Annotated in this window: 49 protein-coding genes and 1 tRNA gene (1 of these 50 running past the window's edge); 20 read left to right on the forward strand and 30 right to left on the reverse strand. The window is 70.8% G+C overall.

The genetic code is table 11. From position 1 onward, the window contains the following. Positions 1-9: 9 nt before the first annotated feature. Positions 10-933, reverse strand: coding sequence for a polyprenyl synthetase family protein (locus AAFX79_08265; GenBank protein ID MEO1008546.1), 924 nt, complete (start codon positions 931-933; stop codon positions 10-12). 26 nt (positions 934-959) lie between these two features. On the opposite strand from AAFX79_08265, the gene AAFX79_08270 reads away from it, so the two are divergent. Beyond that, a complete protein-coding gene (locus tag AAFX79_08270) occupies positions 960-1,622 on the forward strand; it encodes a MotA/TolQ/ExbB proton channel family protein (GenBank protein MEO1008547.1) in 663 nt (220 codons plus the stop codon). A gap of 8 nt (positions 1,623-1,630) precedes the next feature. Beyond that, positions 1,631-2,686 carry an alpha/beta fold hydrolase gene (locus AAFX79_08275; protein MEO1008548.1) on the forward strand — a complete coding sequence of 352 codons (1,056 nt, stop codon included), beginning with the start codon at positions 1,631-1,633 and terminating at the stop codon, positions 2,684-2,686. On the opposite strand, the gene AAFX79_08280 is transcribed toward AAFX79_08275, so the two are convergent. After that, on the reverse strand, positions 2,683-3,144 hold the full coding sequence (locus AAFX79_08280; GenBank protein ID MEO1008549.1) for a PTS sugar transporter subunit IIA: 462 nt from the start codon (positions 3,142-3,144) through the stop codon (positions 2,683-2,685). The two genes, AAFX79_08275 and AAFX79_08280, sit on opposite strands and share 4 nt — an antisense overlap. Positions 3,145-3,238: 94 nt before the next feature. Further along, positions 3,239-4,669 (reverse strand): transcription antitermination factor NusB, encoded by a 1,431-nt coding sequence (locus AAFX79_08285; protein ID MEO1008550.1) that lies wholly within the window; start codon positions 4,667-4,669, stop codon positions 3,239-3,241. 22 nt (positions 4,670-4,691) lie between these two features. Between AAFX79_08285 and AAFX79_08290 the strand changes: the two genes are divergently transcribed. The 6 genes from AAFX79_08290 to AAFX79_08315 all read left to right on the forward strand — a co-directional run bounded on the left by AAFX79_08290 (position 4,692) and on the right by AAFX79_08315 (position 13,317). After that, positions 4,692-6,305 carry an ATP-binding protein gene (locus tag AAFX79_08290; protein MEO1008551.1) on the forward strand — a complete coding sequence of 538 codons (1,614 nt, stop codon included), beginning with the start codon at positions 4,692-4,694 and terminating at the stop codon, positions 6,303-6,305. Between the two features lie 5 nt (positions 6,306-6,310). Continuing rightward, positions 6,311-6,946 (forward strand): response regulator, encoded by a 636-nt coding sequence (locus AAFX79_08295; GenBank protein MEO1008552.1) that lies wholly within the window; start codon positions 6,311-6,313, stop codon positions 6,944-6,946. Between the two features lie 68 nt (positions 6,947-7,014). Further along, positions 7,015-8,250 (forward strand): hypothetical protein, encoded by a 1,236-nt coding sequence (locus AAFX79_08300; GenBank protein ID MEO1008553.1) that lies wholly within the window; start codon positions 7,015-7,017, stop codon positions 8,248-8,250. A gap of 120 nt (positions 8,251-8,370) precedes the next feature. After that, on the forward strand, positions 8,371-10,767 hold the full coding sequence (locus AAFX79_08305) for a VIT and VWA domain-containing protein (GenBank protein MEO1008554.1): 2,397 nt from the start codon (positions 8,371-8,373) through the stop codon (positions 10,765-10,767). Further along, on the forward strand, positions 10,767-11,480 hold the full coding sequence (locus tag AAFX79_08310; protein ID MEO1008555.1) for a response regulator transcription factor: 714 nt from the start codon (positions 10,767-10,769) through the stop codon (positions 11,478-11,480). The genes AAFX79_08305 and AAFX79_08310 overlap by 1 nt, the downstream gene beginning before the upstream one ends. Before the next feature lie 4 nt (positions 11,481-11,484). Further along, positions 11,485-13,317: a HAMP domain-containing sensor histidine kinase gene (locus tag AAFX79_08315; GenBank protein MEO1008556.1), complete on the forward strand. Its 1,833-nt coding sequence runs from the start codon at positions 11,485-11,487 to the stop codon at positions 13,315-13,317. 147 nt (positions 13,318-13,464) lie between these two features. Here the strand turns inward: AAFX79_08315 and AAFX79_08320 are convergent, their stop codons facing one another. The 3 genes from AAFX79_08320 to fusA form a co-directional block, all read right to left on the reverse strand. After that, complete coding sequence (locus tag AAFX79_08320) at positions 13,465-13,872, reverse strand: hypothetical protein (protein MEO1008557.1); 408 nt, start codon at positions 13,870-13,872, stop codon at positions 13,465-13,467. A 128-nt stretch (positions 13,873-14,000) separates the two neighbouring features. After that, a complete protein-coding gene (locus AAFX79_08325) occupies positions 14,001-14,822 on the reverse strand; it encodes an ankyrin repeat domain-containing protein (protein ID MEO1008558.1) in 822 nt (273 codons plus the stop codon). Between the two features lie 164 nt (positions 14,823-14,986). Next, entirely contained in the window at positions 14,987-17,065 is a 2,079-nt protein-coding gene (fusA, locus tag AAFX79_08330; protein MEO1008559.1) for an elongation factor G, read from the reverse strand. Between the two features lie 301 nt (positions 17,066-17,366). On the opposite strand from fusA, the gene AAFX79_08335 reads away from it, so the two are divergent. Further along, positions 17,367-18,671 (forward strand): S8 family serine peptidase, encoded by a 1,305-nt coding sequence (locus AAFX79_08335; GenBank protein MEO1008560.1) that lies wholly within the window; start codon positions 17,367-17,369, stop codon positions 18,669-18,671. Positions 18,672-18,765: 94 nt separating this feature from the next. Next, positions 18,766-20,460, forward strand: coding sequence for a glutamate--tRNA ligase (gene gltX / locus AAFX79_08340; GenBank protein ID MEO1008561.1), 1,695 nt, complete (start codon positions 18,766-18,768; stop codon positions 20,458-20,460). Here gltX and cysC read toward each other — a convergent pair. Then, positions 20,453-21,067: an adenylyl-sulfate kinase gene (gene cysC, locus AAFX79_08345; GenBank protein MEO1008562.1), complete on the reverse strand. Its 615-nt coding sequence runs from the start codon at positions 21,065-21,067 to the stop codon at positions 20,453-20,455. The two genes, gltX and cysC, sit on opposite strands and share 8 nt — an antisense overlap. A gap of 88 nt (positions 21,068-21,155) precedes the next feature. Here cysC and AAFX79_08350 point away from each other — a divergent pair, with 88 nt between their 5' ends. Next, positions 21,156-22,331 carry a glycosyltransferase gene (locus AAFX79_08350; protein MEO1008563.1) on the forward strand — a complete coding sequence of 392 codons (1,176 nt, stop codon included), beginning with the start codon at positions 21,156-21,158 and terminating at the stop codon, positions 22,329-22,331. 117 nt (positions 22,332-22,448) lie between these two features. Then, entirely contained in the window at positions 22,449-23,624 is a 1,176-nt protein-coding gene (gene sat, locus AAFX79_08355; GenBank protein MEO1008564.1) for a sulfate adenylyltransferase, read from the forward strand. A 29-nt stretch (positions 23,625-23,653) separates the two neighbouring features. Here the strand turns inward: sat and AAFX79_08360 are convergent, their stop codons facing one another. The 10 genes from AAFX79_08360 to AAFX79_08405 all read right to left on the reverse strand — a co-directional run bounded on the left by AAFX79_08360 (position 23,654) and on the right by AAFX79_08405 (position 33,854). Beyond that, the gene (locus tag AAFX79_08360; GenBank protein ID MEO1008565.1) at positions 23,654-24,049 is read right to left on the reverse strand and encodes a response regulator; all 396 of its coding nucleotides are present in this window, start codon (positions 24,047-24,049) and stop codon (positions 23,654-23,656) included. Beyond that, positions 24,046-24,477 (reverse strand): response regulator, encoded by a 432-nt coding sequence (locus AAFX79_08365; protein ID MEO1008566.1) that lies wholly within the window; start codon positions 24,475-24,477, stop codon positions 24,046-24,048. Before AAFX79_08365 ends, AAFX79_08360 begins: the two co-directional genes overlap by 4 nt. Then, positions 24,470-24,871, reverse strand: coding sequence for a response regulator (locus tag AAFX79_08370; protein ID MEO1008567.1), 402 nt, complete (start codon positions 24,869-24,871; stop codon positions 24,470-24,472). Before AAFX79_08370 ends, AAFX79_08365 begins: the two co-directional genes overlap by 8 nt. Beyond that, complete coding sequence (locus AAFX79_08375) at positions 24,864-26,162, reverse strand: HAMP domain-containing sensor histidine kinase (protein ID MEO1008568.1); 1,299 nt, start codon at positions 26,160-26,162, stop codon at positions 24,864-24,866. The genes AAFX79_08370 and AAFX79_08375 overlap by 8 nt, the downstream gene beginning before the upstream one ends. Positions 26,163-26,296: 134 nt before the next feature. Further along, the gene (locus tag AAFX79_08380; protein MEO1008569.1) at positions 26,297-26,422 is read right to left on the reverse strand and encodes a hypothetical protein; all 126 of its coding nucleotides are present in this window, start codon (positions 26,420-26,422) and stop codon (positions 26,297-26,299) included. A 595-nt stretch (positions 26,423-27,017) separates the two neighbouring features. Continuing rightward, positions 27,018-27,653: a hypothetical protein gene (locus tag AAFX79_08385; protein ID MEO1008570.1), complete on the reverse strand. Its 636-nt coding sequence runs from the start codon at positions 27,651-27,653 to the stop codon at positions 27,018-27,020. 24 nt (positions 27,654-27,677) lie between these two features. Beyond that, positions 27,678-29,276, reverse strand: a complete 1,599-nt coding sequence (locus tag AAFX79_08390) for a GC-type dockerin domain-anchored protein (protein ID MEO1008571.1) — start codon at positions 29,274-29,276, stop codon at positions 27,678-27,680. Positions 29,277-29,454: 178 nt separating this feature from the next. Beyond that, the gene (locus AAFX79_08395; GenBank protein ID MEO1008572.1) at positions 29,455-30,447 is read right to left on the reverse strand and encodes a GC-type dockerin domain-anchored protein; all 993 of its coding nucleotides are present in this window, start codon (positions 30,445-30,447) and stop codon (positions 29,455-29,457) included. Between the two features lie 70 nt (positions 30,448-30,517). Continuing rightward, the gene (locus AAFX79_08400; protein MEO1008573.1) at positions 30,518-33,070 is read right to left on the reverse strand and encodes a protein kinase; all 2,553 of its coding nucleotides are present in this window, start codon (positions 33,068-33,070) and stop codon (positions 30,518-30,520) included. Beyond that, entirely contained in the window at positions 33,045-33,854 is an 810-nt protein-coding gene (locus AAFX79_08405; GenBank protein ID MEO1008574.1) for an ECF-type sigma factor, read from the reverse strand. The genes AAFX79_08400 and AAFX79_08405 overlap by 26 nt, the downstream gene beginning before the upstream one ends. Positions 33,855-34,222: 368 nt before the next feature. On the opposite strand from AAFX79_08405, the gene AAFX79_08410 reads away from it, so the two are divergent. Then, positions 34,223-34,402, forward strand: coding sequence for a hypothetical protein (locus AAFX79_08410; GenBank protein MEO1008575.1), 180 nt, complete (start codon positions 34,223-34,225; stop codon positions 34,400-34,402). Between the two features lie 89 nt (positions 34,403-34,491). Here AAFX79_08410 and AAFX79_08415 read toward each other — a convergent pair whose 3' ends face one another. Further along, positions 34,492-35,445 (reverse strand): hypothetical protein, encoded by a 954-nt coding sequence (locus tag AAFX79_08415; protein MEO1008576.1) that lies wholly within the window; start codon positions 35,443-35,445, stop codon positions 34,492-34,494. A gap of 746 nt (positions 35,446-36,191) precedes the next feature. On the opposite strand from AAFX79_08415, the gene AAFX79_08420 reads away from it, so the two are divergent. Then, positions 36,192-36,617, forward strand: a complete 426-nt coding sequence (locus AAFX79_08420) for a hypothetical protein (protein MEO1008577.1) — start codon at positions 36,192-36,194, stop codon at positions 36,615-36,617. A 1,183-nt stretch (positions 36,618-37,800) separates the two neighbouring features. On the opposite strand, the gene AAFX79_08425 is transcribed toward AAFX79_08420, so the two are convergent. Further along, positions 37,801-37,874, reverse strand: a tRNA-Val gene (locus AAFX79_08425). 48 nt (positions 37,875-37,922) lie between these two features. Next, positions 37,923-39,632 carry a replicative DNA helicase gene (gene dnaB, locus AAFX79_08430; GenBank protein MEO1008578.1) on the reverse strand — a complete coding sequence of 570 codons (1,710 nt, stop codon included), beginning with the start codon at positions 39,630-39,632 and terminating at the stop codon, positions 37,923-37,925. Positions 39,633-39,694: 62 nt separating this feature from the next. Between dnaB and pdxH the strand changes: the two genes are divergently transcribed. Both pdxH and AAFX79_08440 read left to right on the forward strand, forming a co-directional pair. Beyond that, positions 39,695-40,435 carry a pyridoxamine 5'-phosphate oxidase gene (gene pdxH, locus AAFX79_08435; GenBank protein MEO1008579.1) on the forward strand — a complete coding sequence of 247 codons (741 nt, stop codon included), beginning with the start codon at positions 39,695-39,697 and terminating at the stop codon, positions 40,433-40,435. A 45-nt stretch (positions 40,436-40,480) separates the two neighbouring features. Next, complete coding sequence (locus AAFX79_08440) at positions 40,481-41,815, forward strand: HDOD domain-containing protein (protein ID MEO1008580.1); 1,335 nt, start codon at positions 40,481-40,483, stop codon at positions 41,813-41,815. A gap of 10 nt (positions 41,816-41,825) precedes the next feature. Here the strand turns inward: AAFX79_08440 and AAFX79_08445 are convergent, their stop codons facing one another. Together AAFX79_08445 and rlmN are read right to left on the reverse strand one after the other, a co-directional pair. Next, positions 41,826-44,363, reverse strand: a complete 2,538-nt coding sequence (locus AAFX79_08445; protein ID MEO1008581.1) for an alpha/beta fold hydrolase — start codon at positions 44,361-44,363, stop codon at positions 41,826-41,828. Between the two features lie 3 nt (positions 44,364-44,366). Continuing rightward, entirely contained in the window at positions 44,367-45,515 is a 1,149-nt protein-coding gene (gene rlmN, locus AAFX79_08450; GenBank protein MEO1008582.1) for a 23S rRNA (adenine(2503)-C(2))-methyltransferase RlmN, read from the reverse strand. A gap of 149 nt (positions 45,516-45,664) precedes the next feature. Here rlmN and AAFX79_08455 point away from each other — a divergent pair, with 149 nt between their 5' ends. Continuing rightward, positions 45,665-46,501, forward strand: a complete 837-nt coding sequence (locus AAFX79_08455) for a type II secretion system protein (protein MEO1008583.1) — start codon at positions 45,665-45,667, stop codon at positions 46,499-46,501. A gap of 18 nt (positions 46,502-46,519) precedes the next feature. Here the strand turns inward: AAFX79_08455 and AAFX79_08460 are convergent, their stop codons facing one another. Further along, positions 46,520-46,987, reverse strand: coding sequence for a DNA starvation/stationary phase protection protein (locus AAFX79_08460; GenBank protein MEO1008584.1), 468 nt, complete (start codon positions 46,985-46,987; stop codon positions 46,520-46,522). Between the two features lie 100 nt (positions 46,988-47,087). Here AAFX79_08460 and AAFX79_08465 point away from each other — a divergent pair, with 100 nt between their 5' ends. After that, on the forward strand, positions 47,088-48,308 hold the full coding sequence (locus tag AAFX79_08465; protein MEO1008585.1) for a serine hydrolase domain-containing protein: 1,221 nt from the start codon (positions 47,088-47,090) through the stop codon (positions 48,306-48,308). Here AAFX79_08465 and AAFX79_08470 read toward each other — a convergent pair. Then, entirely contained in the window at positions 48,233-49,333 is a 1,101-nt protein-coding gene (locus AAFX79_08470; GenBank protein MEO1008586.1) for a hypothetical protein, read from the reverse strand. The two genes, AAFX79_08465 and AAFX79_08470, sit on opposite strands and share 76 nt — an antisense overlap. A gap of 1 nt (position 49,334) precedes the next feature. Then, complete coding sequence (locus AAFX79_08475; GenBank protein ID MEO1008587.1) at positions 49,335-50,063, reverse strand: type 1 glutamine amidotransferase; 729 nt, start codon at positions 50,061-50,063, stop codon at positions 49,335-49,337. Positions 50,064-50,240: 177 nt separating this feature from the next. Here AAFX79_08475 and AAFX79_08480 point away from each other — a divergent pair, with 177 nt between their 5' ends. Further along, on the forward strand, positions 50,241-51,746 hold the full coding sequence (locus AAFX79_08480; protein ID MEO1008588.1) for a trypsin-like peptidase domain-containing protein: 1,506 nt from the start codon (positions 50,241-50,243) through the stop codon (positions 51,744-51,746). Between the two features lie 19 nt (positions 51,747-51,765). On the opposite strand, the gene AAFX79_08485 is transcribed toward AAFX79_08480, so the two are convergent. Together AAFX79_08485 and AAFX79_08490 are read right to left on the reverse strand one after the other, a co-directional pair. Then, on the reverse strand, positions 51,766-52,440 hold the full coding sequence (locus AAFX79_08485) for a class I SAM-dependent methyltransferase (GenBank protein ID MEO1008589.1): 675 nt from the start codon (positions 52,438-52,440) through the stop codon (positions 51,766-51,768). Positions 52,441-52,449: 9 nt separating this feature from the next. Further along, the gene (locus AAFX79_08490; protein MEO1008590.1) at positions 52,450-53,385 is read right to left on the reverse strand and encodes a PfkB family carbohydrate kinase; all 936 of its coding nucleotides are present in this window, start codon (positions 53,383-53,385) and stop codon (positions 52,450-52,452) included. Between the two features lie 53 nt (positions 53,386-53,438). Here AAFX79_08490 and rarD point away from each other — a divergent pair, with 53 nt between their 5' ends. Further along, positions 53,439-54,347, forward strand: a complete 909-nt coding sequence (gene rarD / locus AAFX79_08495) for an EamA family transporter RarD (protein ID MEO1008591.1) — start codon at positions 53,439-53,441, stop codon at positions 54,345-54,347. Between the two features lie 18 nt (positions 54,348-54,365). Here the strand turns inward: rarD and AAFX79_08500 are convergent, their stop codons facing one another. The 3 genes from AAFX79_08500 to AAFX79_08510 all read right to left on the reverse strand — a co-directional run. Further along, on the reverse strand, positions 54,366-56,186 hold the full coding sequence (locus AAFX79_08500) for a glutamine--tRNA ligase/YqeY domain fusion protein (GenBank protein ID MEO1008592.1): 1,821 nt from the start codon (positions 56,184-56,186) through the stop codon (positions 54,366-54,368). 71 nt (positions 56,187-56,257) lie between these two features. Beyond that, positions 56,258-57,103: a hypothetical protein gene (locus AAFX79_08505; protein MEO1008593.1), complete on the reverse strand. Its 846-nt coding sequence runs from the start codon at positions 57,101-57,103 to the stop codon at positions 56,258-56,260. 91 nt (positions 57,104-57,194) lie between these two features. Then, positions 57,195-57,671, reverse strand: partial view of an alkene reductase gene (locus tag AAFX79_08510; protein MEO1008594.1) — the 3' portion only. It continues 684 nt past the right edge of the window; only the last 477 of its 1,161 coding nucleotides appear in the window; its start codon lies beyond the right edge, outside the window; the stop codon is at positions 57,195-57,197.

Below are 57,671 nucleotides of genomic sequence, written 5' to 3' on the forward strand. Positions count from 1 at the left end.
CTGCATCGATTATCGGGTCCGCTCGGCCATCGCCGCCGCCAGGTCGGCCAGGACCGCGCCACGCGGGCCCAGGGGGGCGAGCTTCTCGATGGCCTCCGCCCGCAGCCGGGCCACTTCTTGCCTGGACCGCTCGGTGCCCAGGACGCCGGGGAAGGTCAGCTTGCCGGCGTCGGCGTCCTTACCCGTCCGCTTGCCGGCTTGTTCGGTGGACTGCTCGACGTCGATCAGGTCGTCGACGATCTGGAACATGAGGCCCAGGTCCTCGGCGTAGGCGGTGATCGCCTCGAGGTGGTCAGCGGGCGCCCCGGCGGTGATCGCCCCCATGCGGCAGGCGGCGCGGAGCAGGGCCCCGGTTTTCCAGGCATGGATGGTGCCCAGCCGGTCGGCGTCGCCGTCGAGGCCGGCTGGGAAGCAGCCGAGGGTGTCCAGCGCCTGGCCGTCGATCATGCGGGCCGATGCCTCGGCCAGCTCGGCCGAGAGCGTGCGGGCGACGCCGGCGTCCCGCACCCGCATCGCGAGCGCCTGGTAGGCCGCATTGAGCATGGCGTCGCCCGCGAGCAGGGCCGCCGCCTCGCCGGCATGCACGTGCAGCGTCGGGCGGCCCCTGCGCAGCTCGTCATCGTCCATGCAGGGCAGGTCGTCATGCACGAGGCTGAAGGCGTGGATCAGCTCGACCGCCGCCGCCGCGGGCAGGGCGTCCTCGGTGCGGCCGCCGCAGGCCTCGGCGGAGAGGATCGCCAGCGCCGGCCGCAGCCGCTTGCCGCCGCCGAGCGCGGCGTACCGCGCCGCGTCGCGCATCATGGGCGCGTGGAAGCACTCGTCGATGATGGCGTCGAGCTCGCCCTCGACGAGCCGCGCGCAGCGGCGGATGTGCTCGACCGCCAACTCGTGCCCAGCCACCCCCACGTCTCCGGCCGATTCCACGCCCGCCATCGCCGTCACGGTACCATGCCCGCGCCATGGAAGCCGCCCTGGACGCCCTGCGACGCAGCTTCGAGATCGGCGGCTGGGTGATGCTGCCGCTGGCGGCCCTTAGCGCCGGGGCCCTGGCCATCGTCGTCGAGCGAGCCCTGTTCTGGGCGCGGCTGACCGGGCCGGCGACGCGGAAGCTCGTCCGCGAGCTGGCGGCCCGTCTCCGCGAGGGCGGCCACGAGCGGGCCATCGACGCGACGGCCGAGCGGGGGGATCCCTACTCGCGACTCGCACGCGACCTGGCGGGCCACGGCCGGCGGGGCGGCGTGGGCGAGGTCGTGGCCCGCGAGGCCATCGAGGCCCAGCGGGGCGCCATCGAGCGCTTCCAGGGCATGCTCTCGATCATCATCACGGCCGCCCCGATGCTGGGCATCCTGGGCACGGTCACCGGCATCATCACCAGCTTCCAGGCGATTGGTGGGCTGGCCGGCGATGGCATGGGGAGCGAGGGCGGCGGCGCGACCGATCCACGGCTCATCGCCGGCGGCATCGCCCAAGCGCTCTACACCACCGCCTTCGGACTGGGCATCGCCATCGCGACGCTCTTCCCCTATGCGCTGTTCAAGGGCCTCGCCGACCGGGCCCTGACGCGGCTGGAGTTGCTGGGCGCGTCGGCGATGGAGGGGTTCGGGCCGCCAAAGTCCAGCTAGCCTCGCGGATGAAGCACGCACTCCTCGCGATGGTCACCGGCATCCTTGCGGTGTTCGCTCCGGCCGTGGCCGCGCAACCCGCGAGCCACGAGATCCGCTTCCAGGGTGACGGCCTGGAGCTGCGAGGCACGCTGCTGCTGCCGGAGATGGCCGGCGGCGACCGGGTGCCGGCGGTGCTGCTGCTGGCGGGCTCGGGCCCGACCGACCGCGACGGCAACCAGCCGCCCATCCTGAACACGAACCTGCTCCGGCAGGTCGCCGAACGGCTCGCGGCGGATGGGATCGCCTCGCTCCGCTACGACAAGCGAGCCTGCCGGGTGTACGCAAGCTCGTTTCCGCCGCTCGACGAAATGGGTCCGTTCTTCGCCATGGACCGCTTCGTCGCGGACGCGCGGGGCGCACTCGCGTGGCTGCGGGAACGACCCGAGATCGACGCCAGCCGTGTGGGCGTGCTCGGGCACAGCGAGGGCGGCGTCGTGGCGCTCCGCGTGGCGACGGAGGAGCCGGATTCGGTCGCCGCGGCCTTCTTGCTAGCGACGCCCGGGCGGCCGATCGCGGTGCTGATGCGCGAGCAGTTCGCCGCCCAGCTCGAGGCGTCGGGCGTGCCCGACGACAGCGCCGGTCGTGCGCTCGCGAAGCTCGACGCCGCCATCGCCGCCGCCGTCGCGGGAGAGCCGTTCCCCGAGAACCTGCCGCCGGCGATGCGGGGCCTGTTCAATGCCTCCACGACGGTGCTGACCAGGGACTACGCCGAGATCGATCCCGCGGCGCTGGCGGCGGAGGTGCGCTGCCCCGTCCTGATCCTGCAGGGCGAACGCGACGTGCAGGTGCTGGCCGAGAAGGACGTGGATGCGCTGGCGACCGCCGTCGAGGCCGCCGGCCACGGCTCGTTCCGGGTCGCGCTGCTGGGCGATGCGAGCCACAACTTCAAGCGCGTCGAATCCGACCGCGATCCGGGCGTCGCCGGCCCGGTGCTGCCCGATGCGCTCGGCGAGATCGCCGAGGCTGCACAGGACTGGCTCGTGCGCGGCAGCGCGGACGGCGAAGAGGCGGGCGGCCGCTAGCCCACCTTTTCCTGCTCCTTCAGCAGCTCGTAGATCGCCTCGGACGAGTCGGCGCCGTAGATCTTGTCGCGGAAGTCGTCCATCGTCATCAGGCGGCTGATGCGGGCGAGCGCCTGGATGTGGTCGCTGGTGCGGTCGGGCGGGCTGGCGAGGAGGACGACGAGCCGCACGGGCTGGCCATCGATGGCCTCGAAGTCGATGGGGTCGGCCGGCTTTCCGATGGCCATGGCGAGCCCATCGAGTCCCTCGCACTTGCCGTGGGGGATCGCCAGGCCGTGGCCGATGCCGGTGGTCCGCGTCTGCTCGCGGGCCCAGACGGCCTCCTTGAGCTCGCCCGGGCTGGCGACCCGCTCGAGGGCGGCGAGCAGGTCGACGAGCTCGTCGATGACCGCCCGCTTCTCGATCGAGTCGAGCGGAGCCTTCACGCACTCGGGCGACAGGATGTCCAGCAACTTCATGAAGCCACGCTCCGCAGTGCGGGAGCCGGCCCGGACCGGAAGACGCCGGTCCGGCACCCCTCGCGGCAGCCAGTGTAGACCCCCGCCACGCGGGCTACCGCCCGCCCGCGGGCGACGCACGCAGCAGCGCCGCGAAGCCGCCGTCGCGGTAGAGCTCGGGCGGGTCGCCGGGCCGACCCGTCGGCAGGGTGGTGCGCGACGCGACAAGGTTGAAGCCCAGCGCGGTGCGCGCCCACTCGGCGATCGCCTCGTTCTCGTCGGCGTCGATGCTGCACGTCGCGTAGATCACGTGGCCCCCGGCCGCAAGCATCGCCTGCGCCTGCACCAGCAGGTCGCATTGGATGGCAGCGAGCCGCTCGAGTTGCGCGTCGCCCGTGCGGTATCTAGCCTCGGGCCGCCTCGGCAGCACGCCGGTGTTGGAGCAGGGCACGTCGAGCAGCACGAGATCGGCGCGGCCCGCGGCCTCGTAGCGGACGGCGTCGATGTCGAGCACCTCGACGCGGTCGTCATCCGCGAAGACGCGGGCAAGGGTCTTGCGGCGGGCGGCGTTGGCATCGCACGCGAGGATCCGCGCGGCGGGATGCACCGCGCGGAGCTGCCGCGTCTTGGTGCCCAGACCGGCGCACAGATCGACGGCGAGCGCCGGCGGCGGCGCATCGGACGCGATGCCCAGCGCGTCGGCCGAGGTTGGGTCTTGCGCCCAGGCGTCCCGCCGCGCCGCGAGCAGCACGCGGGGGCTGGCGCCGGGCGGGCCGAGCACCGCCATGCCCCCGGACTCGTGGGGCGTGAGCATCTGGCCGGCGTCGAGGTCACCCTCGACGGGCGATGCGGTGTGCCGCAGGTTGAGCACAACCGGCGGATGCACGAGGCCGTGCATCGCCAGGTTTTCGGCGGCCTCCTCGCCGAGTTGGGCCCGCCAGCGATCGAGCAGCCACGCGGGCGTGCTCGTGGCCGCGGCGAGCCAGGCGTCCCGGTCCTCGGGAAGGAGCGGCGCGGCCAATTCGAGCGCTCGACCGTCGGCGAGGGGCAGCCGATCGGGCGCTCCGATCTCGATCTCGGTGGTCCGCGGGCGGCCGTCGTCGTCGCGCTCGATGGCGGCGGCGATGCGGCGGAGCAGCGCGTTGACGAAGCCGGTCGCCCGGGGCTTGCCAGCGGCCCGCGTCCATTCGACGGCCTCGTTGAGCGCCGCGTGCGGGGGCACGCGATCGAGGAAGACCAGCTGGGCGGCGCCGACCAGCAGCGCGGCGCGCACCGTGGCATCGATCGCGTCCACTGGTCGATCGGCGTGCGCCGCGACCAGGTGCTCGAGCGTGAGCCAGCGGCGGACGACCGCGTCGTAGAGGGCGTGGGCGAAGGCCGCGTCGCGGGCGTCGAGGTGATTCGTCGCTAGCGGTTCGAGCCCGAGGTCCGGAAAGCGGCCGACCTCGGTCCGCACCCGGGCGTGCACCACGCCCCGGGCCGTCGCGGGCGGCGGGGCTTTCGCGCGGCCCTTGCGGGGGCGAGCTCTGTTGCGGGGGGATGCCAAGGGGGCCAGTGTAGGATGACGCGTGCCCGAATCCGCCGCCGCCGAAGGAGCCGACGCCGCGGCCCGTCGCACCCGGCGGGGCCGCGGCCGTGGTGGCCGAGCGGCCCGGCGGTTCCTGGGCACGATGCGGATCCGCAAGAAGATCTTCCTGCTGCACACGGCCTTCTCGGGGGTGCTGGCGGCGTTGCTGTTCTTCGCGCTGCGGCCGGCGATCCAGGACCTGCTGCGCCAGGCCGAGGCCGAGGACGCGCTCTTCGTGCTGGCGACGCTGGACCTGAGGGGCCTCGCCGACGGCCGTGCGCAGGGGGAGCGGACCGTCACGGGCGACGCGGTGCTCCGCTGGGGGTCGGCCGGCGATCTGTCGCTGCGGGGCGAGGACATCGCGCGGCTGCAGCAGGCGTCGGGCGCCCCCGTGCCGCTGCCCCACGGCCGGGCGACGGGCGCGGCGGGCGTGTACGTGCCGCACGCGGCGGGTGCGGGCTACTACGTGCTCGAACGGCGGCTGGAGGCGGCGCGGGCGTCGGTCGCCCGGCTGGATCTCATCCTGCTGCTGTCGCTGCTGGGGCTGTACACGCTGGTGGCCGCGGCGCTGGAGATCTTCGTGCTGCCGCGGAACGTCTACGAGCCCATCCGGCTGATGCTGCAGGCCGATCGCGCCGTGCAGCGGGGCCACCGGGATGACGAACTCATCGACGAGCGGATGATGCCCGAGGACGAGCTGGGCGAGATCATGCGCAGCCGCAACCGCTCGATCGCCGCGCTGCGGCGCAACGAGCGGAAGCTGGCCAGCACGCTGGAGGAACTCGAGCGGGTCGCCGGCGACCTGAAGCGCAAGAACCACCTGCTCGAGAACGCGCGGCGGAACCTCGCAGACGCCGACCGCCTGGCAAGCCTGGGCATGCTCAGCGCGGGCATCGCGCACGAGATCAACACGCCGCTGGCGGTGGTCAAGGGGCTGGTGCATCAGCTCCGTCGGCATCCCGAGAAGGGCGTCGAGCCCGCGACCGCCGACCTCATGAAGCGGGTGGTCGATCGGCTGGAGCGTCTGGGCGAGGGGCTGCTCGACTTCGCCCGCGTTCGCTCGCCGGCGGTCGACCGGCGGTCGGTGGCGGCGCTCGTGACGCAGGCGCTCGAGCTGCTGTCGCTGGATGAATCGGTGCAGCGGGTCGCGATCGCCGACCGCACGCCGGCGGACCTGGCGCTCGAGTGCGACGGCGATCGCATCGTCCAGGTGCTGGTGAACCTGGTGCGCAACGCGGCGGAGGCGCTCGTGGAATCGGGGACCGCCGCACCAGCGATTGCGATCGACGCCGAGACACTGTCTCGCGAGGATTCGGACTGGGTGTCGATCACGGTGAGCGACAACGGGCCGGGCATCCCCGCGGACATCATGGCGACGCTGTTCGAGCCCTTCGTCAGCACGCGGCTGGACGCCAAGGGGTCGGGGCTGGGACTGGCGGTGGCCGACGGCATCGTCCGCGAGCACCGCGGGGTGCTGGTGGCCCGCAACCTGGGTGATCGGCGGGCGGGCGCCCCGGGCGCCCAGTTCGAGATCCTGCTGCCGGCGTTCGCGGGCGCCGCTCGCTCCGGGCGTGGGGATGCGGAGAACGCGGGGGACGGCCCGAACGTACCATAACCACCGTGCCCGCCGCCATCGCCGAGGATGCCCCGACCGCCCCGAGCCTGTCGATCGTCGCGCTCGACGACGACGCGGACTTCCGCGAGTACCTGACGGGCATGCTGTCGACCGATGGCCACCAGGTGCGAGCGGTCGCGTCGGGCGACGAGCTGTACGCGACCTGCCAGGAGCAGCTGCCCGAGGTCGTGCTGCTGGACATGCACATGGGCCGCGTCCGCGGGGAGGACGTGCTGGCGGTCATTCGCGAGCGCTGGCCGCGGCTGTGCGTCGTGGTGCTGACCGGCCACCCGACGATGGACAGCATGCGGGAGACCTTCAAGCAGCAGGTCTTCGACTACGTCGCCAAGCCCTTCGACCCCGACGAGCTCCGCCGCGTGCTGGCGCAGGCGGCGCAGCAGTTCGGCCTCGGGCTGCGGCCCCAGGATCGGCTGCGGCAGGAATTGGGCCGGCAGATGCGGCTGGCGCGGACCGAGAAGGGCTGGACGCTCAAGGAGCTGAGCGAGCACTCGGGGGTGAGCGTCAGCCAGCTGAGCTCCATCGAGCGGGGCGCCCATCTGCCGAGCCTCGAGTCGCTCGTGCTGGTGGCCCAGGCGCTCGACGCGACGCCGTCGGCCTGGCTGATCGCGGCCGATTTCTGACGGGGCCGCCGCGGGCGGGGCGGGCCCGCGGATTGACCCGCCGCCGGCGTGGCGCTTCACTCCCGCCCGTGGCCGATCCCATGACGCCCACTCCAGCGGATGCCGATGCCCGCGTGACGCGGCGGCCGCTGCTGTTCACCGCCTTCGAGCCCAGCGGCGACGACCACGCCGCTCCGGTGATCGCCGAGATCATCCGGCGGCAGCCCGGCCGGCCGGTGTACGCGTGGGGCGGCCCCAAGATGGAGGCCGCCGGCGCCGTGGTCGTAGAGCGGACCGGCGAAGACGCGGTCATGGGCATGCCGGGGCTCGCGAAGATCCGCGAGCACCGGCGGATCAACGCGCGCCTCGAGCGGTGGATCGCGCAGCACAGGCCCGTGCTGCACGTGCCGGTCGACTCGCCTGCGGCCAACTTCCCGATCGCGGCGATCGCCAAGCGGCATGGCGGGGGCGTGGTGCACCTGGTGGCGCCGCAGGTTTGGGCGTGGGGCTCGTGGCGGGTCGCCAAGCTGCGGCGGCTGACCGACCTGGTGCTGTGCCTGCTGCCCTTCGAGGAGGGCTGGTTCACCACGCGGGGTGTGCCCGCCCGGTTCATCGGGCACCCGCTGTTCGACCACGACCTCGACCCCGCGGACGCCGAGCGGCGGGCGGCGGTGCTGCCGGGCTGGTGCGAGGGCGGCGAGAACGGCCCGCGGCGCATCGCGATGTTCCCCGGCTCGCGGCCCTCCGAGTTGCAGAAGAACCTGCCGCTGCTGCTCGGTGCGTTCCGGCGGCTTGCGCGCGACGAGCGCGCGCAGCGGAGTGGAGAACCGCCGCGCGGGCTGATCGTCGCGGTCAACGATGCCGTGGAGGGACGGCTGCGGGATCTGGCGGGCGAGCACGGCGGCATCCCGGATGGCGTCGCCTTCGTCGCGGCCGACACCGATGCCGCCGTGCGCTGGTGCGAGCTGGCGCTGGTCGTCAGCGGCACCGTGACGCTGCAGATCGCGCGGCAGGCGCGGCCGATGGTGGTCTTCTACAAGTCCAGCCGGCTGCTGTACCACCTGCTAGCGCGGTGGGTGGTATCCACGCGGTACTTCACGCTGCCCAACCTGATCGCCGGCAAGCGGGTGGTCACCGAGCTCGTCCCCCACTTCGCCGGCCCCGAGCCCATCGCGGACGCGGCGGGGACGCTGATCGCCGACGCCGATGCGCTGTCGGCGCAACGCGATGCCCTGGGCGAGATCGCCCGCCGCTTCGAGGGGCTGGAGGCCTCGCTAGCGGCCACCGACGCGATCCTGGACCTCGCCGACCGGCTGGAGGCCTAGGCCCCTAGGTCGCGACACTGCCGCCGCGGCGGGGCGTTGCGCGGGCGTTGCGCACCGATGGCCGATGATCTGGTACATATTGGGTGAGGGCCGCCCGGAATGCGGCCCGGGAGGTGACCCATGCATCGCAGCCGGCGTCTCGTTCGTCCCCGCGGCCTTTCTCGGATTCTCGCGGCGGGCGTGGTGGCCCTCGCGGCGGCCGCTCCCGCGGCGGCCCAGCTCGCCCGCGACGTGCACGTCGTGGTGCCGCAGGCGCGGCGGGTGATCGCGCCCGATCGCCAGGCCCACATCGAACTCCGGTCGGTGCAGGTGGAGGCAACCGCCCGCGAGTCGGCCGCCACCACCACCATCCGCATGACGCTGTTCAACCACGGCCGCCGCCAGCAGGAGGCGCAGGTGCTGCTGCCCGTGCCGAGCAACGCCGCGGTCCGCGGCTTCCACCTCGAGACCCTGGGCGAGGACGGCATCGCGACGCTGCTGCCCGCCGACGAGGCCCGCCGCATCTACCACGGCATCGTGCAGTCCATGAAGGACCCCGCCCTGCTGGAGTTCGCCGGCACGGGCGTGCTGCGGTCGAGCGTCTTTCCGGTGCCGCCGGGCGGCGAGCAGGTCGTGAGCCTGACCTACGAGGAGGTGCTACCCGCCGACGGCGACCGGCTCGACTACACGCTGCTGCGGTCGGCCGATCTGGCGATCGGCTCCACGCCGTGGTCCTTCGCGATGACCATCGAGGGCTCGCGGCCGATCGCGGCGACGTACTCGCCGACGCACGACGTCGCCATCGAGCGGCTGGACGCAACCCGGTTACGCGTCAGCGTATCGCCCGAGGCGTTCAGCGGCAGCAGCGGATCCATGCGACTGAGCTGGCTCCGCGAGCCGCTGGCGAAGGGCTCGATCGCGACGTCGTTCCTGGCCTACCCCGAGGGCGAGGGCGGCTACTTCATGCTCGTCGCTGGCCCGCCCGCGCTGCCCGAGGGCGTCGCGCACGCCGCCAAGCGCGAGGTCACGCTGGTGATCGACAAGTCGGGCTCGATGCGGGGCGAGAAGCTGGCGCAGGCCCGCGAGGCGGCGCGGCAGGTCATCGCGGGGCTGGAGGACGGCGAGTACTTCAACGTCATCGCCTACTCGAGCTCGGTCGATCACTTCCGCGATGGGGCCGTCGCCAAGACGAGCGAGTCGGCGGCCGCGGCGCGGGCCTACATCGACAGCATCCAGGCGGGCGGGGGCACCAACATCCACGACGCGCTCGTCGCGGCGATGCGGGCCGAGCCCGCGGGCGATGCGCTGCCCATGGTGATGTTCCTGACCGACGGCCTGCCCACGGTGGGCCGCACCAGCGAGCAGGAGATCCGCGACGCCGTCGCCAGTGGCAACACGCACCGGCGGCGGATCTTCGGCTTCGGCGTGGGCTACGACGTCAACGCGCCGCTGATCGGCGCCGTCAGCCGGGCGACCCGCGGCGCCCCCACCTTCGTGCTGCCCGAGCAGGACGTCGAGGAGAGCGTCAGCCAGGTGTTCCGACGGCTGACCGGGCCGGTGCTGGCGGCGCCCGTGCTGCTGCCCGACGCGATCACGAACATCCACGACGTGCTGCCCGGCACGCTGCCGGACGTCTTCGAGGGCGACCAGCTCGTCGTGCTCGGTCGCTACACGAGCCTGGACGACCAACTCCGGCTGGTGCTGCGGGGCCGCAGCGGCGACGAAGATCGCACCTTCGAGATGCGGTTCGACCCCGACGACGCCACGGTCGACAACGCCTTCGTGCCCCGGCTGTGGGCGCAGCGGCGGATCGCGCAGCTGGTCGACGCCGTCCGCGACGCGGGCGCGAGCGGCCAGGCCGAACCGAGCACCGAACTCATCGACGAAATCGTACGGCTGAGCACGCGCTGGGGCATCCTGACCGAGTACACGGCGTTCCTGGCGATCGAACCGGGCGTCGATCTGGATGATCAGCTCGCCGCGATCGATGGCCGGAGTGATTTCGACAGGATCGACGATCCGCAGGTCGCGTTGCGGTCGCAGTTCCAGGTGGACTGGGAGCGGGCCGGTCGTGCGCAGGATGCCGCCGGTGCGCCCGGCGAGTCGGCCGTGCAGCGTCGAGATCTCTTCGTCGCCGAGAACCTCCGCCGCGCCCAGCGGGAGCGCAGCGGCGCCGCCGGGGTGCGGCAGGAAGTCCAGAACCTCGTTACCCAGCAGGCCGCCCAGGTGCAGGCCAACCGCATGGAGACCGCCGGTGGCGGACAGCTGGTGCTCACCGGCATGCGGCAGGTGCACGACCAGACGCTGTTCGCCCGCGGCGACCGCTGGGTCGACCATTCGCTGCTGGAGCGGGCCGAGGCGAAGGATGCCGACGTGGACGAGATCGTCGAGTTCGCCAGCGAGCGGTACTTCGAGCTGGCGGGTGAGCTGGCCCGCGAGAACCGCCTGGGCCTGCTCGCGCTGCAGGCCGACCTGTTGCTGAACCGCGGCGGGCGGACGGTGCTCGTGCGTCAGGCGCCCGCCGCGAGGGCGCCCTGATGGCCCGGGCGAGGCTGCTCATCGTCGAGGACGACGCCGGCGTGCGGAAGGCCGTCGGCGACGCCCTCGACGCCTTCGGCTACGAGTTCGCCACGGCGGGCGACGGCGAAGAGGGCCTGCGGCTGGCCGTCGGCGGCGGCTTCGACCTGGTGCTGCTGGACATCCGCATGCCCCGGATGGACGGGCACGCGATGCTCGCCGAGCTGCGGCGGGCCCAGCCCGGGCTGCCGGTCATCTTCCTGACCGCCCGGGGCGAAGAGGACGAGCGCGTGCGGGGCCTGCGGGGCGGCGCCGACGACTACGTCGTCAAGCCCTTCGGCACCGCCGAGCTGATGGCCCGCATCGAGGCGGTGCTGCGGCGGTCGGCCGAGCGGCCGGCGGCGGTGCGGGAGCTGGCGATCGACGGCCTGCGGGTCAACCTCGAACGCCGCGAGGTGCGCCGCGACGGCGGCCCGCCCTCGATGATGACCGAGAAGGAGGCGGCGCTGCTGGCCTACCTCGCCGGCTCGCCCGGGCGGGCGATCTCGCGGGACGAGCTGCTCAGCCGGGTGTGGGGACTCGACCCCCGCGGCGTGCGGACGCGGACGGTGGACATGGCCGTCGCCCGGCTCCGCGAGCAGCTGGGCGACGATCCGGCCGAGCCCCGCGTCATCGTGACGGTGCGGGGCAAGGGCTACATGCTCGCGGACGGCGCTGCTGCGCAGTTAGCATGACCCCGTGCGGACCCGCCGGCTCATCCCGTGGATCGTCTACGTCGTGTGCGCCCTGGCGGTGCTCGAGGGTCTGGGCTACGCGGCGTGGAAGGCCCTGGACCTGCAACGCCAGGGTCGCCGCGACGAGGCCGCGCGGCTCGCGCTGTGGCGGATGGACTCGGCGCTGACCGCGGTGCTCGCCGCCGAGAGTGCGCGGCCATACTTCCACTACCGGGCGTTCCATCCCGCCGAGCGGGCATATAGCGCGATGCTCGGGCCGGTGCAGCCGGGCGAGGTGCTCGTGCCCAGCCCGCTGCTGACCGAGGTGCCGCCGTTCGTCAAGCTGCACTTCGAGGTCGACGCCGGCGGCGCACTCTCCAGTCCGCAGGCGCCCGACGGCAACCTGCGGGACCTGGCCGAGGCGGAGTACGTCGCCTCGGACGACGTCATCGCGGCCGAGGCGCTGCGGCTGCACCTCGCCGAGCTGCTGCGGATGCCCGCGCACTCGCTCCACCGTGCGGTTGACGCCGAGGCCGAGCGAGCGCCGCCGCCGGAGTTCGACCGCCGCCTTGACGCGCCCGAGCGTGCCAGCGACGCCGACCTGATTGCGCGGCAGGAGACCGCGGCCGCCGCCCAGCTCGGCGGGCAGCGGAGCCTCGCGGAGTTTTCCGCGGCCGAACCGGGCGAGGCCGACGAGCGTGCGGATGCCGACCTCCGGCTGCAATCGCGGTCCCGCCCGGCGCCGCCGCGGGTGGCCGACCGCGAGCAGCCCCGCGTGTCGCTCGGGGCGTTCTCGGCCTCGTGGTTGCGGGGCGACGAACTGGTGCTCGTCCGCGAGGTATCGGTGGGCGAGCGGACGCTGCGGCAGGGCGTGTGGCTGGACTGGCCGTCGCTGCGGGACTGGCTCGCGGGCCAGGTGGCGGGGCTGGCGCCCGGGCTGACCATCGAGCCCGCGCGCGACGCGACATCCATCGATTCGGCGGGTCGGGGCCTGGCGGTCATCCCCGCGACGCTGCGGCTGCCCGAGCGGGGCAGCGCGTGGCGGGAACTCGGCACGCCGCTGGGCATCGTGCTGGCCATGACCTGGACCGCGGCGCTGCTGGCGGTGCTGGCCATCGGCGTCGTGCTGCGGCTGTCGACGAGCCTGGCCGAACGCCGCGGCCGCTTCGTGTCGGCGGTCACCCACGAGCTGCGCACGCCCATGACCACCGTGCGGCTGTACGCCGACCTGCTCGCGAGCGATGCGGCGCTCGACGATCGGCGGCGGGAAGGCTTCGTCGCCACCCTCCGCGACGAATCCGGCCGGCTGGCGCGGATCATCGAGAACGTGCTGGTGTACGCGCGGCTGGGCCGCCGCGGGCACTCGGGCAACGGCAGCCGGTGCACCGTCGGCGTGCTGCTCGATCGCGTTGCCGCCGAGCAGCGGCCCGGCGTGGAACGCACGGGCCGGTCTCTGGTGGTGCGGTCGCCCGTCGAGGTGCGCGATGTCGTGGTCGACGCCGACGCGGAGGCGGCCGGCCGCATCCTGGGCAACCTCATCGAGAACGCGTGCAAGTACGCGCTGCCCGCCGAGTCACCCACCATCGAGTTGGTTGCGCACGCGGACGGCGATCGCGTGCGGATCTCGGTGCGGGACCACGGCCCCGGCGTGCCGAGCCACGAGCGGCGGCGGATCTTCGAGCCCTTCCACCGGGCCGCCCGCGACGAATACACCGAGCACGGCCTGGGCCTGGGCCTCGCGCTCGCACGCGGTCTGGCACGGCAGATGGGCGGGACGATCGCGCTGGACGATCCGGATGGGTACGAGGGCGCCGGCGCGCGATTCACGCTCACGCTGCGGCTGGCCACGCGGAGCTGAGTGACCGAGGTCGGCAGCGGCGGCTAGTGCAGGCTCGAACCAGGTGTTGCGTGTGCGTTCGCCTAGGCCCGCCGGATTCACTCCGGCGAGGCCGTACCAGAGCGAGCGTCGCGGCCGGACGGCCGCGACGGAGCGCTCGAAGATGCTCTAGGCGGTGACGTCGAGGGCCGAGCCGGCCGACGCGGCGCCGACGCGGGTGGCGGCGACGTTCGCCTGCGCGGGATTGGTGTAGAAGGGCAGGCCGTCGCGGCTGGCGACGGCGCCCGAGACGAAGTCCATCGGCTGGCTCACGCGGGCTGCGATCAGCTGGCGGGCGCCCTGCGTGGTCGTCGACGCGAGGCCCGTGGTGCCGTAGGTGGCCGGCGACGCCTGGGCCGCGGGCGTGATGTCCACGCGGTCGGTCGTGCGGGCGGCCTGGCTGGCGTCCGGGACCGGTGGCTGGCCGACCGGGCGAACGAGCAGCCGCTGGCCCGGGACGAGCCGGAGCTGGCCCGCACCCAGGGCGGCGTTCAGCCCCGAATTCACGCCCGAGATGCCCGATCCGCCGCTGTCCATGGCTGCTCCATTATCGACCGCCGGAGGCCCGCGGCTGATCCGAAACCGCGGCGGCGACTATACCCCAGCGCACGGGCCGCGCGGGGGAGTTCCGTCACGCCGCCCAGGGCGGTTATGCGGGCGTGGACTCAGCCGCCCGACGCCTCGCGGATGACCTGGGCGATGGCGCCCGCCTCGCCGGCGCGGTCCAGGGCGGTGCGACCCCGGGCGTCGGTGGCCAGCGGATCGGCGCCCGCGCCCAGCAGCACGACGACGGCGTCGAGGTGGCGGCCGTCGGCGGCGTGCATCAGCGCCGTCACGCCGTCGACGTCGGCCATGTCCGGGTTGGTGCCGGCCTCGAGCAGCACCCCGCACAGGTCGGCCGCTCCGGCGCGGGCGGCGAGCATGAGCGCGCTGCGGCCCTCGACGGTGCGCGCCCCCGCGTCGGCGCCGGCGCCGAGCAGCGCGATGGCGGCGTCGGTGTGGCCGCCGCCGGCCGCGTGCATCAGCGCGGTGCGGGCCGACTCGGACTCGAGGTTGGCGTCCGCGTCGGCGGCGAGCAGCAGCGCGACCATGCGGGCGTCGCCCGAGCCGCTGGCGAGCATGAGCGCCGACGTGCCCAGTTCGTGGCCCTCGATCGCCAGGCCGCTGGCGGTCTGGGCGTCGATGACGGCGTTGGCGTCGGCGGCGTCGGCGAGCGCGGCCTCGACGCCCGAGCGGTCCTGCGTCGCCGCGGCCTCCAGCAGCCGCTGCTCGGGGCTGGCCTGCGTGGCGACCCGCTGCGCGCCATCGGTGGACGCCGGCGCGCCCGATGGTGCGGCCGAACCGTCGGCCACGGCGCCATTCGCCGTCGTGCCCGCGCCGTCCTGGGGCAGGGGCGGGGTGCCGGGCAGCAGCATGGCCACGACGATCATGACCACGCCTAGGAGCGCGAAGGCGGCCAGCACGATGGGGCCCGCGAGAGTCTTCATGTCATGCACCTTCCAGAGAAACCGGCCGCCGCACGCGGCGCCGGGTGCCGTGCAGGGCCGCGGACCGCCCCGGACCGGGCGCGTCCGCCGCCGTCGCCACTGTACGTCGGCCGAACGCCCGCCCGGCGGACAGCAATCGCCGCCCGGGCGTGCCGGCCTCGGGCCTAGTCCTCATCGCCGTGGGGGTTGTAGGCGGCGACGACCTCGGCCTGCACGTTGGGCGGCGTCCGCTCGTCGTGGCTGTAGTCCATCATGTACGACCCCGCGCCGTGGGTCATGCTCTTGAGCTCGTTGGCGTAGTTCTGCAGTGCGCCCAGCGGCGCGATGGCCCGCACCATGCAGCTGTCGCCGTCGACGGCCGAGTCCTGCACGCGGCCCCGCCTCGTGGACAGGTCGCCCGTGATGTCGCCCATGTACTGGGAGGGCGCGTGGACCTCGACCTCGACGAAGGGCTCGAGCAGCGCGGGCTTGGCCTTGCGGACGGCGTCGACGAAGGCCTTCTTGCCGGCCTTGATGAAGGCCGTCTCCTTGCTGTCGACGGGGTGGTGCTTGCCGTCGTAGACCTCGACCTTGACGCCGGTGATCGGGTAGCCGGCGATGGCGCCCTCCTCGAGGGCCTGGCGGACGCCCTTCTCGATGGCGGGCATGAACTGCCGGGGGATCGAGCCGCCAACGGTGGCGTTCTCGAACTCGAAGGGCGGGGGCGGCTCGCCGGCGTCGTCCACGTCGCCGTTGAGGGGCGCCACGCGGAGGTAGACCTCGCCGAACTCGCCCGCGCCGCCCGACTGCTTCTTGTGGCGGTGGTGCCCCTCGGCCGGCGCCGTCACGGTCTCCTTGTACGCGACCTTGGGCGTGTGGGTCTCGACGTCGATGCCGTACTGGTCCTTGAGGCGATCGAGGACGGCGCGGAGGTGCATCTCGCCCAGCCCGCGGGCGACGGTCTCGCCCGTGGCGGCGACGCGATCGACCACGAAGCAGGGGTCCTCGGCCTGCAGCTTGGCGACCGCCGGCGCGAACTTGCTCTCGTCCTTGTGGTTCGACAGCGTGACGGCGAGCCCGAACATTGGCTTGGGCAGCGGCAGCGGACGCAGCCGCAGGTGCTCGCTGGCGCTGGCGTGCAGCACCTCGTTGAACGCGATCTCGTCGATCTTGCTAATCGCCACGATCTCGCCCGGGCCCGCCTCGGCGACCTCGACGTGGTCCTTGCCCTGCAGCTTGAACAGCGTGTTGACCCGCACGGGCTTGCGGCCGTCGCCGATGTAGACCTCGTCCTTGAGCTTCAGGGTGCCCTGGTGCACCTTGAGCGCTCCGAGTTTGCCCACGAAGGGGTCCGAGGCCACCTTGAAGATGTGCGCGAGCAGCGGCCTGGCGGCATCGGACTCGGGATGGAACTCCTCGGCCACGCCGCCGTCGTCGTCGAGCTTCTCGAAGGTGCGGGGGTTGGTCTCCAGCGGGCTGGGGCACTGGTGCTCGATCAGGTCGAGCAGCGCGTCGGCCCCGGCGCCCGTCTTGGCACTCACGAAGCAGATGGGCACCAGGTGTGCCTCGCGGAGCGCCCGCTCGAAGGCGTCGTGCACCGCCTTGCGATCGAGCGACGCGGCGCCGCCCTCGAGGTACTGGGTCATCAGGTCGTCCTCGACCTCGACCACCTGCTCGACGATGCTGGTGTGCGCATCCTCGATGCCGCTGAACAGCGGGTCGCCCGTGCCGCCCTCGCCCAGCACGTCGATGACGCCGCCGCGGTCGGCCGTGGGCAGGTTCACGGGCACGCACACGGCGCCGAAGGTGGCCCGGAGCGTCTCGACCAGCGCCTCAAGGTCGGCCTGCTCGTCATCGATCTTGTTGACGATGAGCATGCGCGGCAAGTTGCGCTGCTGCGCGACGGTCATGACGCGGCGTGTGTTGGTGCCGATGCCCTTGGCCCCGTCCACGACGACGCCGACCATGCCGGCGCCGGGCATCGCCGCGATGGCATGGCCCAGGAAGTCGCTCAGGCCCGGCGAATCGATGAGGTTGACCAGCGTGTCGCCGCGCTCGTAGTGGCAGAGCGAGCTGGCGTGGCTGTGGCCGGCCTTCTTGGCCTCGTCGCTCCAGTCGCACACCGTGGAGCCGTCCTCGATGGAGCCCATGCGGTTGATGGCGCCGGCGGCATGCAGCAGGCGGTCGGCCAGCAGCGTCTTGCCGGCGCCGGCGTGGCCCGCCAGCAGGAGGTTGCGGATCGAGGATGGGCTGCGTGCGGCCATGGTCGTGCCTCCGGGAATCTGGCGCACCGGCGGGCGCGCGGCGGAACCTCGCGGCCCGCGCGGCCAGGGAACCCCCTCGGATCTGGTCGCCTGCGGGCCATCGCGATCATACCGGGAAACCACCCGGCCGCGGGCGCGACCGCACCCCCGGCTTCCGGTAACGGGCCAAGCGGTGTCCGGGCTAGGCCTTAGCGGCCGTCATCACCTGCCCAAACCCAGTGATGGTGGTATGTTCAAGGAGAGCGTCGGGCAGGGCGAAGCCTCCCCGACGTGGACTACTTCTGTACGGGAGAAAATCGGTATGCCGATCCGGACGACCATCGCCGCGGCGAGCCTGCTCGCCTGCACCGCCGCCCACGCCGACGAAGTCGAGCAGATGGCCGACGTGCTCATCGAGTTCGCCACCACGCCCACGCCGGCCGACATCGCCCTGGTCGAGTCCGTCGGCGGCCGCGTCATCACCGCCTGGACCGTCGCGCCCGGCCTGCACGCCGAGATCCCCTTCGGCAGCGACGTGGACCTGTTCACCCTGAGCGACCGCGTCGTCGGCATCGAGCTCAACGCGACGGGCGAGTGGCACACCGAGTACGACGCGACCTGGGGCGTCAGCCGCATCAACGGCGAGGCCGTCCACGCCGCGGGCCAGAAGGGCACCGGCGTCGGCGTGGCCGTGCTCGATTCGGGCCTGCGGGCGACGCACGAGGACATCGCGGCCAACTTCGTCTTCGGCTACGACTTCGAGATCGACAGCCCCGACTTCTCCGACCCCTTCAGCCACGGCACGCACACCAGCGGCACGGTGGGCGCGGCCCTGAACGGCACGGGCGTGGTCGGCGCCGCCCCCGAGGCCGACCTGTACATGCTCAAGATCGGCACCTTCTTCCCCAGCACCAGCGGCACCATCAACGCCCTGCAGTACGTGCTGGACAACGACATCCCCGTGACCACGAACAGCTACGGGCTGGGCGGCGGCTCGCGGCTCGTCGAGGACGCCTTCCAGGCCACCTGGGACAACGGCACGATCCACTTCGCCTCGTCGGGCAACGGCGGCGGCGGCAGCGTGTCGATCCCCGCCCGCTACGACACGGTCATCGCCGTCGGCGCCACCGACGACCGCGATCGCCGCGCCGGCTTCTCGCAGGGCGGCCCCGATCTCGAGCTGGTCGCCCCGGGCGTCGACGTGCTGTCGACCACCTCCAACTCCGATAGCAGCTACGACGAGTTCAGCGGCACCTCCATGGCCTCGCCCCACGCCGCGGGCGTGGCGGCCCTCGTCATCGCCGCGGGCATCACCGACGAGAACGGCAACGGCCGCATCAACGACGAGATCCGCCAGCGGCTGATCGACACCGCCATCGACCTGGGCGCCACCGGCAAGGACAACGACTTCGGCTACGGGCTGGTCAACGCCGAGGCGGCCATCGGCCTCGACCCCGTCTGCACCGCCGACCTCAACGGCGACGGCGTGCTGGACATCTTCGACTTCCTGGCCTTCCAGAACCTCTTCGACGCGGGCGATCCCGCCGCCGACTTCAACGGCGACGGCGTGCTCAACATCTTCGACTTCCTGGAGTTCCAGAACTTCTTCGTTGCCGGCTGCCCCTAGCCCGCGGCGCGAAAGACGACCAAGCGCAACAGATCCCACCATGAGCCCGGGCCGACGCCCGGGCCTTGTTGTGCGCTCCCACTACGATGGTCCAATGACCGACACCAACCACTCCGGGGCCCCGGGCGTCGTCACGCGGTTCGCGCCGTCGCCCACGGGCCACCTGCACGTCGGCGGCGCCCGCACCGCGCTGTTCTGCTGGGCCTACGCCCGCGGCCGCGGCGGCCGATTCGTCCTCCGCGTCGAGGATACCGACCAGAAGCGGTCGAGCGAGGCCGCGACGCGGGGCATCCTCGAGGACCTCGCGTGGCTGGGCATCACGTGGAACGAGGGACCCGAGTTCGATGGCGCCGGCGGCGATCCGCGGAGCGTCGGCCCCTTCTTCCAGGCCGAGCGGATCGACGAGTACAACATGGCGCTCGCGACGCTGCTCGAGAGCGGCCGCGCCTACACGGCCTTCGAGACGGCCGAGGAGCTGGACGCCAAGCGCCGTGCCGCCCGGGACGCGGGCGAGACCTACCGCTACGACCGCGCGGCGCTCGACATCCCCGAGGCCGAGCGCATCAGCCGGATGCACAACGAGCCGCACGTGGTCCGCTTCCTCGCCCCCGATCACGACGTCGTCGTCGACGATGAGGTCCTGGGCGAGGTCCGCTTCGCCGCGGGCGAGCTGGACGACTTCGTGATCCGAAAGGCCGACGGCTTCCCGACCTACCACTTCGCGGTCGTTGTCGACGACCAGGCGATGGGCGTCACGCACGTGCTGCGGGGGCAGGAGCACCTGCAGAACACGCCGCGGCACGTCGCGCTGCAGCGGGCGCTGGGCTACCGCACGCCGGTGTACGCGCACCTGCCGCTGATCTTCAATCCAGACAACTCCAAGATGAGCAAGCGGGACAAGGACAAGGCGCTGCGCGCGCATTGCAAGGCCGAGGGCATCGATGCCGCGCCAACGGGGACTATCGGCGACGATGCGTTCCGGGCGTGGCAGAAGGACAAGAAGTCGCAGCTAGAGACCGGCGACCTGCGCGCAATCGCGGACGCCACCGGCTTCACGCCGCCCGAGATCGATGTCGAGGACTTCCGCCGCAGCGGATACTTGCCCGGAGTGCTGTGCAACTACCTGGCGCTGCTGGGCTGGAACCCGGGCGCCAAGAACGAGGACGGCACGGATCTCGAACGCTTCGGCATGGGCTATCTGGCTCAGGCCTTCGACCTGCCGCGCATCGGCAAGAGCGCCAGCAAGTTCGACCGCGAGAAGCTGTTGGCCTTCAACGCCGACACGATCCAGAACGGCATGGGCGATGCCGAGTTCGCCGACGCCTGGCGGACCTGGCTCGAGCGCTACGACGCGGCAACCCTGGAGCAGCTGGGTGATCGCCTCGCCCTCGCCGCCGCGGCGGCGAGGCCCCGCACGCGGATCTTCCGCGAGGCGGCCGGCGTCGTGCGGTTTGCGCTCGTCGACGGCGATGCGCTGGAGTACGACGAGAGGGCCGTCACCAAGGTGCTGCTCAAGAACGACGGCGAGGGGCTGGCGGCGCTCCGCGAACTCGCCGGTGTCCTGGGCAAAGTCGAGCCCTTCGAGGCGGACGCGATCGAGACGGCCATCAAGCAATGGTGCGAGGCGAAGGGCCTGGGCATGGGCAAGGCGGCCCAGCCGCTGCGGATCGCGGTCACGGGCGGCACGGTGAGCCCGGGGCTGGGGCAGACGCTCGCGCTGGTGGGCCGCGAGGGCGTGGTGACGCGGATCGAGCGGTGCGTGGCGGCGAATACGCTGCCGGCTAGCTGACCAACCCCCGGCCCTCGAGGAACTCCAGCGCCTGCCGCACGCAGGCCTCGACGTCGTGCTCGGCGGTCTTGAGGACCAGTTCGGCACTGGGCGGGGCCTCGTAGGGATCGTCGATGCCGGTGAAGCCCTTGATCTCGCCGGCGCGGGCCTTCTTGTAGAGGCCCTTGGGGTCGCGCTCTTCGCAGACATCCAGCGGCGTGTCGACGAAGACCTCGAAGAAGGGCAGGCCCGCGTCGTCGTGCATCTGGCGGCAGAGGTCGCGGTCGCTGCGGTAGGGGCTGATGAAGCTGGTGAGCGCCAGCACGCCGGCGTCGGCGAAGAGCTTGGCGACCTCGCCGATGCGGCGGATGTTCTCGGCCCGGTCCTCGGCGGAGAAGCCCAGGTTCTTGTTCAGGCCGTGGCGGACGTTGTCGCCGTCGAGGCGGTAGGCCGCGGTGCCCTGCTGCACGAGGACCTGCTCGAGGGCGCTGGCGATGGTGCTCTTGCCCGAGCCGCTGAGCCCGGTGAACCAGACGGTGGCCCCCTTGCACTTGAGGTTGCCCCACCGCTCGTCGCGGCTCAGATCGCCCTCGTGCCAGTGGATGTTGGTGGCCTTGGCCTGGGTCATTTCCGCCTCCTGTTTGGGTATCCGCCGCTCCGCGACGCGAGAAGGGATGATAGACGCCACGCCGGGCAATGCCGATATCCTGCGGGCCGTGCCTGCCGAGGGAAGCCCGATCCGCGTGCGCATCCAGCAGCCGGGGCTGCCCGGGTATCGCGTGCCGGTGTTCCGCGAGCTGGCGAGCCGGCCGGGCCTGTCGGTCGAGGTGCTCTACTCCGGCACGAGCAAGGTGCCCAACGTGGACGCCGAGGGCTTCGCGGCCTCCCCGGTGCGGCGCCGCGCGCTGCTGGGCTGGCCCCGAGAAGTCCGTTGGGAGGACGCCCAGCTGCGGGCCGTGGATCCGGCGCACGCGGACGTGGCGATCCTGGAATTCAACGCGGGTGTTGCGAGCCTCGTGCCCGCGCTGCTGCGGGCGCGTCGCGCGGGCGTTGGCACGGTGCTCTGGGGGCACGGCTATTCGCTGCGGGAGACGGCCGTCGCGCTCCGGCTCCGCACGATGCTCGCGGGCCTGGCCGATGCACTGCTCTTCTACAACGACCGCGGACGCGACCTGTTCGCCGGCCGGGGCGTCGCGCCCGAGAAGCTGCACGTTGCACAGAACGCGATGGACCAGCGGTCGATCCAGGACCAACGCCAGGAGTGGCTCGGCCAGCCCGATCGGCTCGCCGCCTTCCGTCGGGAGCACGGCCTCGACGCCGGGCCCGTGGTGCTCTTCGTGTCGCGCCTCGTCGAGCAGAATCGCGTCGACCTCCTGCTGCGAGCCGCGGCGCTGCTGCACGCCGAGATTCCGACGCTCACCGTGGCGATCGTGGGCGATGGCCCCGAGGCTCCGAAGCTGCGGTCGCTCGCGGAGGAGCTCGGCTTGGCCGATCGCGTCCGCATGCCCGGCGCGGTGTACGGCGAGCCGAGCATCGCGCCGTGGTTCCTCTCTGCCGACGTGTTCTGCTATCCCGAGTACATGGGCCTGAGCATCCTGCACGCGATGGGCTACGGCGTGCCCGTGGTCACGAGCGGCGACCCGCGGGTGCATGGCCCCGAGATCGAGGCGCTGCGCCACGGCGAGAACGGGCTCGCGGTCGATGCCGCGTCGGCGGACTCGATCGCCGACGCGTTGCGCGAGATCCTGGCGGACGACCAACGCCGGCGGCGTATGGGCGAGGCCGCCCGCGCGACGGCGACTACGGCCTACGCCGTGGAGCGGATGGTCGACGGGATGGAGGCGGCGGTCCGGTTCGCGGCGCGGCGGGCCGAATCCCGTCGCCGCCCCTGAGTGGACGAGGGAGACCCGAACATCCCTCCACCTGCCGGCCGGTTCGTTGCTCCAGGGCCGCGTGCGTCATAACCTCGCCTCCCCCCGAGCAATTCCGGCGTGGGGCAGGAGATACAGATGCGAGGGTTGATCCAGCCGCACGGCGGCACGCTTGTGGACCGGGTCGCAACCGGGGCCCGCCGAGACGAGCTCATCCAGGAGGCCTCGGGCCTGCCGCGGATCGAGCTGTCGGCCAAGCAGTCCTGCGACGTCGAGATGATCGGCATGGGCGCCTTCAGCCCGCTCACGGGCTTCATGGGGTCGGCCGACTTCGACGGCGTCGTGGGCGGCATGCGGCTGGCCAGCGGTGTGCGGTGGCCCATCCCCATCACGCTGAGCGTGGACGGCGCGGGTGCGCCCAAGGCGGGCGATCGCGTCGCGCTGCACGCGCCCAACGGCGCGCTGCAGGCGGTGATGACGATCGAGGAGGTCTACCCCCACGACCGCGAGCGGGAGGCGATCATCTTCTTCAACCAGGCGGGCGACGACGACGGGGAGCACCCCGGCGCCCAGGCGGTCAAGGCCGAGGGCGACACCTGCCTAGCCGGCCCGATCGAGGTGGTGACGCTGTGCGTCGACCCCGATGGGCCGGAGGCCTTCCTGGAGCACCGGCTGACGCCTGCGCAGACCCGCACGGCCTTCGAGGCCAAGGGCTGGTCGACGGTCAGCGCCTTCCAGACGCGCAACCCGATCCACCGCGCCCACGAATACCTGTGCAAGTGTGCCCAGGAGATCACCGACGGGATTCTGATCCACCCGCTCGTCGGCGAGACCAAGCCGGGTGATATCCCCGCGGCCGTGCGCATGGAGTGCTACACGACGCTCATCGACAACTACTTCAACAAGGAGCGCACGATGCTGACGGTGATGCCGGCGGCGATGCGCTACGCCGGCCCGCGGGAGGCCGTCCTACACGCCATCGTGCGGCAGAACTACGGCTGCTCGCACTTCATCGTGGGCCGCGACCACGCGGGCGTGGGCAGCTACTACGGCACCTACGACGCGCAGAACATCTTCGATGAGTTGGAGGCGGGCGACCTGCTGATCGAGCCGCTGAAGTTCGAGCACGCCGCCTGGAGCCACAAGGCCCAGGGCATGGTCAGCGGCAAGACCTTCCCCAAGATCGAGGGCGACCAGGTCTTCCTGAGCGGCACCAAGGTCCGCGGCATGCTGCAGGAGGGCCAGCGGCCGCCCGCGGAGTTCACGCGGCCGGAGGTGGCCGACGTGCTCATCGCGTGGGCGACGAGCGGCTAGCAGGCTTCCCTTGAGCGGTCCGGCCGGGCCTAGGCCGCAACGCGGCCGTCGGTCCAGTAGCCCAGGGCCCCGCGGATGGCGTCCAGCAGCTCCGCGGTCTCGAAGGGCTTGTGGACCACCGCAAAGGCGCCCTTCTCGATGGCCTGCGAGTCGACCGCCTCGGCGCTGGCGCCGGTGACGTACACCACGGGGATGCCGGCGATCTCCTCGATCTTGTCGGCCCGCTGCTGCACGCTAAACCCGTTGCCCGCGGGCATGTTGATGTCCAGCACCAGCACGTCGGGCTGGCGGGTCCGCGCCTGCTCGAGCGCCTGGTAGGCGTCCTGCACGGCGATGACCTCGAAGCCTTCGGCCTCGAGGCGGGCCCGGACGGCCTCCAGGAAGAGGCGATCATCGTCGGCGATCAGAATGGTGTGGCTGCTCATGGCGACTCTCCTTCCAGCACGCTGGCCAGCTCCCGACTCGATCCAAATGCACTCGATCCGTTGGGCCGTCCTAGCGCATGCAGCACTAGGGCTACGAGGGCCTCGCCCGCGATGGGCTTCTGGAGCACGGTGGCGTCCCGGATGCCCCGCAGCGTGCGGCGATAGTCGTGCGTGCGGCCGGTGAGCACGAAGATCGGCACGCTCGATTCGGCGCGCACCGCGTCGGCGAGCGCGACGCCGTCGCCCATGGGCATCGACAGGTCGGTTATCACGAGGTCGACGTCGCTCGAGCGGAAGGCGGCGATGCCCTGCGCGCCGGTGGATGCCGTCACGCAGGCGATGCCGCGGGCCTCGAGCCGCGTGCGGATGGCCGCGATGAGGCCCGGATCGTCATCGACGACGAGCACGGTGCATGCGGGGTCAGGCATGGCCGACCTCGCCATGGATCTCGGGCTGGTCGGCCATGGCGCTCTCGAGCGCGGCGATGACGTCGGCCGCCTCGTAGGGCTTGGTGAGGAAGCCCGCGGCCCCGATCTCCATCGCCTGCCGCCGCGCGGACTCCTGGGCGTGGGCCGACAGGAAGACGATGGGCGTGCGCTCGAGCTGGGGCAGCCGGCGGATCCGCTCGAAGGCATCGAAGCCCGAGATGTCGGGCATGCGGATGTCCATGACGATGGCGTCGGGCAGGTGCAGCGCGGCGGCCTCGACGCCCGCCAGACCGTTGAGCGCGTGGTTTACCTCGTAGCCGTGGGCCTGGAGGCGGGTCATGAGCGCCACCGTGATGGCGGGCTCGTCGTCAACGATCAGCACGGACCTAGGCATGAACGGCCTCCTGGGTTCGGGTCACGATGGCAAGAAGCGGCGGCTCGGCGCTGGCCAGGTCCCACCGTCCCAGGTGCTCGCACCGCATCGCGCCCGGGGGCTGCCCGGGGCCGGCCTGCGGCCGAGCGCGATCGAGCGCCAGCAGGCGGGTCCGCCAGCCGGCGGGGTCCTGGGCGGGGCCCAGCAGGATGACGCCGTCGCCCGCGGGATCGGGCAGTTGCAGGTCGTGGGCCCGGGATTCGGTCGCGAGGAACGCGAAGAGCGCGTCGCGGTCGCCCGCGGGCTCGTCCCGCTGCACGCGGAGGGCCGCGACCTGCTCGTGCCGCTGCTCGCGGGCGAGCCACCGCAGGTAGTGCCCGAGCACGCTCCGTGGCTGCGGCGTGGGCAGCGTGAAGGAGAAGGTGCTGCCCTCGCCCAGCCGGCTCCGCACGTCCACCGCCCCGAGGTTGATGTCCACCAGCTCCTTCACGATGCTCAGCCCGAGGCCGAAGCCCTTGCTGCCGAAGGTCTCCATGGCGTCGGCCTGCCGGAACCGCTCGAAGAGCTGCGTCTGCTGCTCCTCGGTCATGCCCGGGCCCTGGTCCTCGACGGCGATGCGGATCGCATCGTCGCCGTCGCGCCGGACCGACACGGCCACCTCCGTGCCCGCGCCCGAGAACTTGATGGCGTTGATGACCAGGTTGATCAGCGTGCGGCGGGCCTTGTCCGGGTCGCCGAAGGCATCGCGGACATCTGCCGCCAGATGCCGCTCGAGCGTGATGCCGCGGGCCCGGGATTCGAGCATGGGCCAGGCGGAATCCAGCAGCGCGTCGACGCCGATCGGCTGCCGGGCGACGCGGAGCGTGCCGGCCCGCAGCTTGCCGCCGTCCAGGAAGTCGTCGACCAGCTGGGTGAGATCACGTGTGGCATCGACGATGAAGCCGAGGAACTCGCCGTGCTTGGGGCTGATCTCGCCGCCGATGCCATCACCCATGATGGAGGCGAATTCCTGGATGACCGCCAGCGGCGTGCGGAACTCGTGGGCGACGTCCTCGACGAAGCGGTGCGCCGTCTCGGACATGGCCGCGAGCCGTTCGCCCTTGGTCGTCAGATCGTTGTTGGCCTGCTTGAGCCGCCGCGTGAGCTCCCGGGTGGTGTGCTCGAGGTCGTAGCGGCGCAGCGATTCGAGCAGCGCCCGGCGGAAGTTGGCCTCATCGCCGAACGCCGTGTCCTTGCGGATGTAGTCCGCGGCACCCAGGCGGAACACGCGGGCGGCTATATCCTCGTTGCCCGACGAGGTGACGACGATCACGGAGCCGACGCCCGCGCGGATGAAGTCGGGCAGCCAGTCGACGGCGGTCTCGGTCGCCAGGCGGTAGTCGCACAGGATGATCGTGCGCTAGGTGGGCACCGACGCGAGCGCTTCGGCGGGCGAGTGGTAGGCGTTCACCCGGAGGTCGGGTAGGTCTCGCGGAGCGCCGATCGTACGGCGTTCTTGGTCAGCTCCGAGTGGTCCGCGTCATCATCGATGATGAGCACGTGGAGTTCGCCAGCGTTCGATGATGTAGCCATGCCGGAGCCTCCCGATCCCGACCGGCTATCGGGGAATCAGATTCACGGCTCCACCATGCGGGTGGCAAAGGCACCGGCGGATCCCGATCGATCCGGTTCGGTGGTTGCTGGGCGTCCAATAAGCCGATAGCTGGCGTTGCCGAAGCGGCGGCGCCCTCGTGTTCGACGCCGAGTGCACGGATGCGCGATTCACCGCCATCCCGGCCCCGGGGCCGCGTCGATCGCCGCCATCGCCGGCCTCGTCGCCACTCGACGCCGCCGACGCAACTGATCCAAGGGCGCGGCGAGCCGGCGGCTCCGCATCGAATGGCGATCGACCCGAATGGGCGGGCGGGGACTCGAACTACCCCATGATTCCCCGACGAAAACTGAATCCAAGCTCGAGTGCGGCGCGGAATCCGGCGCATGCTCGGCCGCGGAGTATGCGACCGTGGCGCGGCTCATCGCTGCTCGCTAGCACGTAGCGATACGACATATCTGTGCTCGGCGTGGTTTCAACGATCACCCTGGCGATTGGCGGCGGAATCAAGATCTCGCCTAGCGGCCACTCTAGAGGATCATGAATACGCCGATGGCATTTCGATCGGCGTTCCGCCTAGTAGCGTCGCCGACTGCCAAAACAGATCGCCCCGAGTCCCGCCAGGCCAAGCACACCGCTGCCCGGCAGCGGAATCAGCACCGCTTCGACCGGCTCGTATCGGATGGTGTCGATGAGGACGTCGCCCCCCGCACCGGAGATCTCCACGCTCGCGATCCCGCCCACCGAGAATGCGAATGTCTGCCAAGGCGCGCCCGAGCCGAGCGTCATGCCGAGATCGATCGTCTCCAGCACGCCGCCGGAGCTGTCCAGGGCCGACATCGTGACGCCGGAGGTCGTCAGCGCAAGCACCTCGAACGCGTCCCAGGTCGTGCCCACGGCGGACATCTCGATTGTGGTGAACGTATCCACGCCGGCCGTCCGGAAGGCGTTGACCAGGCTGACTCCCCCGTCGGCGCCCGCGAGCCCGGGCAGGACGGCGTCGTGGTTCCACCCCGATGCGGTGCCGTTGAAGTCGATGCCCGCGCCGGCGAACAGGTCGTCTATCGCCACGGTGTTCATGCCGTCCCAGCCCGCGCCGGCGTAGATGCCGGGCTGGTCCAGGCCCTCGAAGTCGATGGTGACGGGGCCGGCCGCGGCGGCCGCGGCAACGGCCAGTGCTGCCGCGCCGCTTGCTGTGGTCGTCTGCTTCATCGTTGCGTCTCTTCTCGTGCTGAACTACTCGCAGCCCGCGGCGAACCGGGTCTGGAACGCCAGGAAATCGAACAGGTTCAGGATGCCGTTCGCGTCCAGGTCGGCGGCCGGATCACCGCTCGTGAACAGGTTCAGGAACGCCAGGAAGTCGAAGATGTCCAGCACGCAGTCGGGCTCGAAGTCGATCACGCACGGCAGCACGGGCGCCAGGCCGTCGTAGATGATGGTGTCGGAGAGGGTCCGCACCGACTCGAGCGCGAGCGTGCCATCCGGCCGGATGTCGAAGGCGTAGAGCTTCGTGCCCGCGTCTGGGAAGGGGGGTGTGAAGCCGATGGCGAACAGCGTTGCGTCGTCGCCCTCGCCAACGACCGTGAGGTCGCCGACGGACCCACCGAGTTCGGTCGTCTGCGAGAACAACCCGATCCCGGCCACGGTGATGGGATCCAGGCCAACCTCGTAGAACTCCGCGTTCAGCGTGCCCTGGCCGTCCGCCGCGACGAGGCCGTCGAGGCCTCGGCCGAGGCCGTCGAATTCTCCGCCGTCCAGCGTGCTGCCGCCGGGGACCAAGCCGATGGGCGTGGCGACGCCATCGAGCCCCAGCGAGAACAGGCCGTTGCTGAAGGTCGTGCTCGGCGAACTCGCCAGCACGAGCGAGCCACTCGATGCATCGAAGGCGAGGCCCTCCGCCACACCGATCGTGCTGCCCGAGGTGATCGGGAGGAGCGACACCAGCGGGGTATCGACCGCCGGATGGACCAGCGTAAGGAGCGGCGGCCCCGGAAGTGTGTTGCTCAGGCTCACGCCGGCCAAGCAACCCGAGATCGAGGCGAGATCCTGGTTGATGTCCGGGATGAGACCGTCGACCGGATAGTCCGCGACTTCATCGACAATGCCCGTCGTCGCGTCGATCCGCACAAGCGTGCCGGCGAGCACGTCCACGCTGTACAGGAACGGACCGTCCGAGGGTTCGACCACCAGCACGCCGTCGTCGGCAAAGTGGCCGTCGAACTCTGATCCGCGCGCGCCGTCCAGGACGTTCTCGATGGCCGATGCGGTGACCGTGAGGAACGTCGCCCCGGGCGGGAGTGCCAGCTGCACCTCGGCCCGCTCCCAGGTCGACGGGTCGCCGTCGGTGATGATCCTGGTTTGTGCGCTCGCCAGAAAGTCCACGCGGGTCCTGTCACACGCGATCGGGAAGGTGCTTGGATCGCCATCCAGCACGTTGACGAAGACGCCGAACTCCGTGTCGGTGTCCGCGTCGCCCGCGACGCGGTTGAAGGCCATCGAGAACCTGGCGACGGCTCGACCCGTCGCGATCAGGTCCGCAAACGCCGACAGGTCGACGATCTGCCCCACATCGCCGCCGATGCCATCCGTACGGAACGGTGGCGTGCACACCGGCAGCGTGCCTTCGAAGCGGAGCATCCTGTCTCCGACCAGGGGCGTGACCCCCAGCGTGGGCCCAACCGAGCTGCCGGGATCAATGCCCCAGACACCCGGAACGTCCGGGATCAGGCCGGTCGATCCTGCCGTCTCGAAACCCGGGTCGACGATGGACTGGGCATGGGCTCCGCTGGCGGCCCCCATGAAGGCGGCAATGGTGGCGCGGCTTGTTTTTCTCATGTTCTCTCTCTGTTTCCAATGTCCCGTGAGGCTCCGGCGTCCGTCCTCGCGAGACAAGGTGCGATGCGCCGATCCATCGGAGGCCACGAATCCTGCACAACGAAGGAGATTCGTAGAAAAAACGCGGTCGGCCGGCTCTGGGACGCCGGCCGACCGCGTTGCCCAAGAGAGGCTCGTGCTACGGGCAGCCCAGGGCGAAGATGTTCTGGAACTCGAGGAAGTCGAAGATCGTCAAATCGCCGTCGCCGTCGAAGTCGGCAGCTAGGTCGCCCATGGCGAACAGGCTCTGGAATTCGAGGAAATCGAACACCGTGAGCACGCCATCGCCGTCGAGGTCGGCGGGGCACGGGCTGCCCAACGGCGGCGCCAGCCACCCCGCCACTGCGGAACTGACGATGTTGCCGGCGAAACCCGGGCTCGGCGATGGCGTGAAGGCCTCCCAGTCGCCGCCGGCCGAGATGCTCCCCCGGTACGACGGGAAGGCCGAGCTCTCGCGGATCGCGTACACGTCGTCGCCCCAGACGGCGGTGGCAAAACGAACGAAGCTCTCGGGCGTGGGCGCGACGAGTTCGACGGCTCCGTCGCCCAGGATGTCGATCGAGTACACGCCCGCGCCGCCGGGGGACGCGGTGTTCTGATTGAAGCCGTAGAACAGCCCGTCGCCGGGGTTGTAGCTCAGGTCGTCGATCCCCAGGTCCGTGCCGATGTCCAGGATCTCGACCGCCGAGGTGGATCCCGGCGTGATGCGGAAGATCCGCCCGCGACCGAAGCCGCCGGTCATGCCGTACAGGTTGCCCTCGGCAAAGGCCAGCGACTCGACCGGCGCCGGCAGGCTGCCCGGCGCGAAGCCGTAGCTGCCCGCCGCGTTGTCCCACCACGCGATGCTGTCGCCCCTGCCCAGCGCGAAATAGATGCGCTCGAGATCCTGGTCGACCGCGAGCGCCCGCGTCGGACAGGCGCACAGCTGGCCTGCGCCGCCGGGCGGGATGCACCAGGGCTTGGCGTACAGCACCCGCCACGCATCGTCATCGAAGACGAGGGTGGGCAGGGCAGCCGTGGCGCAGCCCGGCTGTTCTTGAGCGGCGAACAGCACGCCCTGCTGCGCAACCGCCGAGCCCGCGCACGCCAGCACCGCGGCGAGTGGGCCTACCAGCAACTTCGGATCGTTCATCGTGTTCCTCCTGGGTCTCCACTGGGGTCGATCCAAGAGGCGTCGGCCGCGACCATGAGGGGCCACGCCGCTAGCGCATTTCGTCGAGCTTCCGCTCAAGATCCACGATGTGGGCCTCCAGCCGATCGACGAGCGCCCGCTGACCCTCCAGTCGTTCGAGCAGCCCCTGGATGGCGGCGAGCGCCACGCCGTCCAGATCGCCGGACGCGACGTGGCCGTCTCGGCCCAGACCGAGGGTGGCGAGTGCTTCGGCCGTCGGTCCGATGTGCTCGATGTCGTCCTGCCCCTCGCGGGCGTACCGGGCGATCTCGATGCCGGCGACCGCATCGAGGACGCTCGATGGGTCGACCGGCCGGCGGTCGAGCTGGGAGCCCTCGGCCAGGTGCTGGCTCCACGAGCCGGCACCCGGCCGCAGCATCGCCTTGGTGCCCATGCCCGTGAAGAAATGGAAGCCACCGCGGGCTCGGGCGGTAAAGCTGCCCCGGCCCTGCGAGACGAGGGGAACGGTCTCGCCGAGCAAGGTGGGCCGCCGCCTGTCGAAGATCGAGCGATCGGAATCGGCCCACACGAACGAGCCGTCGTCGATGGCCTCGGCGGCCACGCCGGCCGCGAACGAGCCGAGGCCCGCAGCCTTGTTGCGTGCGCCGCCGGGGACGGCGGCGAAGGCGCCGTCGAATCGAGAGTCGCCTCCCGCGACGTTCTCGCCCCCACCAGCAACGACGGCGTAGCTGCCGATGGCCTGATTCTGGTACCCACCGCCGATCGCACCCAGGTTGCCAAAGGCGGTGTTGCCGATCCCACCGGCGATGGTCGCACCATCTGCGCCGCGAAAGTCTGCATCAAGCTTGCCAATGATGTTTCGGCTTCCGCCACCTATCGTCGCGCGCATGTCGTGTGCCTGATTGCTTTGGCCACCACCGATCGTCGTGCCCGGCCCGTGCACGTTGTTGGACTGGCCACCGGCGATTGTGGTGGCGCGCGCTAATGCATGATTGTTCCTACCGCCGCCGACGAACGATGCATCGCCGTTGATGGTGTTCTGCATGCCACCCGCGATGATGGACTGTTCCCCATTCGCGGTATTGCCCCGCCCGCTACCGACAGACGCGCTGTTGCCGGATGCGCTGTTCATCGTGCCGCCGCCAACCATCGCGTAGTCCGAGGCTGCGGTGTTGTGGCGACCCCCACCCACGAGGGAGTACACCCCGCCCGCACGGTTGGTCCGCATGCCGTTGACCCACGCGCCCTCCGGCAATCCATATCGCCGCCCGCTGGCGTACTCCTCGACGCCCCGCTGCACGATCTCGAGCACGCCGGGCACGCCGGGAATCCGACCGGTCGCCCAGACCGCGGCCACCAGCAGGACGCCGGCGGCGATGCCCGCCCACCGCAGCCGCCGCGCGTTGCGGCGCACCAGCCGGGAGGCCGCCGACATCGGTCGGCCGGCGGGCCGCGCGTCGACCGCCCGTCCATCCAGCCAGCGTTCAAGATCGTCGGCCAGGGCCCCGGCGTGCGCGTACCGCGCCTGCGGCTCGCGATCCAGGGCCCTGCCGCAGATCCAGTCCAGCTCGTCGCGCACGAGGCGGGTGATGCCGCTGCTCTCGGCGTTTCGCTGCCTTGCGATGGAGCGCAGCCCGTCGCCCAGCTCCGCGAGCCGCTCGCTGGGCGGCACGTGTTCCCTCTCGGTGATCGCGCGATGCACCTCGCCCAACGCGGCGCCACGGAGCTGCATGGAATCGATCGGGGTCGTGCCCGTCAGCAGCTCGTACAGCACGCAGCCCAGCGAGTAGACGTCGGCCCGGGTGTCGACGTCCGCTCCGCCTCTGGCCTGCTCGGGGCTCATGTACGCCGGCGTGCCAAGCATCTGGCCGTGCAACGTCTGGGCCGTGGAGTCGAGCGAGGCCCGTACCGCGCGGGCGATGCCAAAGTCGATCACTCGGGCCGTGGCCCGGTCATCGCGGACCTCCACGAGGATGTTCGCCGGCTTGAGGTCGCGATGCACGATGCCGGCATCGTGCGCATGCTGCACGCCGCGGCACGCGCCGATGAGCAGCCGCACCCGCTCGCGGATGCTCAGTCGATTGGCGTCGGCGTGCTCGGTGATGCGGATGCCGCGGACCAGCTCCATCGCGAAGAAGGGGCGCCCTTCGTCCGATGTGCCCGCATCGAGCAGCCGCGCGATGTTCGGGTGGTCGAGGATGGCCAGCGCCTGGCGCTCGGCCTCGAAGCGGGAGAGCACGTACCGCGAGTCGAGCCCGGGACGCAGCAGCTTGACGGCGACATCCCGCCGCACGGGCTCGACCTGCCGCGCGAGGAAGACCTGCCCGAACGCGCCCTCGCCGATGCGTCGGACGAGCTCAAACTGCCCCAGGCGTTGGCCCGCGATTTCGTCCCGGAGCTCGTGCGCAGGGGGGACGTCCACGCTTCGCCCGCCGCCCCCGGTGGGCGTCCGCATGAACGTGCCCGCATCCTCGTGCGCCCTGAGCAGCCGCTGCACGAAGTCGAGCAGTTCGGGACGATCCGCGCAGGCCCGCTCGACGTACGCGGCACGCTCGTCCGGAGCCCGCTCGATGGCCTCGGCGAAGATCAGCTTGGCATCAATCGTCAGCCGTCTCTCGTCCATCGGGATCGCCCCCCGGAACCTCTCGGCCGTCCGCCGGATCGCGCGGCACGGCTTGCAGCAGGTCGAACAACCGCGCCCGCGCGAAGGCCCACTCGCGCTTCACCGTCCGGGGGCTGATGGACAGCACCGCCGCCGCGTGCTCCACGCTCAGCCCCGCGTAGAAGCGCAGGCGGACCACGGCCGCTCCGCGCGGGTTCTCTTGCACGAGGCGACAGAACGCCTCATCGAGGGCCAAGATCTCCTCCGGCGAGGCCTCGGCCGCCGCGATCGAGAGATTTTCCAGTTTCGCAATGTCCAGCCGTATGGCGGCCGATCGACCGTCGCCTCCGCGCTTGTGGCGCGCGCGACCGCGGGCGTGATCAACCAACACCCGGCGCATGGCTTCGGCGGCGGCAACAAAGAAATGGGCTTCTCCGCCCCAGCCGCCTTCCGACTGCGGACGCCCGGCCAGACGGAGGTACGCTTCGTGAACAAGTGCCGTCGCGCCGAGCGTGTGATCAGCACGCTCGCCCGACATCGCCCGCCGCGCGATCATGCGAAGGCGTTCATAGACGTCCGGCACCAACGCCTCGGCACTAACGTGTCTGGTCTCTCTCACTCGGTGTCTACTCGGGGATTCGGCTTTCGGCTGGCATGCATGCCGCCGCAACAGCATAGCGTCGATCGAAAGACGGCGGGAGCGTCCATGACATTCCGAGCCGGCACCCCATCCAACACGGCCATTGGAGGTCGGTGTCCTTGCCGTAGATCGATCCACGATGGCAACATAGAGCGCAGCATGCATCAACGAGCCGGAGAGCGAACTCTCCTAGTTGCGGCAGCTGCTGGACTTGTTGCGGAGCTTTCTATATGTGATCGACGAAGATGATCTCTATCGCATGGCGAACAACCCAAATACGGCCGGGGCCTGTGTTCGCCGGCTGGAACCAGCCCGCCCATGCGACGGGTGGCGAATTCTGTGACTGGTTCAATGCTCCGAACGGCGCGACAGACACTCTGCTCGGTGATGTTGCCGGCCACGGCATCGGCCCGGCACTCATCGCCGCCATGATTCGTGCGTATGCGTGCCGTGTTCCGCGATGACGCACTGCTGCAGGATCTTCTGTCGCGACCAAAGGCACGCCGCATGCCGAGCTCCCATCGGGCTACTTCGTGACCCTGGCGATCGCCATCCCGCCGCGAGGCGGCGACGGCATCGTCCGGCTCATCTCGGCGGGGCACGGCCCGAGTTTCTTCCGGGGCGCGAACTACATCCACGACATCGGGAGCGGTGGTCCATCGCTCGCCGACCTGCCGAAGGTCGCATTCGAAGGTGCCGACGTAATCAGTTGAATGGACATTCACACCACCTCTTCCCGGCACATAACTCGCAGGTTCAAACCGTTGGCCTGACATTGCAGATGCAAGCCAGGACCGGCGTGCTACATCCCGGATACGTCCGCACCCGCGATGCTTGGAGCCCGCAGCCGACGGATCGCGTTCGCGATCGTGATTGCACGGTCTAGGTGGAAGAACGCGAGGATCGATGCGATCAGCCCGAACGGCAGGCCCGCGTAGGGAATCACCGAGATTACCAGCAGCACGCTGACTGCCGTCGCCAGCCCGACGTTCGATCGTGGCGCTTCGACCCCATGCTCCGCGACGAAGCGGTTTGCCTCGACGGACCAGCCGCGATACACCCGGAAGACCCAGTACAGGTTGAAGAACGGGATGAACAGAAGCCCGATTGCTCTTCCTGCGCTCGTACTGGCAGGCTGGATCGTTGCCCACAGCTTGTACAGCAGGACCATCAGCATCGCCGCGCTGTAGACCGTGAGCAGGACAACGAAGCACGACAGGCCAAGGAGGACGCTCTCCGCATCCCGGTCGTTCTGGACCATCAGCACGACCAGCGGAACCATCGTCGCCCAAACCGCGATCGCCGACCCGTAGATCGAACCAAGGAAGAGTCCCTTGGAGATTCGCGAGGACACCCCCGGGGGCAAGCCGGTGCTGGCGCCGGTTGCTGCCTCCGAGTGATGCGGGTGGGCGGCAGCGGTGCGCCCGGACAACGCGGCGAACACGAGCAGGCCCAAGGCGCCCGCACGGATCAACGTCGTCCCGACGGCGAGCGCGGTGAACCATGGAGCAAAATCCACCACGAACTCCTCGGTGTACATCCGGTGGGACAACCACGCGTACCCAAAGACAAACACGAACTCGTTCAAGAGCGATGCGGCGCACGCGATGACGACGAGCACGCCCGCTCTGTGCGCCCGATGCATGTATGCGAATCCAAGAATCAGCCCAAGGATCTCAACGATCAGCATCGGCGAGGCGCCGACCAACTGCCCGAACACCAACGACCAGAACGACGCGGGATCGACCGGAAACATGTTCGTCCTCCTGCCGCACCAAGTGCCATGCCCGGATTGGGCCTATTCGAAGTGCCAGAGCCTATGGCAGCGCTGTTCCGTGGCTTCCCCCACCGGAGGAGTGCGTGGATCGACCCTCCGCAAGTGCACTGGCTGGAGGCTCATGCCGCGATACAGCGTGGATTGTATCGGATTCGCATATTCGCTCATTAGGGGCGGCCGTTCGGAGCGCGCATTGACTCCGGACGCGGATCGCATGCCCGTCTCCTTGTCCATGCTCGGGAACTGGCCGAGAAGGCCAGGCGGACGACATCGCGGCGATCCGGAGCTTCCTGGATCGACTGGTGGAAAGGCGATCTCCGTCGTCCGAGATGCGCAGAACGGGATATCGCTTGTCCCTGTCGGATACGGGTCAAGTGGCCGTCGCGCTCGGCAGATCCCTCCATCTCCGCCTGCACCGTACATTGCAGTAGATCGCATGGATGCGACCGGTGGCGGCAGCGTCGATCCAGTAGTCAGCGGGAGCTATGAACGCTGAACAACCATGGAAGCGCGACGATGAACTCACCCGGAACTTGCATCGGAAGGCCAAGATGTATCTCCGCGTGCTGCAAGGTTGCACACGGCCGCACCCCGAGGGACGGGAGGTGGTACACCCACTTCCACTCTGCGAGGTTGGGGACGATCTTCGGATCTCATTGGGCACCTCTGGCCTTCCGAGCAAACCGACATGCGAGTTCATCACCAATCAAGACGGCAGCACGAGCATGCAGATGGCCACCGGCCGAAGAGTCGATTCCTCTGCGATAGCGGCATTCATCGACTTGATGCACGTCATTGCAGTTCGATCCGATGAGGATATCCACAAGCGGTACCCTCGCGGATTCCGCTTCTGCCAGGCAGACATCGAAGCCGTTGAGCGAGCAATTGTGCTGACGCAGCCTCTTGAATCTACGCTGGCCACCCAATCCATGGAAGGGCGCGGGCCGGAGCAGCAAGGAACCGCCCCCGAATCCGAACCGCTGGATCGAGAGAGGAAGCGACGCCCACAACGTATTCCAGAGGATGTCGACGAGGACCATCGCAGAATCGCGGCATATCTCGCATTGCATCGTGACGACGCCACTCGCGATGGCGTCGCGAGAGCCCTTGGCATCTCCAAAGCGTACGTATCGCAGTCGCGGTCGTGGTAGCTCGCCGTCGCCGCCAAGAGGAACGCGAAGGCAAGGGAACGAGTCGTCAAGCAGGGCTTGGGCGGCGTCGGCGACCCGACCGTCGATCTCGGTTCATTCGACGACGATGCGATTGGATCGCCATCGAGCACGCGACCGATGTGCTCCGTCAGTGACGGCCCCCAGAAAGGTCGATATTGCTCGTGCAGTACCGATCCTACCTCGGGGCGCGGGAGGTGCGTTCGCCCGCTCCTCAAGCACCGTCGTGCGCTACGGCCAGACCCGCCGCCTGCTCACCGAGCACTTCGGCGAGGACCTCGATCTAGAAGCTATCGGCCCGCGCGATGCCGAGGGCTGGCGGTCGTGGCTCGTGGACGCCGAGTACGCGCCAGCTAAGGTCTCCCGCGAGGCTGGCATCGCACGGATGGTCTTTCGCGCGGCGGTCCGTTCGTGCTGGATCGACACAAATCCCTTCGAAGACGGGAAGGCGGGCTCGCAGCAGAATCCCGAGCGTCTGCACTACGTCACGCCCGAGGACACGGCCCGGCTGCTCGACACGACGGCCGACCACGATCGGCGGTGCATCATCGCGCTGGCGCGGTGGGGTGGGCTGCGTACGCCATCCGAGACGCAGCTCGTCCGCTGGATGGACGTGGATTGGGACCGTAATCGGATGCGCGTTCGAAGCCCCAAGACCGAGGCCCACGCGGGCAAGGGCGTGCGCACCATCCCGTTGTTCCCCCGGCTGCGCGCCGTGCTTGTAGACGCCTTCGCGGCAGCCGAGGACGAAACCGAGCACGTGATAGCTCGCTATCGGAACTCCAAGCGGACGAACCTTCGCACCCACTTGCTGCCGCTGATTGACCGCGCTGGCTGTCCCCCTGGCCGCGGCTCTTCAATGCTCTCGGAGCGAGTCGGGCGCCTGAGCTTGCCGCGGAGTATCCCTCGGCGGTCTGCACCGCGTGCATGGGCCACACCGCCGCAATCGCCGCAATCTCCGAGCAGCATTACCACATGGTCCGCGAGGAAGACTTCGAGCGCGCCGCCACGATGCACGACGGCGCAGAATCCGGCGCACTCACGGCGCAAGAAGCGGCGCAGGGAGCGGCGGCAACCTCCGGCGGCACACGGAAGCACGGATCGCCGTGGCAAGAAGTTGTGCCGAGGCAGGCCGAATCTCGCACCGGATTGCAGCCAACCCGAATGGGCGGGCGGGGACTCGAACCCCGGACCCTTCGCGTGTAAGGCGAATGCTCTAGCCAGCTGAGCTACCCGCCCGGTAGCCGCAGAGTCTAGATCGCTCCGCCGCGGGCTGGGGCGCCGCGGTCAGAACGGCGGCGTGTCGTCGTCGGGCTCGAGCGCATCGCCGCCCGACGGCGTCCGCTCGTCGAAGGGGCGATTGTCGATGGCGCGATCGGCCGTCGAGGGGCGGCCGCCGAACGCCGATCCGAAGCCATCGCCGCCTTCATCGCCCGGGTGCTGGGGTGGCGCGGGAGGCTTGGCCTCGACGCCGCTGGGCACGTCCGAGGCCCAGGCATCCGGACGCTGCTGGTGGGCGCGGCTGCGGAAGCGGGTGATGCGGTCATCCCACACCAGCCGCACGATGCCCGTCGGCCCGTTGCGCTGCTTGGCGATGATCAGTTCGGCCTCGTTGGCCCGCTCCTCGTTCTCGGCCAGCCACTCGGCGTTGCCCTGGTGGTAGTACGCCTCGCGGTGCAGCAGCAGCACGACGTCGGCGTCCTGCTCGATCGACCCCGATTCGCGGAGATCGCTCATGCGGGGACGGTTGCCCTCCCGCTGCTCGCTGCTGCGGTTGAGCTGCGCCAGGCAGATCACCGGCACGCCCATCTCGCGGGCCATCGCCTTGATGCCCCGGCTGATGGCGCTGACCTCCACCTGGCGGCTCTCGCGGCCGTGGCCCGGGCTGGTCAGGAGCTGGAGGTAGTCGATCACGAAGCACCGAACGCCCCACCGCTGCACCATCCGCCGCGCGCGGGCCCGCAGCGCCGTAGCACTAAGCGCGGGCGTGTCGTCGATGTAGATCGGTGCGTGCTCCAGCACCTCGCACGCCGGCCGGATGTGTCGGTGCACGTCGGCATCGCGGAATTGGCCGGTGCGGAGCTTGTGACTGTCGATGCCCGAGGCCGCGCTGATGAGCCGCTGCACCAGGCTGGCCTTGCTCATCTCCAGGCTGAAGATGCCGACGGGCACGCGCTCGCCCGTGCTGGCGGACCGAGGCGTGATGTGCCCGCCCTCCATCCGCGCGCCACCCAGTGCGATCTGCTCGGCCAAGTTCAGCGCCAGCGCCGTCTTGCCCATGGACGGCCGTGCCGCCAGGATGATCATCTCGCCGTCCTGCAGCCCGCTGAGCAGGTTGTCGAGGTCGGCGAAGCCCGAGGCCGCCCCCGTGACCGCGCCGCTGTCGCGATCGAGGATCCGCTGGAACTCGGCCTTGAGCAACTCCTCGAGCCGCGCGATGTCGGCCGACTGGTCGTCGTCGGCGATCTCGAAGATCGCCTGCTCGGCGCGGTCGATGAGCTGGCGGGCCTCCTCCGGCTCGTCGCGGCCGGCGTGCATCGCCTCGTAGATCATCTGGTTGGCGGCGGCGATCAGCTTCCGCAGCCGCGCCTTGGTCTGCACGATCTTGGCGTACAGGTGCGCGTTGGCGGGCGTGGAGACCGACTCGGCCAGGCTCGCCAGATAGGCCGCCCCGCCGATGCCCTCGTACTCGTCCCGCTCGCGGAGGCGGTCGGCGACGATGTTCAGGTCCGCGCTGGGCTCCCGCTCGTAGACCTCCTTCAGGGCGCGGAACACCGCGACGTTCGACTGGCGGTAGAAGTCCTCCGGGTCGGCGACGAGCGGCAGCACCTCGGCCAGCGTGTGCGGGTCGAGGATGATCGACCCCAGCAGGGCCATCTCGGCCTCGGGCGAGTGCGGCGGCAGCTTGTCGTAGACCTGGGCCAGGTCCACCGTCGAGGCCGAATTGCCCCCGCGTGCGCGCCGCGGCGTCGCCGCGGGAGACCCATTCGCATCCATGCGGTTCTCCAGAATCGAGACCGTCGAAACCGTCGAGGCCGGCAATCAGGATACCGTTGCCCATGGCTTCGACGCAAGACGAACGGTCCCAAAAGGAGCAAGCCACAGCAAGCGCCAGCCCGCTCGATGCTGTCCACGCGTATTCCACGACGCACGGCGAGCCGCTGCCCGATGCGCTGCCCGCCGAGCCCTTCTCCACGCTGCACGCCTGGCTGGACGAGGCGACGCGGCGGAAGCTCCAGCCCAACCCCAACGCCATGGCGCTGGCCACGGCGAGCGCGAACGGCCATCCCTCGGTCCGCATCGTGCTGTGCCGCACCATCGACGTGGAACGCGGCGCCCTGTGGTTCTACACCAACTACGACAGCCGCAAGGGCCGCGAGCTGGCCGCCAACCCGCGGGCCGCGGTGGTCTTCCACTGGGACGCGGTTGAGCGGCAGGCCCGCGTGGAGGGCGTCGTCGAGCGGCTGAGCGACGCCGACAACGACGCCTACTTCAGTTCCCGCCGCTGGGAGAAGCGGGCGGGCGCCTGGGCCAGCGACCAGAGCCGGCCGATCGAGTCCCGCCCGGCGCTGCTGGACAAGGTCGAGCGATCGCTGCGGCGCTTCGACATCGATCCGGCCGATCCGCCGCCCGCCGACGCCGACCTCGACATCCCCCGCCCGCCGCACTGGGGCGGGTTCCGCCTAGTCGCCGACGCGGCGGAGCTGTGGGTCGGCAGCCCGGCCCGCATCCACGACCGCGCCCGCTGGACCCGGCCGACGCCCGATGCGCCGTGGACGGCAACCCGTTTGCAACCCTAACCGAGCGCCCATCGCGCGGGTTATCGACGCCTGCTCCGAATAGGCATGATCCCCAGCCGCGTGCAGGCCCGCAAGCCGATCCGCAGCCGCGTCGATCTTGGTAGAGCGTGGGCCGCGGTGCGGCACGCCGGGGAGATGCGGGCCGTGGCCAAGGTGCGTTCCAGCCTGACGAGCGGCGAGGTCGAGGCGCTGACCGAGCGGCTCGTGAATCGGCTCGACACGGTCATCATCGAGACGCAGCCCGAGGTGGCGGCGCGGCTGCTCGAGCTGGTCTCCGATGCCGACGCCGGCCTGGCCGACTTCGCCGACGTGATCCGCTCGGACGTCTCGCTCAGCGGGCGGCTGCTGCGGATGGCCAACTCCGCGTTCTTCGGCCAGCGGCAGGCGGTCACCTCCCTCGAGCGGGCGGCGGTGCTGCTGGGCTTCAACCGCATCCGCTCGCTCGCGCTGGGCTTCTACCTCAGCCGTTCGGTGGACTCGGGCGGCGATCCGCAGTTCAACCGCCGGCTCTGGGGCGTGTCGCTGCTGAGGGCGTGCCTCGCGGCGAAGCTCATGGAGCGATTCGACGCCAAGTTCTACGCCGAGGCGTTCCTGGTGGGCCTGATGCTGGACGCCGGCATGCCGCTGGCCCGCGTGCTCCAGGATTCGGCGGCCTACGACGCAGTGTGCCCCGCGGACCATCCGCCGTCCCGCGCATTCAAGGCCGAGGAGAACGCGCTGGCGTTCACGCACGTGGACGTCGCCCGGGCGCTGGTCCGGCGGTGGCGGATCCCCGATCTGCTGGCCAAGCCCATCGTCTGGCACCACACGCCGCCCAACGACACGACCTCCGACGAGCCCATGCAGGTGTTGCACCGCATCGCGTTCTACGTGGGCTCGATGCACGTCGAGCACGTGCCGCCCAAGAGCACCGCGGTGCCGCTGCCGTCGCTGGGCGAGCGGCTGCTGGGCATCACGCGGGCGCAGCTGGGCGACGATTTCGCTGCCGCCTGCGCCGAGTACCGCACGCTGGCGGACTTCTTCGGCCAGGTGGCCGAGAGCCTGCACGACGTCGAAGCGCTCGGGCAGCGGGTCCACCGCACGCTGATGCAGCAGATCGAGCGATCGATGGAGGCCCAGATCGCCCAGGAGGCAAGCAAGGGCCCCGCCTCGTTCGAGTTCCAGAGCGGCCGCCTCGAGGTGGAGCACGACGGCCAGCAGGACGACATCGCCGTCGCCTACCTGCTCGACCAGGGGGGCGTGCGGCAGGCCATGCACCGCTTCCACATCGGCACGGTGACCGCGGGCGACCTGCTCCGCGAGCTCTCCATAGAACCGAACGACCTCAGCTCCACCGAGATGGAGAGCATGGACGACTACCTGCGGGCGCTCGCGGCCTAGGGCCCGAGCGTCACGCGGTCTCTGGTCGCTCCGTCGCGTCGCGGACCTCCTGGTGCCGCCGCGACATGCGGATCAGCTCGATCGGTCCGACGGGCCGTACCCCCAGCTCCCGACGCATGGCGCCCAGCCGGTAGGCGTGGGCCCACTGCCTGCTCATCACGTTGATGGCCCACCACCACGTGCGGCGGGGGTCGTAGACGTTGGTCGCCTCGGCCGACGAGCCATTGAGCTCCACGATCGAGAAGCCCTCGCCCCGCATGAGTGACTCCTCGTCGGCGTAGCGGATGTCGAAGCGGCCGATGTCCAGCCCGCCGGGCGTACCGTCCGCGTCGGGGTATTGTCGGCAGACGCGGTCGATCGCATGCGTGAGCGCGTCGGTGATCAGCTCGGCGGCGTCCTCGAAGCGGCAGCCCATCGAGTGGTTGCCCGCGAGCCCTAGCCGCACGACCTCGCCTCGCGGCGGCACCAGGTCGATCGCGCGGCCGAACCGCCGGGCGAACACCGGCTCCTGCACGCGGAAGCGGTCGTCGTCGAGCACCAGCTCCCGCAGCGTGTGCACGCCGTCGCCCTCGATCCGCGGGAAGACCTTGCGGGTGATCGCGAAGATCTCGCCCTCGAGCCCGCCTGCGTCGGGTCGCCCCGGCGGCGTCTGGCGGACCCAGAACAGCCCGATCTCGTGCGGCGCGGGATCGAAGCGCTGCAGGATGATCGCCGCGGGCACGCCCTCGATGTGGGCCCGCAGCTCAGCGGCGTCATCGCACACGCGGACCGCCAGCCCACGCTCGCCGACGTCGGGCTTGCACACGATCGGATAGCCACCCAGTTCGGGCCGCTCGGCGATCGCCCGCTCGGCGTACCGCACGCGCGCGTCGGCGTCGCCGCCGGCGGGGATGAGCTCGACGGGGAGCACGGGCGCGCCGGCGGCCTCCAGATCGCGCACGATCAGGGACTTTCGCTCGCCGACGAAGCCCCCAGCGCCCGGGATGCCGGGGTTGGCGGCCGTGAACAGCACCGGGTGCCCGTAGCGGATGTACTGGCGGATGTAGGTTGGCGCGAGCAGCACGTGGTTGAGCCATGTGGGCCAGAACTCGTGCCCCGCCCAGCGACCGATGCCCGCCCGCAGACGCTGGCGGTTGGTCCGCGTCCACAGCCGGGGCAGCACCCAGGTCATCGGCATCGTGATCAGCACGACGGCGAGGAGCGCGGGCGTGCCGTATTGCTCGACCGCCCACCACCCGCCGAAGCGCACGAGCATCCACGCCGGCGTGAGCGCCAGGATGCCCAGCACCAGGCAGAGCGCCCGCCGCCACACGCCCGGCCCGCGGATCGCGATCGCCAGGGCCAGGCCGACGCTCGCGACGCCAAAGTCCACGTGCATGCCGGCCACGAGCACCGCCGCCAGCACGAGTCCCAGCCGCCAGGACAGCAGCGCGAACGCGAGCACCACCGCCGCCTCGAGCGTCCAGTGCCGGGTGCGGAGCCACGAGCCCAGCGCGTCGAAGCCGCGGTACAGCGGGTCGAGCGCCGGCTCGACCGCCAGGTCGGCGGCGCTGCGGACCGCCGGCGTCGCGGGATCCTCGTGCCGGCGCACGAAGGCGGCGATGTGGTCGACGGCCAGCCCGGGACGCAGGAAGGGCATGAAGTGGTCGGCGTCGGTCATCACGAGCGTCGAGCGGGGCGCGAGGGCGTGGTGCTCGTCGGCGGCCCAGGGCGCAATCAGGAAATCGTGGCGGCCGTGCAGGATGAGCAGCGGCTCGTCCATCGTCCGAAGCACGTCCGCGAGCGGCCGCTGGTCGGTATCCAGGAAGCTGCGGATGAACGCGTGGCGGAAGCTCGTGGGCCCAAGCAGCCCGAAGTGCGGCACGGCCTCGACGCCCGCGACCAGCGACGCGAATCCCAGCAGGTACTTGGCCCGCTCGAAGTAGAAGTTGCCCGAGCCCTCGGTCCGCTGCGCGCCCGTGGCGAGCATGAGCGTGAGGCTGGCGAGATCGACGGCCGCCGGATCGTCGCGGGTGATGTCGGCCATGTTGAGCAGCACCGAGCCGCCGTTGGACCAGCCGACTAGGTGCACCCGCTCGGGCACGTCGCCGCGGGCCCGCAGATCGTCGAGCAGCGCCAGGCAGGTGCGGGCGTAGCTGCGGGCCGAGTAGTCCGCCACCCAGGGCTCGGACCCGCCGAAGCCCGGCAGATCGACGGCGATCGCGTCGATGCCCCGGCCGGTGAGCACCGGCGCGAGGGCCTGGAAGTTGGTCGCGTCGCCGGGCGAGCCGTGCACCAGCAGCACCAGCGGCGCGTCCGCCACTCCCGATCGCCACTCCATATACGCGACATCGATGGTGCGGCCGCTCTCGTGCGGACCGTCGGCCGTCATCTCGGGCAGCTGGACGACGCCGGTGGGCCGTGGCACCGGCAGCACCGCGCCGCCGCTGGTGCGTTGCACGGCATGCGACGCGATCAGCAGCACCGCGTAGATCGCCAGTGCGATGGCGAGCCGCCGCCGCGTGACCCAGGGCCTGGGCTTCGTCCAGTGCTCCGTGCCGCGGACCACGGGCTACCCGGGAACGCTCACGGTGACGGGCATCGCCGGCGGCTCCACGACGCGGCGTCGCCGGATGCGCGGATTGCCCAGCTGGCCGCACGCCGCCATCGTGCCGCGGCCCTTGGTCCGCCGCCGCTTGACGAACACGCCCCGCGACGACAACCGCTCGACGAAACGCGCCACGCTCGATTCCTCGGGCGCGGGCCAGGGCGAATCACGCCGGGGGTTGTAGGGAATCACGTTGACCATGCACCGCAGCGGAGCGACCCACTCGGCCAGCTCGTCGGCGTGCTCCATCGCGTCGTTGAGGCCCGGGATGAGCACGTACGCGATCAGGTAGGGCTTGCCGGTGCCCAGCGGGAAGTCGAGCAGCGCCTCGCGGAGGCGATCCATGGGCATGGCGCGGTTGATGGGCATGATCTGGCTGCGGATGGCGTCGTTGGGCGCGTTGAGGCTGATCGAGACGCCCAGCCGATGCCAGCCCGGCTGCAGCACCGCCTCGCGGAGCCGCGCGAGCCCGTCGAGCCGCCCCACGGTCGACACGGTGACCTTGCTCATCGCCAGCCCCGGGCCGTTGTGGTCGGTGAGCACGGCGATGGCCTGCAGCACGGCCTCGGTGTTGTCCAGCGGCTCGCCCATGCCCATGAACACCAGGTTGCTTGGATCGGCGCCGAGCTGGTGCCGGGCGGCGTGCCACTGGCCGACGATCTGCGCGGGCGTCAGCGAGGCCATCAAGCCCATCTGCGCGGTCTCGCAGAACGCGCAGCCCATGGCGCAGCCGACCTGGCTGCTGACGCACAGCGAGTGCGCCAGCCGGCCCCGCCGCCCGATCATCGGGATGACGACGCTCTCGGTCTCCAGCGCGTGGCCCTGCCGCTCGATGTCGAGCCGCTGGATGAACTTGGTGATGGGCCCCTCGGGCGTGTCCTCGCGCATCTCGCGGGTGATCGGACCGACCGCGGGCGCCCCCACCTGTGCAAACACGAGATCGTCGACGCGGCCCTCGCGGTAGAACGCGCGGTAGGCCCGCAGCGCCCACAGGCGGCCGCCCTTCACGCGTGGACCGACCGCGGCGACCCAGTCGTCGGCGGTGGCCCCCAGCGGCGAGGGGATCTCGCCCGCGGACGGCAGGGCGGCGGTCTGACGCACGTGTGCGGCCATTGCCGCCATGGTACGGGCTGCGGCCCCGGCACAGGGCGGCGCAGGACAACCCGGCCAACCCGCCTGAAGTCGCGCCCGGGGATCGTCGAAGCACGGGTCGGTGCACGGAGTGCCGGCGGGGCGACGCCCGATGCCGGCGGGAGAACGGCATGCGACCGACCAGACCTGGCCGCCGCGGCTTCACGCTCATCGAGCTGCTGATCGTCATCGGCGTCATCGCCGTCCTGGCGGCCCTGATCGTGCCCGCGGCCGCGTCGGCGCGGCAGACCGCCCAGAGCACCGTCACGCTCCAGCGGCTCGGCCAACTCGCGACCGTCGGAACCCTCTATGCGACCGATAATCGCGACCGCATCTGGACCGCACGGGACTGGCTCAAGACCATCGAAGGCGACCGGGCCCTTCCCGGGCTGCTCGTGCGGGGCGAGTACATCACCGACGGCGGCGTGCTGGAGTGCGCGATCAATCGACGCCGGCTGCCGCTGGACCGCACGGGCGAGCCGGCCAGCCCGCCGCCGTCGCTGTTCGCGAACGCCGAGATCGATACGGACTTCGCGTTCGTGCACCAGGTCGAGGGCGCACGACTCGGGCTGCACACGCGGTTCGCCTACTACCGCCAGCCGCGGGAGCGGGGCTGGTCAGCGGGCGTGTGGCTGGACGACGGGGCGGCCCTCGAGCCGCTGCCCGGCGTGCCCCTGTTCGTCGAAGAGCACCTCCGCTTCGCGCACGCCTGGGACGAGATGGCGACCTTCAAGGGCTTCGACCAGCTCGAGCGGCGGCACGGCGGCGCCCGCGGCGGGCAGACGCAGATGGCCTTCCTCGACGGACACGCCGCCGCCATCGCGCCCCCGCCCACCGAGGACGACCGCGGGCTGGACGTGGGAGACCTGACCGCCGGCCACTTCTACCTCAGCGCCGCCGGCGGCCGCTGGCGGGCGATGACGCTCTCGGACCGCTATCGCTACGGGTGGGTCAACGACCCCCGCTGAACGCGCAATCGCGGCGCGCTACGGCGCGCCGTGGTGCCAGGACCGCAGCATCCAGGTCTTCTTGGCGATCTCGTCGCAGATGTCGTCCACCAGGTTGACGCTCGTGCGGTCGCCCGCGGACTCGGCGGCGTCGATGACGTCCCGCGCGGCGGCATGGATGGTCAGCAGGTCGGCGATCGTCCGCTCCACCATCGTGCGGGCCTCGGGCTGGCCCTCCTCCTCGGCGAGGCGCGATTGCTGGACGCACCGAGAGAGCGTCGGCAGCGGCGTGGCCTCCTTGGCCCGGATCCGCTCGGCGATCGCATCGATGTGGTCCGTCCACGCCGTATAGAGCACCTCGAACTGCTCGTGCAGATCGAAGAAGTGTGGCCCGCGGACGTTCCAGTGGTAGCTCTGGAGCTTGTAGCGGAGGACCACGGCGTCGGCGAGCAGGCCGTTGAGGCCCTGGACGATGGTGGCTTCGGCTTCGGGCGAGGGCTGGCTCATGGCGGTCTCCGGGTCTGGGGCACTCGGGCATGGGGCAATACGGACGGGGCGGCGGCGTTGCAACTCGGTCCCGAATGGGAGGAACCGAATGGGGGCCCCGATGACCTCGCTCCGATGCGCGTCCCGCTGCACGCTCGCGGGCCTCGCCGCCCTGTGCGCCGCTCCGGCCGCCCGTGGCCAGGCGTGCGATTACGCGGCGACCGATGCCGCCGCCCGGGCCATCGTAGATGCCCGCCCGCTGATCGCCGGGGGCGGCCTGCGACTCGAGGATCCGCTGCTGCCCGGGCCATCGCTCGAGTCGTTCTATGGCGGCTACGACGCCTCGACGGCCATCCCGATCGCCAGCGCTACCAAGCTGCTCTCGGCGATCGTGGTGATGACCTGCGTGGAGCGCGACGGGCTCGACCTCGACGAGCCCGTCGCGACCTACCTGCCCGAGTTCGTGGGGCTCAAGGGCACGATGACCGTGCGGCAGATGTTCAGCCACACGTCCGGCCTGCCCGGCCAGAGCCCCTTCGTCGGTGCCACCGACATCACGCTGGCCGAGGCGGTCCGCCGGATCGCCGCCGAAACGCCGCTGGAGGCGATGCCCGGCACCCGCTTCTGCTACGGCGGGGTCTCGATGCACGTGGCGGGCCGCGTGTGCGAGGTTGTGAGCGGCACGGACTGGGACACGCTCTTCGCCGAGCGCGTGGCGATCCCCCTCGGCATGACCGCCACCGACTACGACGGCCTGGCCGTCACCACCAATCCCCGCATCGCCGGCGGCGCGCAGAGCTCGCTGCGGGACTACGCCCGCGTGATCCGGATGCTCGTCGACGGCGGCGTGTACCGGGGCACGCGGATCCTCGAGCGGGCGTCGATCGACGCCATGTTCGCCGACCAGACCGCGGACTTCCCCTTCGCGTGCACACCGCCGAGCGTCGGCGATCGTCGCTACGGGCTGGGCGTCTGGGTGCTCGATCGGGCGGACGGCACGGCAATCGTCGAGAGCCCCGGCGCCTTCGGCTGGACGCCCTGGGTGGAGCTGGACACCAACGGTGCGCCGATCCTGGGCGGGGTCTTCATGGTCCAGGACAGCTTCGCAAGGCTGGCGGCCGACATCGAGGGCGTGCAGGCTCGGGCGCTCGCCGATCGGAGCGCTTGCACGCCCTGCGCCGCGGACCTCGACGCCGACGGGAGGCTGACGCTGTTCGACTTCCTGGCGTTCCAGGTCGCGTTCGCCGTCGGTGCCCAGGCCGGTGACTACGACCGCAGCGGTGCGCTGGACCTCTTCGACTTCCTGGCGTTCTCGAACGACTTCGCGCTCGGCTGCCCCTGACGCTTGCGGGGCTTCGGGCGCTCGCGGGGCGTCTTGAGCTGGGCGGCCGTGAAGTCGCGGCCGGTCGTCCGCTTCTCCCAGGTCGTCGCGGGCCCCTTGGCCTGCTCGTAGTGCATCCACAGATCGAACCAGTAGCTCCGGAAGGCCTGGCCGCCGTCGCCAAGGCCGAACTTGGCGTAGAACTCCTCGACCCGCTTCATGATCGCCCGATCGGTGCCGTCGAAGCCCAGCACCGTCCGGCCGTGGCGGACGCTCTCGGTATCCAGGGGGATGCGTCCGTAGCGGCCCAGCAGCTGCATGATGTTGTTGGCCGCGAACGGGCCGATGCCCGGCAGTTCGAGCAGGAAGCGGCGGACCTCGTCGTCGGGCGTGGCGGCGTCCTCGAGCCATGCCTCGTCGATCTCGCCCCGCACGAAGAGCTTCGCGAGGTCGACCAGCCGCTGGTCCCGGTAGCCCACGCGGCAGCGGGACCGCAGGAAGCCCGGCGTGCGGCGTGCGAGCTGCTCGGCCGTGGGGAAGGCGTGCCGGCTCGACGCCGACTTGCTGCCCACCCGGGCGCACAGCGCCGCGTTCATGTCGATGGTGCCGGGCCAGCGGACGTTGCAATTGGTCACCGTCTTGGCGACGTCCTCGAAGAGCGTCGGCGAGCGCACGAGCCGGCCCCGCCCGCTGAAGCGCCACCGGGGATCCACGTCGTGGAATGCCGCGATCGACTCGGCCGACTCGTCGAGGCGGAGCATCCGCCGCAGCATGCCCCGCGCCCGCGCGGACTCGCGCCGGCTGAGCATCCGGTCCGCCGCCGCGACCACCGGCATGCCGATCCGCTGCTGGCGGAGCACGAAGGCCGCGGCCCCATCCTCCAGCGCGAGCACGGTGGCGAACCGCTTGGAGGCCGGATCCCAGTCGTTGGGATCCAGCAGGAAATAGCCGTAGGAGCAGACGTCCCGCGCCAGGTCGTAGTCGTCCGGCGGCGCGAGCCGCAGCGTGCTGCCGCGCGGGTTCTGCTTCGTCGCCCGGGCCGCCACGCTACACCGCCAGCAGCCGGTTGAACGGGAACGCGAAGGACGCGATGTTGATGCACAGCCGATCCGCGGCGCGGGCAAAGGCGGCGTAGTGCTCGTCGAGATCGCGCTCGAGCGACGCGAGCGTCATCCCACGCTCCCGCATCTTCGCCAGCCGCGCCGCGACGTGCGCGGTGATCGCAGGGCGATCGAACTCGAAGTGGTACTGGAAGCCGTAGGTGCGGATGCCGACGCGGAACGCCTCGACCGGGCACCGCTCGCCGGAGGCCAGCACGGTCGAGCCCTCGGGCGGCTGGCTCACGTGGTACTCGTGGCTCTGGAACTGCTGCACGCCCCAGGGCACGCCGGCGAGCATCGTCTCGGTCTGGCCCGCCACGGTGATATCCACCCGGTCGAAGCCCAGGGCAACCTCGGGCATCCGCTCGAGCGTGCCGCCGAGGGCCCGGGCGATGAGCTGGTGGCCCATGCACACGCCGATGACCGGCAGTTCCGCGTCGTGGGCCTTCCGCACGAGGTCGAGTGTGCGGTCGATCCAGGGCAGGTCGGCATCGGGAGCGACATCACTGCCCATGACCAGCACGCCGTGGGCGCCGTCGAGATCCGCGGGGATCGCGTCGCCGCCATCGCGATCGACGCGGCAGATGGCAAGGCGGTACCCGTGGTCCCGCAGGGTGATGCCGAGGCGTCCGGGGCCGAGGTCGTCGCCGTCCTGGATTACGATGATCGTCGCCATGGGAGGCGATGCTAGACGGGCGGCCGCCGGCCGAGCCACGGGGGCGCAAGCCCGATAGCCTCTGGCATCGCTCTGGTATGGCTCTGGGCGGCCCACGCGGACGTTGGGATTTGCCCCCGAGCCGCACGAACACGGGAGGTTCGAGTGCCAGCGTTGTTATCGAGCCGGAGGCCCCTGGTGGCGCTCCTCGTCATGGCCGGCGTCGTGCTTGGGTTCGCGGCCACCTCCGCCGCGCAGGACGCCGAGGCCCCAACGGCCGACAACGGCGGCGCGACCGACCTGCGGCAGTCGGTCGTCAAGATCTTCACCACCGCCCGCGGCCCCGACCTGACCCGGCCGTGGACGCGGCAGTCGCCGCGGGACTTCTCGGGATCGGGCCTCGTCATCGACGGCGGCCGCATCCTGACCAATGCGCACGTCGTGGAATACGGCCAGCAGATCTTCGTGCAGCCCTACCTCAGCAGCGAGCGGCTGGCGGCCACGGTGGAAGCCCGCAACTCGGGCGTCGACCTCGCGGTGCTGCGGCTGGAGAACCCCGACGCGATTGCCGGCGTGCCCCGCGCCGAATTCGCCGACGCGCTGCCGGCCATCGGCGAGACGGTCAACGCCTTCGGCTACCCCATCGGCGGCGACGAGCTGTCGATCACCGAGGGTATCGTCTCGCGGATCGAATTCGTCACCTATCGCCCCGGCACGCTGGGGCTGCGGATCCAGGTCGATGCGGCGCTCAACCCGGGCAATTCGGGCGGGCCCGTGGCCGCCGGCGAGCGGGTCATCGGGCTTACCTTCAGCGGCATCGACCAGGCCGACAACATCGGCTACGTCATCCCGACCGAGGAGATCCGGCTGTTCCTGGACGACGCGCGGGACGGCTCCATCGCCGGCCGGCCCTTCCTCCGCGAGACCTTCGATACAACCGTCAACGACGCCATCCGCGCCAAGCTGGGCCTGACCGGCGGCCTCGACGGCGTCGCGGTGCACCGCGCCCACGAGGGATTCCCGCTGCGGTCGTGGGACGTGGTTACGAGCATCGCGGGCCGCAACATCGATAGCCAGGGCCTCGTCACCATCGATGGCGACCTGCGGCTGTACTTCGAGTACTTCGTGCAGCACGGCCTCAATGACGACGGCACGGTGACGCTGGGCGTGCTGCGCGACGGCGAGGCCATCGAGGTCCGCTCGCCCGTGGTCCGCAAGTCCTCCAATATCTTCGCGTCGCTCGACAACGACTACCCGAGCTACTTCGTGTACGGGCCGCTGGTGTTCACGCCGGTGTACCAGACCCACGTGCTGCGGCTCAATCTCGACGTCTTCTCGTGGCGCAACAGCCCCATCGCGCGGCTGGCCTACTCCGACCAGGACACCGAGGTCGACGAGTACGTCGTGCTCGCGGGCGGCCTGCTCAACCACCGCATCAACCAGTCGTACACCGTCGCGCCCTTCTCGACGCTCAGGTCGGTCAACGGCACGACGGTCACCAGCCTGCGGCACCTGGTCGAACTCGTCAAGAGCGCCACCGATTCGTCCGAGCCGTTCATCGTCTTCGAGTTCTACGACCGCGGATCGGACCGCCTGGTCTACCGCGTGTCGGAGCTCAAGGCGTCGGCCGAGGACGTGCTCGAGGAGAACGGCATCCGCCGGCCGATCTCCCGCGACCTCGCGGACGCCTGGCCCGGGCTCTAGCTCCGACCGGGCCGCGTGCCTACGCCTTCGGCTCGGGCTGCTGCGCGTACACGGCGATCGTCGCGTCGTGCGGCCCAAGGTAGTCCTGGCGGTAGAGCATGCGGCCGCTGGCCCGCTGCGCCCAGCGGAAGAGCTCGCCGCTGCGGAAGCGGTTGGCCGGGCCGAGTGCCTCGCGGCGTCGCCGGCCCGCGCTCGTCAGGAAGTTGAACGCGAGGGTGCCACCCGGCCGGGCGTGCAGCGCATCCCAGGCGCGGTCGAGCACCGCCAGGGCCGTGCGCTGGTCGAGCGTGTTGAGCGAGCCGCTGAAGACGATGACCGACGCGTCGTGCTCGCGGACGAGCGTCTCGAAGAGCGTGCGATCCCGCACGAAGTCGCCGGCCAGCCAGCGAGCGGTCTCGTGCTTCGCGTACCGCTCGCGGCACGCCGCCAGCAGCTCCTCGATGCCCTCGACGCCGACGTATCGCGCCGGCGCATGCCCGGAGGACTCCAGCGCGGGCAGCATGTCGCCCCGGCCGCAGCCGAGATCGGCCACCACCCGGCCGCCGGGGCGGGCAACCTCGGCGAGCACGGCGAAGCGGGCGTGCTGGAACTCTTCGTTGCGCCATAGCAGCGCTTCGAAGCTCGGGCCGTGCCGGCGGACGGCCTCGCGGTAGGGCTCGAGGTAGCCCGGATCCTGCTCGCGTCGGCCGGGCATCGGGCGTCGCTAGGCCACGCGGACCATGGCCGCGAACGCCCGGTAGCGCTCGTCGATCTCGCCGCGATCGAGCGTGGCGAGGCGATCGAGGCTGAACGACTCGATGTTGAAGCTGGCGATGATCGTGCCGTGCGCAACCGCCCGGCGGATGGCGGCGAAGTCGCCCGGGTCCATCGACGCGTCTGCCTCGGCCTCGCTGGCGATCGAGCCCATCATGCCACCCGCGAAGCTGTCGCCCGCGCCGGTCGGGTCGACGACCTCCTCGGTCGGGTAGGCGGGCAGCGCGGCGATGCCATCGCGATGCACGATGATGCAGCCGTGCTCGCCCTTCTTGACGACGACGAAGCGGGGCCCCAGATCCAGGATGTGCCGCGCGGCCGACACCGTGTTGCGGCGGCCCGTCAACTGCTCGGCCTCATCGAAGTTGAGCACGAGCCCGTCGATCTTCTGGAGCAGCTGCTCGAGCTCGGGACGGGCGGTGTCGATCCACAGGTCCATCGTGTCGGCCACCGCCAGCCGGCGCTCCCCGAGCTGCTCGAGCAGGCTCAGCTGCACCGCCGGGTGCGTGTTGGCCAGGAAGACGTACCGGCTATCGCGGAAGTGCGGCGGGACGGCCGGCGGCTCCTCGGCCAGCACGCCCAGGTCGGTGTAGAGCGTCTCGCGCTGGTCCATGTTGTCGAGGTACTTGCCGCCCCAGCGGAAGGTCTTGGAGCCCGATCGGACCTCGAGCCCGCTGTGGTCCACGCCCGCGAAGCGGTCGATCGTGGATCGCAGCTGCTCGGGGAAGTCGTCCCCCACCACGCCCACCACCCGGACGGGCCGGCAGTAGAACGACGCGGCGGCGGCGAAGTAGGTGCACGACCCGCCCAGCACGTTCTCGCGGTGGCCGTGGTCGGGGGTGTAGACGGTATCGATGCCGACGGTTCCGGTGACGATCAGGGGCATGCCCGAGCATAGGTGCCGCGTGACGCGGACCCGGCGTCGCTACGCTCGGCCGCGTGAACGCGGAGCAGCAGCATTCCGGCCGGGCCGGCCTGGCCTACGGCCTCGCGGCGTACGCCTGGTGGGGCAGCGCCGTGCCGATCTACCTGCACGCCCTGAGCCAGGGCACGTGGTCGGCCGACCCGATGGAGCTGCTCGCCCAGCGGGTGTGGTTCGGGCTGCCGCTGGTGCTCGGGCTGCTCGCGCTGCGGGGCCGGATGGGCGAGCTGCGGGCGGCGCTCGGCGATCGGCGGATGCTGGGCACGCTGCTGGTGAGCTCCGCGCTGCTGGTGGCCAACTGGTTCGCGTTCATCTGGGCTGTGGGCAACGACCGGCTGCTGGATTCGAGCCTGGGCTACTACCTCAACCCGCTGGTGTCGGTGGCGCTGGGCATGCTGGTGCTGGGCGAGCGGCCCCGGCGGCTGCAGCTCGCCGCCATCGGCATGTGCGTCGTGGCGGTCGCGTGGCTGACCTACCAGCGGGGCAGCCTGCCGTGGGTCGCCGTCACCGTGGCGCTGAGCTTCGGGATGTACGGCCTGGTGCGCAAGCGAGCGACGGTGAAGCCCATGCCCGGGCTGTGCGTCGAGCTGATCATCCTGCTGCCGCTGATGGCGGGCATCTACGCGGCCCTGTTCTCGGCCGGCCGCGCCGAGATCCTCGACGGCCGCCCGGTGCAGATGGGGCTGATGGCGCTCAGCGGCGTGATGATCGTGGTGCCGCTGCTGTGGTTCGCCGCCGCCGCCCACCGGCTGCGGCTGGCGACGCTGGGCATGCTGCAGTACATCGGGCCGTCCGGCCAGTTCCTGCTCGCGCTGTACTACGGCGAGGCCCTCAACCGCCACACCCTGGCGACCTTCGTGGTCATCTGGATCGCGCTGGGGCTCTACAGCTGGGACGCATGGCGGGGCACGCGGGGCACGGGCTGAGTCCCGGTACGCTCGCGCCTACTTCCCCTTCACCTTCGCCCACGCATCCTTCAGCGTCACGGTGCGATTGAAGACCGGCGTGCCCTCCGTCGACTCCCGATCGATGCAGAAGTACCCCAGCCGCTCGAACTGGAAGCGTTCGATGTGGTCCTGGAACACGCCGGTGCCCGCGGCCCGTTCCTCGTCGCTCGTCGGCCAGTGCGGCTCGAGCTTCGCATGCACGGTCTTCAGCGAGTCGCGATTGAGGTTTTCAAGGAAGCTCCAGTCCTCGCCCGCGTCCTTGGGCCTGCGATCGGGCTGCTCGACCGTGAATAGGCGATCGAACGCACGCACCTCGGCGTCGACGGCGTGCTCCGCGCTCACCCAGTGCAGCGTGCCCTTGACCTTGCGGACGGCGCCCCCCGCATCCGGCGGCGGGTTGTTGCCCCCCCGCGTCTGCGGGTCGTAGGTGCACACGATCTCGACGATCCGCTCGCCGTCCTTCACGACGTCGACGCAGGTGATCCAGTAGCCCGCCCGCAGGCGGACCTCCCGCCCCGGCCCCAGCCGGAAGAACTTCTTGGGCGGATCCTCCATGAAGTCGTCGCGCTCGATGTAGAGCGTGCCGGTGAAGGGCACCCGCCGGACGCCCGCGTCGGGATCCTCGGGATTGTTCTGGGCGTCCATCCACTCGGTGCGATCGGCGTCGCCGTGCTCGCCCCAGTTCTGGATCGTGACCCTGAGCGGATCGAGCACGCACATCCGCCGCGGCGCGCGCTGGTTGAGGTCGTCGCGGACGGCGTTCTCGAGGCGGCCGATGTCGATGAGCGCGTTGAACTTGGTGACGCCGCCGTCGTCGCAGAACGCCCGGATCGCCCGGGGCGTCACGCCGCGCCGCTTCAGCCCGCTGAGCGTGGGCATCCGCGGATCATCCCAGCCCGACACGTGGCCCTCCTCGACGAGCTGGCGGAGCCGGCGCTTGCTGGTGACGGTGTAGCTCGGGCTCCACCGCGCGAACTCGATCTGCTGCGGGTGGTGGATGGGCTCGGCACGATCCCGGTTGATCGCGTCGATCAGCCAGTCGTACAGCGGGCGGTGGTCCTCGAACTCGAGCGTGCAGATCGAGTGGGTGATGCCCTCGATCGAGTCCTCCAGCCCGTGCGCCCAGTCGTACATGGGGTAGACGTGCCAGGCATCACCCGTGCGGTGGTGCGGCGCGTTGAGCACGCGGTACAGCACCGGATCCCGCAGGTTGATGTTGGGCGAGGCCATGTCGATCTTGGCCCGCAGCACCCGGCTGCCGTCGGGGAAGGCGCCCGCCTTCATCTGCTCGAACAGGTCGAGGCTCTCGGTCGTGGGGCGATCGCGGTATGGGCTCGGCGTGCCGGGCTCCGTGAGCGTGCCCCGCGTCTCGCGGATCTGCTCGGCCGTCTGCTCGTCGACGTAGGCCAGCCCCTTGCCGATGAGGTCCTGCGCCCACGCGTACATCCGCTCGAAGTAGTCCGAGGCGAAGCGGACGCCCGCGAGCGGGTCGGCCTCACGCATGCCGGGCCACTCGAACCCGAGCCAGCGCACGTCGCCCACGATCGCGTCGACGTACCGCTGCTCCTCCTTGGCGGGGTTGGTGTCGTCGAAGCGGAGGCTGCAGGCGCCGCCGTAGCGCCGGGCCAGCCCGAAGTTCAGGCAGATGCTCTTGGCGTGCCCGATGTGCAGGTAGCCGTTGGGCTCGGGCGGGAAGCGAGTGCGGACGACCGAGGCGTCGCCCGCGGCTCCCCACCGCCCGGCGGCGACGTCGGCGTCGATGGCCTCCTCGATGAAGTGCTTCTGCCGCTGCGGGGCCGTGGGCGATTCGGTGGTCATGGCGGAGGGTATCGACGCGACGCCGTCCAACGGGCGCATTCGCCAGTCTCACACCAAGGAGCCGCGAACGCCTACGCCGCCCCGTTCTTGGCCTCGATCGCCGCCGCCAGCTGCTCGGTGTTGATCGCGAAGGGGTTGTCGGGATGGTTGAGCGCAGCGCCGGCGATGGGCGTCTGCGGGTGCTTGGCGCCGTTCTGCAGCACCTCGAGCAGCTGCTCGGGCGTCGCGCGGGCGAGCTTGAGGTTGGGGTTCTTCTCGTGCAGCGTCGCCAGCCGCTGCGGCTCGCTGAAGACGGTCACCAGCAGCCGCTCGCCGTCGCGGAGGTAGGCGAACTGGCCGTTGGTGGTGGCCACGCCCAGCATCTCCAGCGACGCCACGACCCGGTGCACCATCTCGATGGCCTGGGGGTGTCGCGTCTTGCGGGCGTGGTCGACGGCGCAGTCCAGGCACGCCGGGGGCAGGGATCCCTTGACATTGTAATAGAACGCGCACAGATCGGGGAAGAAGTGGCCGTAGCCGTTGGACTCGCCCGGCTTGGCGTTCACCACGAAGCCGTCGGCGCGGCCGCGGAAGCCACAGACGTACCCCAGGGCGGCGGGCAGCTTGCCCTCCACGATCGCCGGCGGCTCGTCGGGACCGAAGACGCCCTGGGCCCGCTCGGGCGAGGTGAACACGGGCACGAGCTTCTTGTCGCCGGCATTGAGCAGCGACAGCGGCAGGCCCGACTGGCCCGCCTGCACCGCCGCCTGTGCGTCGGCCGGCCGGGCGGCGAAGTACCACGACGGCAGCTCGCAGAACTCCTTCCAGAACTCCTGCTCGGCCGGGAAATCCTGCGGATTGGCCGAGAGCGTCTGCACGAGTTCGGCCACGCGGGTGTCGTCGGCGGGCTGGGCCGCCTGCGGCTCGGGATCGGTCACGCCGGCCTCCTCTGCTGGGCGCACGTTCTGGCTGGACCTAAAGGTAGGGGCCAACCCGAAGCGGCGATCATCGCCAGCGGACGCCGCGGGCTTAGGCGTTGGCCAGCGCCGGATAGTCGGTGTAGCCCTTCTCGGTGCCGCCGTAGAAGGTCGATTCGTCCCATTCCTGCACCGCCGCGCCCGTGCGGTACCGATGGGCGAGATCGGGGTTCGAGATGAACGGCTTGCCGAAGGTCACCGCGTCGGCCATCCCGTCGCCGATCCGCTGGGCCGCCAGCTCGGCGGAGTAGCTCCCGTTGCCGACGTAGATGCCCGATCCGCCGGCCTTGAAGGCGTTGCGGATGGCCGACAGCGCGACCTCGGTCTCGGCCGTCCGCCGCGAGGGGCCGAACTCCTCGACGACGTGCAGGAACGCCAGCCCCATGCCCGCGAGCTTGCCGGCGAGGTAGGCGAAGGTCTCGGCCGGGCTCTCGTCCGCCATGTCGTTGAACTTGCCCATGGGGCTGATGCGGTAGCCCACGCGGCCCGCGCCCCAGACGCCGCACACCGCCTCGGCCACCTCCAGGCA

The sequence above is a fragment of the Planctomycetota bacterium genome (assembly GCA_039819165.1).
Taxonomy (GTDB): domain Bacteria; phylum Planctomycetota; class Phycisphaerae; order Phycisphaerales; family UBA1924; genus JAHCJI01.

Excerpts from the sequence above, each read along its gene's own strand:
- AAFX79_08490 (MEO1008590.1), bottom strand. The coding sequence starts at position 53,385 with ATGCCCCTGATCGTCACCGGAACCGTCGGCATCGATACCGTCTACACC.
- cysC (MEO1008562.1), bottom strand. The coding sequence starts at position 21,067 with ATGACCCAGGCCAAGGCCACCAACATCCACTGGCACGAGGGCGATCTG.
- AAFX79_08475 (MEO1008587.1), bottom strand. The coding sequence starts at position 50,063 with ATGGCGACGATCATCGTAATCCAGGACGGCGACGACCTCGGCCCCGGA.
- rlmN (MEO1008582.1), bottom strand. The coding sequence starts at position 45,515 with ATGGCCGCACACGTGCGTCAGACCGCCGCCCTGCCGTCCGCGGGCGAG.
- AAFX79_08485 (MEO1008589.1), bottom strand. The coding sequence starts at position 52,440 with ATGCCCGGCCGACGCGAGCAGGATCCGGGCTACCTCGAGCCCTACCGC.
- gltX (MEO1008561.1), top strand. The coding sequence starts at position 18,766 with ATGACCGACACCAACCACTCCGGGGCCCCGGGCGTCGTCACGCGGTTC.
- AAFX79_08440 (MEO1008580.1), top strand. The coding sequence starts at position 40,481 with ATGATCCCCAGCCGCGTGCAGGCCCGCAAGCCGATCCGCAGCCGCGTC.
- AAFX79_08500 (MEO1008592.1), bottom strand. The coding sequence starts at position 56,186 with ATGACCACCGAATCGCCCACGGCCCCGCAGCGGCAGAAGCACTTCATC.
- AAFX79_08415 (MEO1008576.1), bottom strand. The coding sequence starts at position 35,445 with ATGTTTCCGGTCGATCCCGCGTCGTTCTGGTCGTTGGTGTTCGGGCAG.
- AAFX79_08335 (MEO1008560.1), top strand. The coding sequence starts at position 17,367 with ATGCCGATCCGGACGACCATCGCCGCGGCGAGCCTGCTCGCCTGCACC.
- AAFX79_08380 (MEO1008569.1), bottom strand. The coding sequence starts at position 26,422 with ATGGCTACATCATCGAACGCTGGCGAACTCCACGTGCTCATCATCGAT.
- AAFX79_08310 (MEO1008555.1), top strand. The coding sequence starts at position 10,767 with ATGGCCCGGGCGAGGCTGCTCATCGTCGAGGACGACGCCGGCGTGCGG.
- AAFX79_08365 (MEO1008566.1), bottom strand. The coding sequence starts at position 24,477 with ATGCCTGACCCCGCATGCACCGTGCTCGTCGTCGATGACGATCCGGGC.
- AAFX79_08385 (MEO1008570.1), bottom strand. The coding sequence starts at position 27,653 with ATGAAGCAGACGACCACAGCAAGCGGCGCGGCAGCACTGGCCGTTGCC.
- AAFX79_08405 (MEO1008574.1), bottom strand. The coding sequence starts at position 33,854 with ATGCATGCTGCGCTCTATGTTGCCATCGTGGATCGATCTACGGCAAGG.
- AAFX79_08305 (MEO1008554.1), top strand. The coding sequence starts at position 8,371 with ATGCATCGCAGCCGGCGTCTCGTTCGTCCCCGCGGCCTTTCTCGGATT.
- AAFX79_08455 (MEO1008583.1), top strand. The coding sequence starts at position 45,665 with ATGCGACCGACCAGACCTGGCCGCCGCGGCTTCACGCTCATCGAGCTG.
- dnaB (MEO1008578.1), bottom strand. The coding sequence starts at position 39,632 with ATGGATGCGAATGGGTCTCCCGCGGCGACGCCGCGGCGCGCACGCGGG.
- AAFX79_08460 (MEO1008584.1), bottom strand. The coding sequence starts at position 46,987 with ATGAGCCAGCCCTCGCCCGAAGCCGAAGCCACCATCGTCCAGGGCCTC.
- AAFX79_08265 (MEO1008546.1), bottom strand. The coding sequence starts at position 933 with ATGGCGGGCGTGGAATCGGCCGGAGACGTGGGGGTGGCTGGGCACGAG.
- fusA (MEO1008559.1), bottom strand. The coding sequence starts at position 17,065 with ATGGCCGCACGCAGCCCATCCTCGATCCGCAACCTCCTGCTGGCGGGC.
- AAFX79_08370 (MEO1008567.1), bottom strand. The coding sequence starts at position 24,871 with ATGCCTAGGTCCGTGCTGATCGTTGACGACGAGCCCGCCATCACGGTG.
- AAFX79_08325 (MEO1008558.1), bottom strand. The coding sequence starts at position 14,822 with ATGAAGACTCTCGCGGGCCCCATCGTGCTGGCCGCCTTCGCGCTCCTA.
- AAFX79_08390 (MEO1008571.1), bottom strand. The coding sequence starts at position 29,276 with ATGAGAAAAACAAGCCGCGCCACCATTGCCGCCTTCATGGGGGCCGCC.
- pdxH (MEO1008579.1), top strand. The coding sequence starts at position 39,695 with ATGGCTTCGACGCAAGACGAACGGTCCCAAAAGGAGCAAGCCACAGCA.
- AAFX79_08420 (MEO1008577.1), top strand. The coding sequence starts at position 36,192 with ATGCAGATGGCCACCGGCCGAAGAGTCGATTCCTCTGCGATAGCGGCA.
- AAFX79_08280 (MEO1008549.1), bottom strand. The coding sequence starts at position 3,144 with ATGAAGTTGCTGGACATCCTGTCGCCCGAGTGCGTGAAGGCTCCGCTC.
- AAFX79_08465 (MEO1008585.1), top strand. The coding sequence starts at position 47,088 with ATGACCTCGCTCCGATGCGCGTCCCGCTGCACGCTCGCGGGCCTCGCC.
- AAFX79_08320 (MEO1008557.1), bottom strand. The coding sequence starts at position 13,872 with ATGGACAGCGGCGGATCGGGCATCTCGGGCGTGAATTCGGGGCTGAAC.
- sat (MEO1008564.1), top strand. The coding sequence starts at position 22,449 with ATGCGAGGGTTGATCCAGCCGCACGGCGGCACGCTTGTGGACCGGGTC.
- AAFX79_08270 (MEO1008547.1), top strand. The coding sequence starts at position 960 with ATGGAAGCCGCCCTGGACGCCCTGCGACGCAGCTTCGAGATCGGCGGC.
- AAFX79_08360 (MEO1008565.1), bottom strand. The coding sequence starts at position 24,049 with ATGAGCAGCCACACCATTCTGATCGCCGACGATGATCGCCTCTTCCTG.
- AAFX79_08395 (MEO1008572.1), bottom strand. The coding sequence starts at position 30,447 with ATGAACGATCCGAAGTTGCTGGTAGGCCCACTCGCCGCGGTGCTGGCG.
- AAFX79_08400 (MEO1008573.1), bottom strand. The coding sequence starts at position 33,070 with ATGGACGAGAGACGGCTGACGATTGATGCCAAGCTGATCTTCGCCGAG.
- AAFX79_08275 (MEO1008548.1), top strand. The coding sequence starts at position 1,631 with ATGAAGCACGCACTCCTCGCGATGGTCACCGGCATCCTTGCGGTGTTC.